At 31.7% G+C, this 57,671-nt stretch carries 57 protein-coding genes and 1 pseudogene (2 of these 58 cut by a window edge); 34 read left to right on the forward strand and 24 right to left on the reverse strand.

The window, feature by feature from the left end; genetic code table 11:
• From EU96_RS03310 to EU96_RS03295, 4 genes are all read left to right on the forward strand, one after another.
• Positions 1-569, forward strand: partial view of a translocation/assembly module TamB domain-containing protein gene (locus EU96_RS03310; protein ID WP_032527025.1) — the 3' end only. 3,328 nt of this gene lie to the left of the window's left edge; 569 of the gene's 3,897 nt are visible here — the last part of the coding sequence; its start codon lies beyond the left edge, outside the window; its stop codon occupies positions 567-569.
• Between the two features lie 67 nt (positions 570-636).
• Positions 637-1,947, forward strand: a complete 1,311-nt coding sequence (locus EU96_RS03305; protein WP_032526886.1) for a glutamate-5-semialdehyde dehydrogenase — start codon at positions 637-639, stop codon at positions 1,945-1,947.
• 11 nt (positions 1,948-1,958) lie between these two features.
• Positions 1,959-2,321 (forward strand): dihydroneopterin aldolase, encoded by a 363-nt coding sequence (gene folB, locus EU96_RS03300; RefSeq protein ID WP_032526887.1) that lies wholly within the window; start codon positions 1,959-1,961, stop codon positions 2,319-2,321.
• A gap of 5 nt (positions 2,322-2,326) precedes the next feature.
• Positions 2,327-2,920 (forward strand): esterase/lipase family protein, encoded by a 594-nt coding sequence (locus EU96_RS03295; RefSeq protein WP_032526888.1) that lies wholly within the window; start codon positions 2,327-2,329, stop codon positions 2,918-2,920.
• On the opposite strand, the gene EU96_RS03290 is transcribed toward EU96_RS03295, so the two are convergent.
• The 7 genes from EU96_RS03290 to EU96_RS03260 all read right to left on the reverse strand — a co-directional run bounded on the left by EU96_RS03290 (position 2,913) and on the right by EU96_RS03260 (position 11,985).
• Entirely contained in the window at positions 2,913-5,000 is a 2,088-nt protein-coding gene (locus EU96_RS03290) for a M3 family metallopeptidase (protein ID WP_032526889.1), read from the reverse strand. The genes EU96_RS03295 and EU96_RS03290 overlap by 8 nt on opposite strands.
• 19 nt (positions 5,001-5,019) lie before the next feature.
• Complete coding sequence (locus EU96_RS03285) at positions 5,020-6,558, reverse strand: NAD(P)H-quinone oxidoreductase subunit 4 (protein WP_032526890.1); 1,539 nt, start codon at positions 6,556-6,558, stop codon at positions 5,020-5,022.
• A 76-nt stretch (positions 6,559-6,634) separates the two neighbouring features.
• Complete coding sequence (thrB, locus tag EU96_RS03280) at positions 6,635-7,582, reverse strand: homoserine kinase (protein WP_032526891.1); 948 nt, start codon at positions 7,580-7,582, stop codon at positions 6,635-6,637.
• Between the two features lie 6 nt (positions 7,583-7,588).
• Positions 7,589-8,626 (reverse strand): glucokinase, encoded by a 1,038-nt coding sequence (locus tag EU96_RS03275; RefSeq protein WP_032526892.1) that lies wholly within the window; start codon positions 8,624-8,626, stop codon positions 7,589-7,591.
• 10 nt (positions 8,627-8,636) lie between these two features.
• Positions 8,637-10,553, reverse strand: coding sequence for a threonine--tRNA ligase (thrS, locus tag EU96_RS03270; protein WP_032526893.1), 1,917 nt, complete (start codon positions 10,551-10,553; stop codon positions 8,637-8,639).
• A gap of 3 nt (positions 10,554-10,556) precedes the next feature.
• Positions 10,557-11,573 (reverse strand): tryptophan--tRNA ligase, encoded by a 1,017-nt coding sequence (gene trpS / locus EU96_RS03265; protein ID WP_032526895.1) that lies wholly within the window; start codon positions 11,571-11,573, stop codon positions 10,557-10,559.
• Positions 11,563-11,985, reverse strand: coding sequence for a hypothetical protein (locus tag EU96_RS03260; protein ID WP_032526896.1), 423 nt, complete (start codon positions 11,983-11,985; stop codon positions 11,563-11,565). The genes trpS and EU96_RS03260 overlap by 11 nt, the downstream gene beginning before the upstream one ends.
• A 163-nt stretch (positions 11,986-12,148) precedes the next feature.
• Between EU96_RS03260 and EU96_RS03255 the strand changes: the two genes are divergently transcribed.
• The 5 genes from EU96_RS03255 to EU96_RS03235 are packed head-to-tail and all read left to right on the forward strand — an operon-like array spanning position 12,149 to position 17,234.
• Positions 12,149-13,480, forward strand: coding sequence for a YcjF family protein (locus tag EU96_RS03255; RefSeq protein WP_032526897.1), 1,332 nt, complete (start codon positions 12,149-12,151; stop codon positions 13,478-13,480).
• Positions 13,481-13,502: 22 nt separating this feature from the next.
• Positions 13,503-14,411, forward strand: a complete 909-nt coding sequence (locus EU96_RS03250) for a metal ABC transporter substrate-binding protein (protein ID WP_032526898.1) — start codon at positions 13,503-13,505, stop codon at positions 14,409-14,411.
• 3 nt (positions 14,412-14,414) lie between these two features.
• Positions 14,415-15,179 carry a metal ABC transporter ATP-binding protein gene (locus EU96_RS03245; protein WP_032526899.1) on the forward strand — a complete coding sequence of 255 codons (765 nt, stop codon included), beginning with the start codon at positions 14,415-14,417 and terminating at the stop codon, positions 15,177-15,179.
• A gap of 13 nt (positions 15,180-15,192) precedes the next feature.
• On the forward strand, positions 15,193-16,068 hold the full coding sequence (locus EU96_RS03240; RefSeq protein WP_032526900.1) for a metal ABC transporter permease: 876 nt from the start codon (positions 15,193-15,195) through the stop codon (positions 16,066-16,068).
• Positions 16,068-17,234, forward strand: coding sequence for a DUF4336 domain-containing protein (locus EU96_RS03235; protein ID WP_032526901.1), 1,167 nt, complete (start codon positions 16,068-16,070; stop codon positions 17,232-17,234). The genes EU96_RS03240 and EU96_RS03235 overlap by 1 nt, the downstream gene beginning before the upstream one ends.
• Before the next feature lie 6 nt (positions 17,235-17,240).
• Here EU96_RS03235 and EU96_RS03230 read toward each other — a convergent pair whose 3' ends face one another.
• Both EU96_RS03230 and lepB read right to left on the reverse strand, forming a co-directional pair.
• The gene (locus tag EU96_RS03230; protein WP_032526902.1) at positions 17,241-17,576 is read right to left on the reverse strand and encodes a DUF760 domain-containing protein; all 336 of its coding nucleotides are present in this window, start codon (positions 17,574-17,576) and stop codon (positions 17,241-17,243) included.
• A gap of 45 nt (positions 17,577-17,621) precedes the next feature.
• A complete protein-coding gene (gene lepB / locus EU96_RS03225) occupies positions 17,622-18,206 on the reverse strand; it encodes a signal peptidase I (protein WP_032526903.1) in 585 nt (194 codons plus the stop codon).
• 51 nt (positions 18,207-18,257) lie between these two features.
• Between lepB and menD the strand changes: the two genes are divergently transcribed.
• From menD to EU96_RS03205, 4 genes are read left to right on the forward strand one after another with little or no spacing between them, the layout of a single operon-like run.
• On the forward strand, positions 18,258-20,021 hold the full coding sequence (gene menD / locus EU96_RS03220) for a 2-succinyl-5-enolpyruvyl-6-hydroxy-3-cyclohexene-1-carboxylic-acid synthase (protein ID WP_032526904.1): 1,764 nt from the start codon (positions 18,258-18,260) through the stop codon (positions 20,019-20,021).
• 38 nt (positions 20,022-20,059) lie between these two features.
• A complete protein-coding gene (menB, locus tag EU96_RS03215) occupies positions 20,060-20,917 on the forward strand; it encodes a 1,4-dihydroxy-2-naphthoyl-CoA synthase (RefSeq protein ID WP_032526905.1) in 858 nt (285 codons plus the stop codon).
• A gap of 35 nt (positions 20,918-20,952) precedes the next feature.
• Positions 20,953-22,404: a glycogen synthase GlgA gene (glgA, locus tag EU96_RS03210; RefSeq protein ID WP_032526906.1), complete on the forward strand. Its 1,452-nt coding sequence runs from the start codon at positions 20,953-20,955 to the stop codon at positions 22,402-22,404.
• A gap of 13 nt (positions 22,405-22,417) precedes the next feature.
• Positions 22,418-23,791 (forward strand): UDP-N-acetylmuramoyl-tripeptide--D-alanyl-D-alanine ligase, encoded by a 1,374-nt coding sequence (locus EU96_RS03205; protein WP_032526907.1) that lies wholly within the window; start codon positions 22,418-22,420, stop codon positions 23,789-23,791.
• Between the two features lie 5 nt (positions 23,792-23,796).
• On the opposite strand, the gene glmU is transcribed toward EU96_RS03205, so the two are convergent.
• From glmU to aroA, 3 genes are read right to left on the reverse strand one after another with little or no spacing between them, the layout of a single operon-like run.
• Positions 23,797-25,146, reverse strand: a complete 1,350-nt coding sequence (gene glmU, locus EU96_RS03200) for a bifunctional UDP-N-acetylglucosamine diphosphorylase/glucosamine-1-phosphate N-acetyltransferase GlmU (RefSeq protein ID WP_032526908.1) — start codon at positions 25,144-25,146, stop codon at positions 23,797-23,799.
• A gap of 25 nt (positions 25,147-25,171) precedes the next feature.
• Positions 25,172-26,077, reverse strand: coding sequence for a tRNA (5-methylaminomethyl-2-thiouridine)(34)-methyltransferase MnmD (locus EU96_RS03195; RefSeq protein WP_032526909.1), 906 nt, complete (start codon positions 26,075-26,077; stop codon positions 25,172-25,174).
• Between the two features lie 16 nt (positions 26,078-26,093).
• On the reverse strand, positions 26,094-27,410 hold the full coding sequence (gene aroA, locus EU96_RS03190; RefSeq protein ID WP_193741342.1) for a 3-phosphoshikimate 1-carboxyvinyltransferase: 1,317 nt from the start codon (positions 27,408-27,410) through the stop codon (positions 26,094-26,096).
• A 126-nt stretch (positions 27,411-27,536) separates the two neighbouring features.
• On the opposite strand from aroA, the gene EU96_RS03185 reads away from it, so the two are divergent.
• From EU96_RS03185 to acs, 6 genes are all read left to right on the forward strand, one after another.
• Positions 27,537-28,265, forward strand: coding sequence for a 2-phosphosulfolactate phosphatase family protein (locus EU96_RS03185; protein WP_032527026.1), 729 nt, complete (start codon positions 27,537-27,539; stop codon positions 28,263-28,265).
• Between the two features lie 30 nt (positions 28,266-28,295).
• Positions 28,296-29,123, forward strand: a complete 828-nt coding sequence (locus tag EU96_RS03180; RefSeq protein WP_032526911.1) for a carbon-nitrogen hydrolase family protein — start codon at positions 28,296-28,298, stop codon at positions 29,121-29,123.
• On the forward strand, positions 29,123-30,208 hold the full coding sequence (locus tag EU96_RS03175) for an N-acetylmuramoyl-L-alanine amidase (protein ID WP_032526912.1): 1,086 nt from the start codon (positions 29,123-29,125) through the stop codon (positions 30,206-30,208). Before EU96_RS03180 ends, EU96_RS03175 begins: the two co-directional genes overlap by 1 nt.
• Entirely contained in the window at positions 30,205-30,999 is a 795-nt protein-coding gene (gene murI, locus EU96_RS03170; RefSeq protein WP_032526913.1) for a glutamate racemase, read from the forward strand. Before EU96_RS03175 ends, murI begins: the two co-directional genes overlap by 4 nt.
• Positions 31,000-31,026: 27 nt before the next feature.
• On the forward strand, positions 31,027-31,998 hold the full coding sequence (gene sds / locus EU96_RS03165; RefSeq protein WP_032526914.1) for a solanesyl diphosphate synthase: 972 nt from the start codon (positions 31,027-31,029) through the stop codon (positions 31,996-31,998).
• Positions 31,999-32,093: 95 nt separating this feature from the next.
• Positions 32,094-34,076 carry an acetate--CoA ligase gene (gene acs / locus EU96_RS03160; protein ID WP_032526915.1) on the forward strand — a complete coding sequence of 661 codons (1,983 nt, stop codon included), beginning with the start codon at positions 32,094-32,096 and terminating at the stop codon, positions 34,074-34,076.
• Here the strand turns inward: acs and EU96_RS03155 are convergent.
• Entirely contained in the window at positions 34,073-34,795 is a 723-nt protein-coding gene (locus EU96_RS03155) for a DUF1350 family protein (RefSeq protein WP_032526916.1), read from the reverse strand. The genes acs and EU96_RS03155 overlap by 4 nt on opposite strands.
• A gap of 130 nt (positions 34,796-34,925) precedes the next feature.
• On the opposite strand from EU96_RS03155, the gene EU96_RS03150 reads away from it, so the two are divergent.
• The gene (locus EU96_RS03150; protein WP_032526917.1) at positions 34,926-35,705 is read left to right on the forward strand and encodes a 3'-5' exonuclease; all 780 of its coding nucleotides are present in this window, start codon (positions 34,926-34,928) and stop codon (positions 35,703-35,705) included.
• A gap of 30 nt (positions 35,706-35,735) precedes the next feature.
• On the opposite strand, the pseudogene EU96_RS10030 reads toward EU96_RS03150, so the two are convergent.
• A pseudogene (locus EU96_RS10030) lies at positions 35,736-36,150 on the reverse strand (hypothetical protein).
• A 98-nt stretch (positions 36,151-36,248) separates the two neighbouring features.
• Between EU96_RS10030 and hisS the strand changes: the two are divergent.
• The 4 genes from hisS (at position 36,249) to EU96_RS03130 (ending at position 38,493) form a co-directional block, all read left to right on the forward strand.
• A complete protein-coding gene (hisS, locus tag EU96_RS03145; RefSeq protein WP_032526918.1) occupies positions 36,249-37,529 on the forward strand; it encodes a histidine--tRNA ligase in 1,281 nt (426 codons plus the stop codon).
• Positions 37,530-37,669: 140 nt separating this feature from the next.
• Positions 37,670-37,822 carry a hypothetical protein gene (locus tag EU96_RS10560; protein ID WP_241434572.1) on the forward strand — a complete coding sequence of 51 codons (153 nt, stop codon included), beginning with the start codon at positions 37,670-37,672 and terminating at the stop codon, positions 37,820-37,822.
• On the forward strand, positions 37,822-38,121 hold the full coding sequence (locus tag EU96_RS03135; protein WP_032526920.1) for a TIGR02450 family Trp-rich protein: 300 nt from the start codon (positions 37,822-37,824) through the stop codon (positions 38,119-38,121). Before EU96_RS10560 ends, EU96_RS03135 begins: the two co-directional genes overlap by 1 nt.
• A 135-nt stretch (positions 38,122-38,256) precedes the next feature.
• Positions 38,257-38,493: a hypothetical protein gene (locus tag EU96_RS03130; protein ID WP_032526921.1), complete on the forward strand. Its 237-nt coding sequence runs from the start codon at positions 38,257-38,259 to the stop codon at positions 38,491-38,493.
• Between the two features lie 38 nt (positions 38,494-38,531).
• Here EU96_RS03130 and EU96_RS10305 read toward each other — a convergent pair whose 3' ends face one another.
• A complete protein-coding gene (locus EU96_RS10305) occupies positions 38,532-38,708 on the reverse strand; it encodes a hypothetical protein (RefSeq protein WP_193741336.1) in 177 nt (58 codons plus the stop codon).
• A gap of 329 nt (positions 38,709-39,037) precedes the next feature.
• On the opposite strand from EU96_RS10305, the gene EU96_RS03125 reads away from it, so the two are divergent.
• The 3 genes from EU96_RS03125 to EU96_RS03115 all read left to right on the forward strand — a co-directional run bounded on the left by EU96_RS03125 (position 39,038) and on the right by EU96_RS03115 (position 41,868).
• A complete protein-coding gene (locus EU96_RS03125) occupies positions 39,038-40,096 on the forward strand; it encodes a chlorophyll a/b binding light-harvesting protein (RefSeq protein WP_032526922.1) in 1,059 nt (352 codons plus the stop codon).
• An 89-nt stretch (positions 40,097-40,185) separates the two neighbouring features.
• Positions 40,186-41,574: a sodium:solute symporter gene (locus EU96_RS03120; RefSeq protein ID WP_032526923.1), complete on the forward strand. Its 1,389-nt coding sequence runs from the start codon at positions 40,186-40,188 to the stop codon at positions 41,572-41,574.
• Between the two features lie 36 nt (positions 41,575-41,610).
• Positions 41,611-41,868, forward strand: coding sequence for a hypothetical protein (locus EU96_RS03115; protein ID WP_032526924.1), 258 nt, complete (start codon positions 41,611-41,613; stop codon positions 41,866-41,868).
• Here the strand turns inward: EU96_RS03115 and EU96_RS03110 are convergent.
• Entirely contained in the window at positions 41,865-42,524 is a 660-nt protein-coding gene (locus EU96_RS03110; protein ID WP_032526925.1) for a glutathione S-transferase, read from the reverse strand. The two genes, EU96_RS03115 and EU96_RS03110, sit on opposite strands and share 4 nt — an antisense overlap.
• Positions 42,525-42,598: 74 nt before the next feature.
• Between EU96_RS03110 and EU96_RS03105 the strand changes: the two genes are divergently transcribed.
• A complete protein-coding gene (locus tag EU96_RS03105; RefSeq protein WP_032526926.1) occupies positions 42,599-43,141 on the forward strand; it encodes a GIY-YIG nuclease family protein in 543 nt (180 codons plus the stop codon).
• Here EU96_RS03105 and EU96_RS03100 read toward each other — a convergent pair.
• On the reverse strand, positions 43,138-43,845 hold the full coding sequence (locus tag EU96_RS03100) for an SDR family NAD(P)-dependent oxidoreductase (protein WP_032526927.1): 708 nt from the start codon (positions 43,843-43,845) through the stop codon (positions 43,138-43,140). The genes EU96_RS03105 and EU96_RS03100 overlap by 4 nt on opposite strands.
• A gap of 6 nt (positions 43,846-43,851) precedes the next feature.
• Entirely contained in the window at positions 43,852-45,135 is a 1,284-nt protein-coding gene (gene crtL, locus EU96_RS03095) for a lycopene beta cyclase (protein WP_032526929.1), read from the reverse strand.
• A gap of 225 nt (positions 45,136-45,360) precedes the next feature.
• Between crtL and EU96_RS03090 the strand changes: the two genes are divergently transcribed.
• The gene (locus EU96_RS03090) at positions 45,361-46,362 is read left to right on the forward strand and encodes an SDR family NAD(P)-dependent oxidoreductase (RefSeq protein ID WP_032526930.1); all 1,002 of its coding nucleotides are present in this window, start codon (positions 45,361-45,363) and stop codon (positions 46,360-46,362) included.
• Here the strand turns inward: EU96_RS03090 and EU96_RS03085 are convergent.
• The gene (locus EU96_RS03085) at positions 46,333-47,364 is read right to left on the reverse strand and encodes a mechanosensitive ion channel family protein (protein ID WP_032526932.1); all 1,032 of its coding nucleotides are present in this window, start codon (positions 47,362-47,364) and stop codon (positions 46,333-46,335) included. The two genes, EU96_RS03090 and EU96_RS03085, sit on opposite strands and share 30 nt — an antisense overlap.
• 79 nt (positions 47,365-47,443) lie before the next feature.
• Positions 47,444-48,010, reverse strand: coding sequence for an isochorismatase family protein (locus EU96_RS03080; protein WP_032526933.1), 567 nt, complete (start codon positions 48,008-48,010; stop codon positions 47,444-47,446).
• Between the two features lie 120 nt (positions 48,011-48,130).
• Here EU96_RS03080 and EU96_RS03075 point away from each other — a divergent pair, with 120 nt between their 5' ends.
• Positions 48,131-48,583 carry a Fur family transcriptional regulator gene (locus EU96_RS03075; RefSeq protein WP_032526934.1) on the forward strand — a complete coding sequence of 151 codons (453 nt, stop codon included), beginning with the start codon at positions 48,131-48,133 and terminating at the stop codon, positions 48,581-48,583.
• A 6-nt stretch (positions 48,584-48,589) separates the two neighbouring features.
• Here EU96_RS03075 and arsS read toward each other — a convergent pair whose 3' ends face one another.
• Complete coding sequence (gene arsS / locus EU96_RS03070) at positions 48,590-49,522, reverse strand: arsenosugar biosynthesis radical SAM (seleno)protein ArsS (protein WP_032526935.1); 933 nt, start codon at positions 49,520-49,522, stop codon at positions 48,590-48,592.
• A gap of 40 nt (positions 49,523-49,562) precedes the next feature.
• On the reverse strand, positions 49,563-50,783 hold the full coding sequence (stpA, locus tag EU96_RS03065; RefSeq protein ID WP_032526936.1) for a glucosylglycerol 3-phosphatase: 1,221 nt from the start codon (positions 50,781-50,783) through the stop codon (positions 49,563-49,565).
• Between the two features lie 165 nt (positions 50,784-50,948).
• Here stpA and EU96_RS03060 point away from each other — a divergent pair, with 165 nt between their 5' ends.
• From EU96_RS03060 to EU96_RS03045, 4 genes are all read left to right on the forward strand, one after another.
• The gene (locus tag EU96_RS03060) at positions 50,949-52,457 is read left to right on the forward strand and encodes a hypothetical protein (protein ID WP_032526937.1); all 1,509 of its coding nucleotides are present in this window, start codon (positions 50,949-50,951) and stop codon (positions 52,455-52,457) included.
• Positions 52,458-52,550: 93 nt separating this feature from the next.
• Positions 52,551-53,210, forward strand: a complete 660-nt coding sequence (locus tag EU96_RS03055; RefSeq protein ID WP_032526938.1) for a hypothetical protein — start codon at positions 52,551-52,553, stop codon at positions 53,208-53,210.
• A 72-nt stretch (positions 53,211-53,282) separates the two neighbouring features.
• Positions 53,283-54,611, forward strand: coding sequence for an O-acetylhomoserine aminocarboxypropyltransferase/cysteine synthase family protein (locus EU96_RS03050; protein WP_011376198.1), 1,329 nt, complete (start codon positions 53,283-53,285; stop codon positions 54,609-54,611).
• Between the two features lie 13 nt (positions 54,612-54,624).
• Positions 54,625-55,515, forward strand: coding sequence for a homoserine O-succinyltransferase (locus EU96_RS03045; RefSeq protein ID WP_032526939.1), 891 nt, complete (start codon positions 54,625-54,627; stop codon positions 55,513-55,515).
• A 6-nt stretch (positions 55,516-55,521) separates the two neighbouring features.
• Here EU96_RS03045 and EU96_RS03040 read toward each other — a convergent pair whose 3' ends face one another.
• Positions 55,522-57,087: a SulP family inorganic anion transporter gene (locus tag EU96_RS03040; RefSeq protein WP_032526940.1), complete on the reverse strand. Its 1,566-nt coding sequence runs from the start codon at positions 57,085-57,087 to the stop codon at positions 55,522-55,524.
• A gap of 30 nt (positions 57,088-57,117) precedes the next feature.
• A protein-coding gene (locus tag EU96_RS03035) for an FAD-binding protein (RefSeq protein WP_032526941.1) crosses the window boundary here: on the reverse strand, positions 57,118-57,671 show its 3' portion. Its footprint extends 727 nt past the window's final position; the window shows 554 of its 1,281 coding nt (coding positions 728-1,281); its start codon lies off the right edge, out of view; its stop codon occupies positions 57,118-57,120.

Raw genomic sequence — 57,671 nt, forward strand, 5'->3', positions numbered from 1 at the left:
ATAAAGATAATACTTCAAGTGGTTTTGGTTCTTTTGGTATTGGCAATACCAGACTTATTAAGATTGAAGCTTCTTACGAAGGATTTTTAGATCAATTATCATTTGAAGATGAAAATAAAAGAATCCAATTAAGGAGTACTCCAAGTTATAACAGGTCGCAAATAATTGGTTTAATTGGGGGTAACTCTGCAAATTTAATAAATAGAGCATTTATTTCTCAACTTAATAATGCGGATGCTTTTAGTGAAAAATTCCAGTTGTCTTTATATCCAGCTTTGATAGAAAATAATGATTCTTTAAATAACATTTTTTCTAATGAAAATTTAGATATAGAAAATAATGGACAATCATCTTCTAATGAGGAATTTTCTTCTCAAGCTTGGATAGCAGAACTAGGATTTGATGTTACGGATGCAGTGAATTTCGCATTTCAAACTGTTCCAGGTAGAGATGATCTTCCACCTACAGGAATTTTTACTTTTCAGGCTAGTCCAAACCTAGAATTATTAGGCTCCTATGATTCTAATGGGGATTGGAAAAGTCAAGTTCAATTATTTTTTAGATATTAATTCACAAAAAAGTTAGTTTAAAGAATCCTTGATTTGAATTATTATTAAATTAATTTTAAAAAAATATATGGCCAATATCTTTGAAGTTCCTCAACTAGGAAATGAGCTTCTTGAAAAAGCTGATCAAGTTCGTTTGGCATCAATAAAAATAAGTCAAGCTGAAAATCATAATAGAATTAAAGCATTAAATTTTATGGCTGATTATCTAGAAAAAAATACTAAAGAAATTTTAGAGGCTAATAATGAGGACTATACAAAAGCAGAAAAGAAGGGAATTTCAAAGGCCTTACTTTCTAGATTAAAGTTATCAAAAGAAAAATTAATTTCAGGAATTGAGGGGGTAAGAAAAGTTGGAGACTTGGCTGATCCTGTAAATCAATTCCAAATCAAAAGAGAGCTTTCCAAGGGATTGATCTTAGAAAGAAAAACTGTGCCTATAGGAGTCCTTGGGGTTATTTTTGAATCAAGACCAGATGCTGTTATGCAGATTAGTTCTCTAGCAATAAGATCAGGTAATGGAGTAATGCTTAAGGGTGGTAGTGAAGCTAATTTAACCAACATTGCAATAGTCAGAGCATTACAAAAGGGTTTGCATGAATCAGGTCTTGATGAAAATGCAATATGCTTACTTACAAGCAGAAAAGATAGTATGTCGATGTTGAATCTTGAGAAATATATTAATTTAATAATTCCAAGAGGAAGTAATGAATTAGTTAAATTTATTCAGGAAAATACAAGAATTCCTGTGTTGGGCCATGCTGATGGGATTTGTCATTTGTTTATAGATAATGAGGTAAATCTAGAGATGGCTTTGTCAGTCTCTTTGGATAGCAAAATTCAATATCCTGCAGCATGTAATGCTATTGAAACTTTATTAGTGCATAAAGATATTGCACCAGTTTTTTTAGAAAAGGCTATACCATTGTTTAATTCTAATAATGTTAAGTTAATTGGAGATAAAAGATCAGTTGAATTAGGGTTAAAGTATGAGGCTAGCCTAGAAGATTGGCAAACGGAATATTTAGATTTAATTTTATCTATAAAAATTGTTGACGATCTTGATGAGGCAATCACGCATATTCAAAAATTTAGTTCAAAACATACTGATGGAATAATCACTGAAAATTTAAGTACTGCTAATAAATTTATGAATATGGTTGATAGTGCAGGTGTTTTTCATAATTGCTCTACTAGGTTTGCAGATGGGTTTAGGTATGGATTCGGAGCTGAAGTTGGGATATCGACTCAAACTCTTCCCCCAAGAGGACCTGTAGGCCTAGAGGGTTTAGTTACATATAAATATTTCCTGAAAGGAGATGGAGATATAGTTGATGATTTTTCATCTGGAAAGGCAATATACACTCATAAAGATCTTTAAAACTTTTGAAGATGGAAACATTTTTAAAAATTGAGAATATTAAACTTTGGGCTAGAGTGGGTGTGCTTGATGAAGAGAGGCAATTAGGACAACTATTTCGTTTGGATATATTTTTGTGGACTGATTTTGAAAAGTCTACTTTAAATGATGATATTAAAAAAACAGTTGATTATTCAAAATTAGTTCACCTTTTAAAAGGTCAATCAAAGAAAATATATTTTTTCACAATCGAAAAATACTCAAATGCAATTTTAGAAATTATTGATAAGGAATTTCAGCTTTCTAAAATTAAAATTATTTTGACAAAGTGCAATCCTCCAATTATTGGTTTTGATGGGAAGGTATCAATAGTAAGAATTCTTGAAAATAATTAAAAGTTTTGGAAAAAAGAAATCCTATAATATTGATTCATGGTCTTTGGAATACTTCAAGTATTTTTTCTTTCATTACCTCAAAACTTGATGATATTGGAATTGAATATTTTGCCCCAACTCTTAATCATTCACTCGGAATGACTTCAATTATTGATTTAACTAATATATTAAACGAATTAATTTTAGAGAAATATGGTTTAGAAAAAGAAATAGATATTTTAGGATTCTCTATGGGAGGAATAATTGCTAGATATTGGCTTCAAAAATTTAATGGTAATACAAGAACAAGAAGATTAATATCCATTGGTTCCCCGCATAAAGGAACATTGATGGCTCAACTAGTACCTAAATTCCCGTTTAGAGGAATATCAGAAATGAAAATAAATAGTCAGTTTTTGAAAGAACTTGCAAAGAATGATTGTTTTCTTGATGGAATCGAGTGTATAAGTTTTTTTACTTACTGGGATCTAATGGTTTTCCCTAGCTGGTGGACTAATTTAAATATAGGAGAAAAAATACCTGTAAAAGTATATAAACATAGAAATTTGGTAAGAAATAACTTTTCTGTTGAGAAAATAATTGAGAGAATTATTATGTAGCCCCAGACAAACCCAAGTGTCTTATTAAGGAATCTGTTTGAGGCTCTCTGCCCCTGAATAATTTGAATATCTCTAACGGAGATAAGCTTCCTCCTAAGCTGAGTATTGTGTCTTTAAATTTCTTTCCTATTTTCTTCAAATCTTCAGTGTTTTCTAGATCAGCCTCTTCGAACATAGAAAAAGCATCAGCACTCAAAACCTCAGCCCACTTATACGAGTAGTATCCCGCAGAATATCCTCCTGCAAATATATGACTAAAACAACAAAGAAATTGATCTTCTTGGATTGGAGTAATTACAGTAGTTTTTTCTGCGATTTCTCTTCTGATTTGATCTGCAGTTTTACCTTTATTTTTGTCTATATTACTGTGTAATCTTAGATCTGTAATCGCAAAATGAATTTGTCTAAGTGTGGCCATACCACAATTAAAAGTCCTATTCTTTAAAAGTTTAACAAAGTTTTCATCGGATAATTTTTCTCCTGTTTTATAGTGTTTAGCAATATTCAAGAGTGTATTTTTATGGAAACACCAGTTCTCCATAAATTGACTTGGAAGTTCAACCGCATCCCATTCAACATTATTTATGCCAGCAGCTTGTGGGAGATTTACAGTAGTAAGCATATGTTGCAGACCGTGACCAAATTCATGGAAAAGTGTTTGAACTTCTTCAAAACTCATCAAACTAGGTTTATCTTTTGATGGTGGAGTCTGATTACAAACAAGATAAGCTACAGGGAGCGTATTCTTTCCAACATTATTTTTATTCAAACATTCATCCATCCATGCTCCTCCTCTTTTAGTTTCTGGTCGAGAATATGGATCTAGGTAAAAAGATGCTATTTTTTTATCTTCTTTATCGAGGATATTAAAAAACAAAACGTCATCATTCCACAAAGGTGCTTCATTAGTTGCTTCGACGACTTTAATTTCAAATAGATTTTCGCTTAGTTTAAATAATCCCTTTAATACATCATTTAGAGGGAACCAAGGTCTCAAAGACTCTTGATCTAAATCGAACTTTTCCTTTCTAAGAAGTTCAGACCAATAACTAATATCCCATGGCTCAACATTCTCGGATTGAGGAAACCCATTATTCCTTGAAAATTTATCGAGTGTTTCTAATTCGAATTTTGCTGTTTTAAAGGCTGGTTCTCTCAATTCCTCTAAAAGAGTTTCAACATTTTTAATTTCTTTGGCCATTTTCGTTGACAAACTTAGTTCTGCCCAACTTTTATACCCAAGAAGATTAGCCTGTTTAGTTCTTAGAGTTAGTATCTCTTCAATAATTTGAGAATTATTTTTTTCTCCTTGAGAGGCTCTACTCACGAACGACTTATAAAGTTTTTCTCTAAGTTTACGGTCAGTGGCGTATGTCATAAAAGATGTATAAGTTGGAATATCTAGACTTAATTTCCAAGGACCATTTTTAATGTTAACTTCGCCATCCTTCTTTAGGAGATTATGAGCTGAAATTGCCATTAATTCCAGTACTCGCTCAGGGAGACCATCAACTTCAGATTTTTTATTTAAAATTAAGAACCATTTATTAGTTGCGTCAAGAACATTGTTGCTGAAATCTGTTGATAGCTTGCCAAGCTTTTCTGCAATGTTATTGAAAACCTCTTGATCATTTTTTTGTAGTGAAATGCCTCTATGTTGCATCTCAAGAATTTCTTTTTCTAAAATTCTGTTTTTGATCTGATCAAAGTTATTTGTTTCTTTAAGTTTGACTAAAGAGTTGTAAATTATTTTACTTTGTCCAAATTTGTTACTCAAGCTAATAATCTCGGGAAGAAATTTTGAATAAATTTCTCTAAGACTTTCAGAGTTATTTACTGCATTTAAGTGGCTTATTACTCCCCAACTCCATCTAAGAACTTCATTGACTTCATTTAAAGGATTTATTACTTTATCCCAATTCAAATCATTTTGACTCAAATAAAAAGATAAATTTTTCTCTATGTTTTTAAAATCTTTGGTTATCTTTTCTAGTACAATTGGAAATTGCTTTCCAATACTTTCTGGAGTAAATTTTTTAAATTCTGGTAATTCTTCAAATTTAAAAATCGAGGTTTCCATTTATTCAAGTAATTTAAACTTAACTAATGTTTGAAATTAACCCTACTAACTTAGCTAAAGTTAGTTGCTGACTGAGAGCATTTGTGGAAGATTCATATAAATTTATGGCAATTTTTGGCCAAAAACCTATTACTAAAGTAGGCAATAACAAACTGAAACCAATTATTAATTCTCTACCACTCATTTCTTTAACTGTTGCTAGTGCGGGAATTCTAGGCCCAAAAAATACTCTTCTACACATTGAAAGTAGATATATTGGCGTTAGAACTAGACCAATAGCTGCTATAAGTATTGTGATTGATCTAAAAAGAGAGCTGAAGCCTTCTTGACTAGTTATACCTAGAAATACAGTAATTTCGCTAATAAAACCGCTCATTCCAGGCAATGCTAAAGAAGCTAGAGAGCTTGCCAAGAAAAAAGCAAAAGTTATTGGTAAAACTTTTGCTAAACCGCCCATATTTGGAATCGAAAGCGTATTTGTTCTCTCATAGAATGAACCAGTAACAAAAAACATTGCTGCTGCAATAAGTCCGTGACTGATCATTTGAAGCATCGCTCCACTTATACCTAAAGCATCCACTGCTCCAATTCCCAAGAGAACGAAACCCATATGACTTACTGAGCTACATGCAATTCTCCTTTTAACGTTATCTTGTGCGAATGCATTTAATGCTCCGTAAATTATATTAATAATTCCAAGAATAATTAGTGCAGGTGCAATTTGTAGATGTACTTCAGGTAATATTTGAACGTTGAATCTTAAGAGAGCGTAGCCTCCCATTTTTAAAAGTATTCCGGCAAGTAACATTGATACTGGTGCATTAGCTTCTCCATGCGCATCGGGTAACCAGGTATGTAATGGAAAGATGGGTAGTTTTACTCCAAAACCAATTAAAAATCCTAAATAGGATAATAATGCTAAGCTGCCAGTTACGTGTTTATTGGTTAAGTCGGTAATATTCAGAGTAAAAGTATCCCCACTCAAGGCAAGAGCTAATCCGCTTATAAGTATTAATAAGGAAGCTAAAGCTGTATAAAGGATGAATTTTGTGGCGGCATATAATTTCTTTTTCCCTCCCCAAATAGCAATAAGAAGATATACAGGCACTAACTCAAGTTCCCAAGCCAAGAAAAATAGTAAGAAATCTTGAGAGAGGAAAACAAGTGCCTGAGCTGATGCTTGAACTAATAAAAGGGCAAAATATAAATTAGATTTTTTCTTTATTTTCCAACTTGCAGCAGCTGATAAAAATGTAATTAACCCACTTAAGGCTACTAAAGGAGCAGACAACCCATCCACACCAAGAGACCACTCTAAGCCTATTGATGGTAACCACGCAGTTCTTTCTATAAGTTGCAGTGAGCTATCCGCAGTATTAAATTTTTGTAAAAGTACTCCAATTATCAGTAAAAAATCTATAAATAAAAAACTTAATGAGATATTTCTTGGGAGTGTATTATCTTCTCCTTCTTTCGAACTTAAAAATGGCATTATTAATGCCCCAATTAAAGGGAGTAAAACAATAGAGGATAGCCAAGGGAAAGATACTAAATTCATTTTATAATGAATAATTTTTATTCTAGTTGAAGTTGCACTAGCTTGAGACTATAACATTAAAAATGCCTAAGTAAAACTACTTACTAGAGATAGTACTGAATTGACTACCTATCGTTTGTAAGTTTAAAAATGGTGCTCTACTTGCTACACCTGACTTCTCCCATGCTTTTACCATGGCTTGACTAACGTTTTTACCATTTTCCTTTTTACACAAAGCTAATATACTTGGCCCAGCCCCGCTGATTGCGCATCCTAAGGCACCTGCCTGTAATGCGGCATCTTTGACTTCCAGCCCACCTTTAATAAGTTTCCATCGGTATGGTTCATGTAAAGTATCAAACATTCCCTCTTTTATTAATTCATCATTTCCTGCTTTTAATCCATTTAGCAATAAGGTAAGTGCCCCCATATTTGTAACCGCATCAGATATGGGAACATTCTTAGGCATTACTTTCCTTGCTTCACTTGTGCTTAAACGAATCGCAGGTATTGCTACAACAGCTTTAATAGAATCGTGCCAATCACATCTTATTATTCTCCATCTTTGAGAAGAAGAGCGGGCCGTCAAACAAAGACCCCCTAAAAGAGAGGGAACTACATTATCAGGATGACCTTCAATATCAATAGCAAGTTCTAAAAGTTTTTCTTTGGAAAGTGGGGAGTTCATTATTGCATTTGCTCCTATTAGTCCAGCAACTATTGCTGTAGCACTACTACCAAGTCCACGTGCAGGTGGTACAGCCAACTTGACTCTTGCTTCAAGTGCAAAAGGGGCCATATTTGCACTTTCCCATACTTTCTGAGCCGCTCTAAAAACTAAGTTTTCAGGTCCCCCTCTCAAATGATTACCATCTGTACTTTCCATTATTAGATCAAATCTATCTCCACCACCTTCAATTCTTGAAAAAATAAATTCATTATATAGATCTAATGCTGCACCAAGGCAGTCGAATCCAGGCCCCAAGTTTGCAGTTGTAGAAGGTACTGTTACTCTTATTTTTTTACCTACTTCAGGAATAGACATTTCTTGTTAATTTGTTTTTAAAATCATTTTTGCTCTGCAGGCTGCACTAAAAAGTCCAAACTCTTCATCTAAAATTACTTTTAGAGGTATTGTTTTAAGAATATCTTTTAATCTTCCTTTATCAAAAAATTGTTTCATAAATAAATTTGATTTAAAGTTTTTGAAATGTTTTGGTGCAGTCCCTCCAGAAATCCATAACCCTCCAAAGGGTAATTCTTGAAGAGCGACATCTCCCAATAAAGAGGCATAAGCACCTAACCATATCCTCTCTACTTCAATCATTAGCTGATCCCCCTCATTCGAAAGAGTGCAAATTTTTTCTGGTAGTTCTTTTCTCAAAGCATCAGAAACTTTAATTTCTTTGATATGTTTTTGTAGAGGATGGTTTTTGGCATCAGATTTGCTAAGTCTCCATTCGGCTATTCTTGATAAACCAGGACCGCTAACAATTCTCTCACAAGATATCCTTTCAGTATTTAGAGAATTTTTGAGCCAAATCTTTAGATCCCATTCTAATTTTGACTTTGGCGAGTATTCAATATGGCCACCTTCGCTAGCTAAAACTTTTACTTCACTTCCTGATATTATTCCTCTTGCAATGCCCAAACCAGTCCCAGCACCAACAATGGCATGCAAATCTTTGTTAGAACCTTGAGAGGTTGCTCCATTTTGGATTGTGGAATATTGATTTTTTTTTAAGAAAGGTATTCCATAAATTTGCACTGCAAAATCATTAATTAGCTCGCAACTTTTAAAATTGAATTTGTTTTTTAAAGCTTTTCCAGAAATATTCCATGACAAATTTATAATCTTTGCGTTGTTATCAGATATAGGACCAGCTACAGCTAAACAAGCAGAGGAAGGATGATTAAAGTTTCGGCATTCATTTTTGAGAAAATCTTCTAGAATTAACTCAAAAGATTCCCATTCGGAAGATATATATTTCTTTTTTAATATTAATTCTGGAGAATCATCATTTATATTTTTTTTGTAAATTCCCAATAAAACCTTCGTACCTCCTAAATCACAAGCAAGAAAATTCATATATTTGAAATTATTCTGTTCTCCCTTTTTTTTCTATTAATTCATCCATCAATTTGTATAGATTAGGTAAATTGAAAATTCCTAAATTTGTTCCATCCAAAGCTCTTAATGCAACTGAATCAATTTCTTCTTCTTTATCTCCAATAACTGCAATTAAAGGAACTCTCCCCAGAGTTGCCTCCCTTATTTTATATCCTATTTTTTCATTCCTAATATCAACTTTTGATCGATAACCATTATTATTTATTAATTCATTAAACTTTAAACACTTTTCAATATTTCTATCGGTAATGCTCAATAAAATTATTTGGTAGGGAGCAAGCCAAATTGGGAATTTTGCCTCATATTGTTCAATTAAGATTCCAATAAATCTTTCAAAGGATCCTAAAATTGCTCTATGAAGCATAACTGGATTTCTTTTTTCATTATCAATATCTACATAAGTTGCATCCAATCTAATAGGCATTGAAAAATCAACCTGAATAGTTCCGCATTGCCATACTCTATTAAGACAATCTTTTAATGAGAACTCTATTTTTGGACCATAAAAAGCACCTTCTCCAGGTTGGAGTTCCCATTTTAGATTCTTATTATCTAGAGCTTTGGAAAGAGCCTCTTCTGATTTATCCCAAATCTTTTCACTACCTACCCTTTTTTCAGGACGAGTTGATAATTTGATAATGATTTCATCAAAGCCAAAAGTTTTATAAACCTCGAAAACAAGATCGATAAAATTAGATACCTCTTCTTGAATTTGCTCTTCTGTGCAGAATATGTGTGCATCATCTTGAGTAAAGTTTCTTACTCTCATTAAGCCATGAAGTGCACCAGAGGGCTCATTTCTATGACAAGATCCAAATTCAGCAAGACGAATAGGTAAATCCTTATAACTTTTTAAACCTTGATTAAATACTTGAATATGGCATGGACAATTCATTGGTTTAATTGCATAAGTTCTATTCTCTGATGCGGTAGTGAACATATCATCTCTAAACTTTTCCCAATGCCCCGATTTTTCCCAAAGAGATTTATCAACAGCTTGTGGGGTTTTAATTTCTAAATAATCATTTTTTTTAAGTATTTCTCTTATGTATTTTTCCAGCACTTGGTAGATTGTCCATCCATTTGGATGCCAAAAAATCATACCTGGAGATTCTTCTTGTATATGAAATAGTGAATGTTTTTTTCCAAGTTTTCTATGATCCCTTTTTTCCGCCTCTTCAATTCTTGTTAGGTAGTCATTGAGTTCTTTTTCTTTAGCCCATGCAGTTCCATAGATTCTCTGTAATGATTCATTTTCACTATTCCCTCTCCAGTATGAACCTGATAATTTAAGTAACTTAAAGTGTCTCAAATGTCTTGTGTTAGGTACGTGAGGCCCTCTACACATGTCAATATATTCTTCGTGCTTGTATAAATTGATTAGACCTTCTTCAGTAATTTCTTCAATTATTCGTAGTTTAAAAGTCTCATCTCTTTCTTTAAAAGTTTTAATTGCTTCTTCTTTGGAAACTTGTAAGATTTCAACGTCATAATTTGTTTTTATTAATTTATTAATCCTATCTTCAATTTTTATTAAATCTTCAGGGGTAAATCTGTATTCAGAAAAAATATCGTAATAAAAACCATCTTCAATTACAGGCCCAATTGCCATTTTAATATTAGGGTAAATTTGTTTAACTGCATGACCAATTAAATGAGCAAAAGAATGCCTTATTATTTCAATTCCTTCTTTATCTTTAGATGTGATGATTACAACTTTGGAATCTTTATTTATAGGAAGAGTTGCATCAAGAAGAACATCATCTACTTTTCCAGCAATTGTTGCTTTAGCTAATCCAGAGCCTATACTTTTGGCAATTTCTATAATAGTTACAGATTTTTCGAAAACCTTTTTTGAACCATCAGGTAAGGTAATTATTGGCATAATTTATTTCTCCATCTCAAAGAATCCAAGTTTAGATTTAACTCTTTTTAGAGTTTTATTTGCTAAATCTTCAGCCTTTTCTTTCCCTTCTTTGAGAATATTGTTTAATTGATATGGATCATTAATTAAGACCTTATATTTTTCCTGAATAGGTTCTAGAGATTCTATAAGTTGTTCCGTAATTAATTTTTTAAATGTCCCCCATCCAGTCTCGGAAAATTCATTTTCACATTGAGAAATTTCTTTGCCAGATAATATTGAATAAATCATTAGAAGATTTTTAGATTCCGCTCTCTCAGGATTATTAAATTCTATTCCAAATGAGTTATCACTTTTTGCTCTTTTTATTTTCTTTGTGATTATTTCAGGGGTATCTAACAAATTGATCCTACTACCTTCGTTAGGATCACTTTTACTCATCTTTTTTGAACCATCAATTAAGCTCATTATTTTTGATCCATTCTTCATAATTATTGGCTGAGGTATTTTCAGAATATTTTTATCTTTACTAAATTTGGCATTAATTCTTTGTTGTGCAATATCTCTGGCAAGTTCGAGATGTTGTTTTTGATCTTCGCCTACTGGTACGTAGTCAGCGTCGTAAAGAAGTATATCTGCAGCCATCAGGATTGGATAGTCAAATAATCCAATAGATACATTATTCCCTTGTTGTATGGATTTTTCTTTGAATTGAATCATTCTTTCCATCCAATTTATTGGGGTCATGCAATTTAATATCCAACAAAGTTCTGAATGTGCAGAAATTTGACTTTGGACAAAAATTGAGCATATCTTTGGATCTATTCCACAAGCAACATATAAAGCCGCAGTAGAAAGAGTATTTCTGGATAATTCTTTAGGATTATATGCAGCTGTGATTGCGTGCAAATCAACTACACATAGAAATGTTTCATATTGCTCTTGAAGCGTAACCCAATTATTTATAGCCCCAAGCCAATTCCCAATATGTAAATCACCAGTTGGTTGAACTCCCGAAAGAATTCTTTTATTATTTGCCATCCTCTTCTACTTCGCTAGATTGGATTTCTTCAGTTGATGTACTTTTTACAGGTCTTGCAAAGGGGTCAGGAGCTGCTTTCGTCTTTTCTTCATAAGGATTTTGTGATTGTCTATTAGGAGAAGAGTTTTTGTTGTTTTTTGCATATTCTTTTATTGATTCAATCAATTTTTCGTCTTTGATCATTTCGCTAAGTGTTCTAACAGAGAAACCCAGAACTGCAACGGTAGACCTTAGTTGAAAGGTCTCTTGTATTGATTTAACGGCTTTCATTTCATTATCACTCAATCTTATGCGGAATCCTCCTCCATCTCTTCTGCCTCCAGATCTATCTCTGAAATTAGATCTTTCATTATTAGAACGACCTCTGTAATTTTCTTGTCCAGGATTATTGCTGAAATTTGAATTAGACATCTTGATGTTTCTTAAGTTATTTAAATAGTTTATTAACTTAGCATCTAGTTATGCAATAAGTCTTTTTAAAAGCCTTAAAATTTTATCTTTTGATTAACGACTTATGTAATTTGCTTTTCTCATTCACAACTTGCATTAAAATAAAATTAGAATATAAACTATCGTGTTTGATATTAGTAAAGACAACCTTTTAAAGGATTTTATCAAGTCTCCTAAGAAAAATATCCTTATTATTGTACTTTTACTAGGCTTTGGAGAATGGTTTGCAAGTGATTTAATACATTTAACAGGTGGGTCAATAGGATTTTTTGTTTTATGCTTTGGAGGATATTTTTTCCTTAAGAATGACCGACCAAAATTTAATGAGCCAAAGGATTTAGATGGCTGGGTAAATCTTTGTAATGAAGATTTAAAATTTTATGAGGAAATTGAGGAGAAAAATAATTTAGAAAAACAAAATTTTCAAAGACAACTATCCCTTGACTCGATAATTAATAGATTTGCAAAAGAGAAAATTTGTTTAATAGGGAAGAAAGATTATGACTCAACTCAATCTTTATTTAGAGATTTCTTCAAAGAAGATAAGTTTGATTTTAATTTTATTGAAAAAATGCCAAAATATAATTCTTCTGAGATTGTTCCTGATAACGTAATAAATACAGATGCTCTTTTATATTTTCTAAGTTTACCTTTATCTGCAAATGACTTCTTATGGTTAGAAAAGCTTCCTAAGGATATGTCTATTTGGTTAGTAGCCCAATCTTCAAATGGATTTGAATCTCAAAATGAAATAGATGAATTGAAGGATCAATTATCAGGAGAATTTATAAATAGAATAATTAGAGTTGATACAAATAAAAATCAATTAACTCACATACCTTTTTCTTTAAGGAAGTTTTTTCTAAGTTCAAGTAAAAATATTGAGAATACCAAGAAAAGGCTTTTGAAGCAATTGCATACTAAATGGCAGTCTGAGATTGAGGGGATAAGAAGAACACAATTGAAAGTTTTACAGAGGAAGAATCAAATTCTTGTTGCCACTACTGTTTTCTTGTCACCACTTCCTTCAATAGATGTATTGTCTATGACAGTTTTAAATTCTCTAATGATTAAAGAGATAAAATCAATATGGGGATGTAATTGGTCTCCAGAAATTTTGGATAAAGTATCAAAACAAATTATAAAGACTGCAATAGCTCAGGGAGTAATTGAATGGAGTGGTCAAACTTTAATTGGATTAACAAAATTGCATGGCCCAAATTGGTTGTTTTCAGGAACTTATCAAGCAATAAGTGCAGCATATTTAACAAGAGTCGTATCTAGTTCCTTGGCGGATTTCATGGCTATAACAAAAGGGGTATCTGAGCCTGACTTGGAATTTATAAAAGAAAATTCTGAGAAAATTGTTGAAAAAGCTTTCGAAAAAGAGAAAATAAATTGGCAATCTTTGTTATCTGAATTAAAAAATCCTTTAATTAGACTTAGATATAGTTGATAATCTCTTGCAGTATTAAAAAATGCGTAAAAAGTTTTTACTTTTAATTCTTGTATATTTGATATGTCTTTTTTCAACTACCGCATGTAAGAGAATCTCAACTAAGAATGAAACTAAAAAAGAATTGGTTTTAGCAAGCTTCACCGTTTTGGCAGATATAATTGAAAATATTGCTAAAAATGATGACTTCGTGGTTAGATCAATCACTAAACCTGGAATAGAAGTTCATGGTTATAAACCCACTCCAAGCGATCTAATAAATGCCTCCGAAGCATTTGTTTTTGTGGATAATGGATTTGGGTTTGAAATATGGTCAGAAAAATTTGTTTCTAATTTGCAAGTTAAAAAAATAACTATTGCAGATGATCTGGGACCCATTTTTATAAGTGAAGATACTTACAAAGGGAAACCAAATCCCCATGCTTGGATTTCCCCAAAAAGAGGAATTCTTTATGTAGATATTATCGTGGAATCTTTATCAGAATTGAGGCCCTCCAAAAGAGAATTATTCGAAAAAAATGGTGAAACTTATAAAAATGAACTCTCTAAAATTGATCAAGATTTTTCACTTTTTATTAATAACTTAGAAAAAGATAAAAGGTATCTAGTAAGTTGTGAAGGAGCATTTTCTTATCTCGCTAATGATTATGGATTAAATGAAGTTTACTTATGGCCCGTTAATGCCGAGAGTCAAATTACTCCCAAAAGGATGGCAAGAACAATATCCTTAGTTAAGGAAAAAAATGTCCCAGCTGTATTTTGTGAAAGTACTGTAAGTAATGAATCTCAAATGGTTGTTGTCAATGAAACTGGAACTAAATTTGGAGGAAATCTTTATGTTGATTCGTTGTCAGTTGATAGTGGCCCAGCTAATTCTTACTTAGAAATGCTGAAACATAATTTGGAAATTATTAAAAGAGGTCTTGAATAAAATATGGAAAAACTTCATTATCAAAACTATAGGATTTATGCAGAAAATATATGCGTAGACTATAACGGCAAAGTTGCATTATATGATGCCAATTTAAGATTAAAACCTGGTCAAATTTGTGGATTGGTAGGAATGAATGGTGCAGGTAAAACAACCTTTTTTAATGCATTGACTGGCTTTGTTAACATTTCTAAGGGGAAAATAAGAATAAATGGAGAGTCTTTAAGGTCTGCTCAGAAAGATCAGACAATAGCTTATGTTCCTCAAAGTGAAGGTATTGATAGTCAATTCCCTGTAAATGTTTGGGATGTTGTAATGATGGGAAGATATGGTTCGATGAATGTTCTCAGGTGTCCAAGAGAATCTGATGTTCAGGCTGTTAAAGATGCTATTGAAAGGGTTGACCTGACCGATTTTTTATCTACACCAATTGGTAATTTGTCTGGAGGTCAAAGGAAAAGAACTTTTTTAGCCAGAGCAATTGCACAAAGAGCATCAATATTATTGCTGGATGAACCCTTTACGGGAGTTGATATAAGAACTGAGAAACTAATTTCGGAATTATTTATTCAGTTTAAAAATGAGGGTAAAACAATTTTATTATCTACTCATGATATGATTCATGTTCGCGAAGTTTGTGATTTGGTCCTTTTAATAAACAAAACAGTTGTTGCATATGGGGAGACCTCTGAAGTATTTACACCTGAAAATATAACAAGTACCTTTGGTGGGATCTCTCCTGATGTTTTGTTTGGGCCTGAGTCATAAAAAATAATTATTTATGGAGTTCTTTTTATTCTCTAGTATAAATACATTCTTAACAGATCCTTTAACTCATGATTTCATGAGAAAAGCTTTATTTATGAGCTCTTTAGTTGCGGCTGTTTGTGGGTTTTTATCTAGTTATTTAACTCTCAAAGGTTGGGCTTTAATGGGCGATGCCGTATCACATTCAGTAATGCCTGGAGTTGTTGTAGCTTATGCTTTGGGACTCCCTTTCTCATTGGGTGCATTTATATTCGGAGTAGGTTCTGTAGCGCTTATAGGATTTGTTAAACAAAAATCGAGAGTTAAGGAAGATACTGTTATTGGGTTAGTCTTTACAGGCTTTTTTGCTCTTGGAATAGTTTTAGTTTCTAAGATCAAAAGTAATATTGATCTCCACTCTATTCTTTTTGGAAGTCCATTAGGCATATCACTATCTGATGTGAAGCAAACGGTATTGATTTCTTTGTTGGTAGTAATACTTTTATCAGTTTTTAGGAAAGATTTAATGCTTTACTGTTTTGATCCTAGACATGCAAAAACTGTGGGAATTAATGTCCATTTCTTACATTATTTACTTCTTACATGCTTATCTTTAGCGGCCGTTGTTGGTTTGCAAACGGTTGGAATAATATTGGTAGTTGCAATGTTGATAACTCCAGGCGCTACTGCATACTTACTTACTGATCAATTTGATAATATGACCATTATTTCAGTATTAAGCGCCATTATCTCAAGTTTAATAGGTATTTATTGTAGTTTTTGGTTCGATCTTGAAACCGGAGGTTCTATAGTCTTAGCCCAAACTTTTATATTTTTATTTGCTTTTTTGTTCGCTCCTAGATATGGAATATTCAAGTTTAAAAAATTATTTGCTGGGTATAAACGATAATGGAAGAAGACATCTTAAATAAAAAGTGGTATTGGTGGCCATTATTTCCTTTATATCCATATGGAAAAAAGAAAACAATTTTAAGAGAATTAATTCCTAATCAAATATGGTCTTTGGAACAAATACAGGGCCTTTATTACGTTGCCGTTCCAATAAGAATGACGGTGATAAAGGTTGATAATGGATTGATGCTAATAAATCCACTACCTCCCACAAAAGAATTAATAAATGATTTAAAAAAATTAATTGCGATTCATGGCAAGGTAAAAACAATAATTCTCCCAAGTGCCTCTGGACTAGAACATAAAATAGGACTTCCAGCGCTTTCAAGAATATTTAGAGATGCAGAAATTTGGCTTTGTCCTGGACAATGGAGCTTTCCTATAAATCTACCACTAGATTTTTTAGGAATTCCATCAAAAAAAACAAGAATACTTTTTGAGGAAGGTACTCCACATACAGATTCCTTTAAATGGTCTTCATTAGGCCCGCTTAATTTAGGACTTGGAAGATATCAGGAGATAAGCTGTTTTCATTATTCTACGAAAACTCTTCATGTAACAGACGCAATAGTTGGAATAGACTCCACTCCACCTGAGATATTTAATTTTGATCCAACTCCACTTCTTTTCCATTCTAGAGAGAGAGGAGATGAACCTTTGATTGACACTATTGAACAAAGAAAGAAAGGGTGGAAAAGGTTAATCTTATTTTCATCTTTTTTGAAACCAGGTAAATTAAATATTCCACCTTTAAAAGAAATTTTTAAGTATTCATTCAAAAAAGATCTTAGAAATTGGAGATCTCATTTCGGTATTTATCCCTTTTTATGGGACGAAGATTGGGAATCCTCGCTTGTTGAAATTATGGGTAAAGATATTCCTAAGATTCAAATTGCACCAGTTTTACAAAAATTAATTTTTCCACGTTCAAAAGAGGTGTTAATTAAATGGTTAGAAAATATCAAGACTTTTAAAGATATGGAATATTTAATTCCAGCTCATTTTACGGCACCTATAAAATTTACAACAGAGGACTGTCAAAAATTAATTAATGAAATTAATTCCCAAAAATGGGATAAAGCACCAGAGGATAATAAATTTCTGATTGGATTATATAAAAAGTTGTTTGAACTAGGAATAATTCCTGAAGAAGTTAATCTTTAAAATGTATTATTCGTCAATAGACATGTTTTCATCATTTTTAAGAGTTTGTTCTAGCTCTTTTCTTTGCTCCATTTGTCTTAAGAAATATCCTGTCATCATTGCAGAAGATAATAAATTGGCAATGTTGTCTTTTGAAGATGTTATTTTTACATCAAATTGATCTGAAGGGAGCATGCCAAGAAGACCTTGAACATTATGTCTAATAATTTCTTGAATATCTTCACTGGCTGATTTTGCTACTCTTTGCAAAACTTCAGGGGATTGTTTTTGTAAATATTGGATTAAATCATTCTCATCATTTGGATCATTATTTTCAGTAGCAAGAAATTCTGGATTAAACATTTCTTAAACTTCAAGATATACAAACCCTACAACATCAAGTACCCATTAAACTAAATTATTAAGGGCAGGGAACCGAATAGGTCCAATTTTATTGAACGGCCAATATCTAAAAATAGCTTTACCAATAATCTTTTCATAGGGTAAAAATCCCCAAATATGTGAGTCCATACTATTGTTTCTATTATCACCCATCACCCATAATGACTCTTTTGGAACAATAAAAGGGCCTATAGAATAATTAATATTTTTGTCAAAAGCGTAATTTTCTTGAGGGATATCATTTAAGTAAAGGTTACCATCTCTTACTTCTACCTTGTCTCCAGGTATCCCAATTACTCTTTTTATTAATGCAGTATCTGCTTCATAACCAGCAATAATTAATTGGTCTGGAACCTTAAAAACAACTATTTTATTTTTTAATTTTGAAAGATTTGATTTGGATGTGATTTTTGGGGTTACTTTCTCAACAAGAATTTTATCTTGTATTTGAAGAGTGGGAAGCATTGAACCGGATGGAATCCATCTTGGCTCTATAACCTGCCATCGTATAATCAAAGCAATAGATATCCAAATTAAAAGATTTTTTAAATCCTTAATTATTGAATTTCTTTTTTCTTCAGTTGGGGACATTTTTTATTTAATTCAGTTATAAGGAAAAATCCCAAAGCATTTATATAAATTATGACATCATCCATTGAATGCAAAAATTTTTTAAAAAGTCTACAACTTTTAAACCTTCTTGTAAAAATTGGAGTTCAAAATTTAATAATATGTCCAGGTAGTAGATCAGCACCTTTAGCCATAGCTGCAGGAGAATTAAGTAAATTAGGACTGGTAAATATTTTTAATTCAATAGATGAGAGATCTGCAGGATTTCACTCTCTTGGGATTTCTGCTGCATCTGGCAATCTTTCTTTGGTTATTACAACTTCTGGAACTGCAGTAAGTAATTTATTGCCAGCGGCAGTTGAGGCTGACCGATCTTGTAAAGGTCTTATATTTATTACAGCTGATAGACCTTTAAGGTTAAAAGATTGTGGGGCTAATCAAACAGTAAATCAAGAAGAATTTTTGAGTTCAGTCTGCAGAAGAGTTTTAAGTACAAATCTCAATGGGCTCCATGAAACAGAAGATAATGAGATTCTAAATTTAGTGCGAATTATTGAGGAACAAATATCGATCTTCCCTGGTCCTTTCCATGTAAACATTCCTATCGATAAGCCTCTAGATATTTCTTTTTTAAATAAAAAAAATGTTTTAGAGATTTTTAAGAAGATTTATTTAAAGAAAAAATATGTTTTTCATGAAGTTGAAATAAAGTCTCATGAAAACAAATTCTTAGAAATTTCAAAAAGTCTAAATTTAGATGAATCAGGCATTATTTTGGTAGGTCCCTATCAAGGTTCTATAAATGACTTATCTTCTTTCAATAAATCTTTAGAAAAATTACAAGAAATTACTGGTTGGCCAGTATTTGCTGATCCTATTTCAGGTGTTTATTCTGATTTGAGAGGGTTAGTTATGAATTGGGAATTAGTCTTAAGAAAAAATAAGAATTTAATCAATTGTCATCAACTTTTGAGGCTTGGACCCATGTCATCCTCAATTGATTTGGAGAAGTTTTTAACAACCTTCGAAGGGGTACAAATTCTTATCAAGGAAAAAAACCATAGAAAATTGGACCCTATAAAAAAATCATTTGAATATGAGTTTGGGTTGAAAGATTTTGTTGATAGATTTTTAGGAGAATTATCAATTAACAAGAAAAATAATAAGTCTCTAAGTCCTTTAGCTCTTCATCTAATAGTGGCAGGAGAGCAAATTAAGGAGATTTTAAAAGAGAAAATTAATAGTAATAATCAAATTACTGAGTATAAGATTGCAAATCTTGTACCAAAAATATGGCCAGCTAAAAATCCTATTATGCTCTCTGCAAGTAGCCCAATTAGAGATTGGCTTACATTTTCTGAGAATAGTACTTTAACAAGAAATTGTTTCAGTTTTAGGGGGGCATCTGGAATAGACGGTACTTTATCTCTTGCATTAGGAATTTCTAGAATTAAGAATCCTCTTCTTCTTGTGACTGGAGATTTGGCTTTTGTTCATGATATAAATGGCTGGCTTGTTGAAAATTCAGTCGACTTGAATTTAACAATCCTTTTAATAAATAATAATGGTGGAAATATATTTAATCGTATTTATAAAAATAATCTAAAAGATGATGAATTAAAAAAACTATTTCTTATGCCTAAAGAAATAAACTGGGCAAAACTAGCAGATGGATATCAAGTAAAGTTTAAAAGCGTGACAAATTTTAAAAAATTACGAGAGGCATTCGAATGGAGCATTTCTATCCGGAAATCTGTAATAATTAAAGTTGATATTGATCCGGAGAATGAAATTAGTGAAAAAAATGCCCTTCTAGAAAAAATAATTGGCAGTTAAATTTTTTTTAAATTTCTATTTTGGAATAATTAGGATTCATGAAAGTCTTACCTGGGAAAACAACTTTAAATTGGTCACAATGTAATTCTTATGAGGATATATTGTTGCATAAATCAGATGAGGGAATTGCGAGAATCGCAATTAATCGGCCTGAAAAAAGAAATGCATTTAGACCTCAAACTGTAGATGAACTTATTAGTGCATTTAATATCGTGAGAAATGATGAAAATATTGGAGTAGTTCTTTTTACAGGTGCAGGACCTGATAAGAAAGGTATTTATTCTTTTTGTTCTGGAGGTGACCAGAGTGTTAGAGGTGATAATGGATATGAAAATGATGATGGGAAACAGAGATTAAATGTACTTGAACTTCAAAGATTAATAAGAAGTTTGCCTAAAGTGGTTATCGCCTTAGTTCCTGGTTTTGCAATTGGAGGAGGCCAGGTACTTCATTTGATTTGTGATCTCAGTATCGCCTCAGAAAATGCAATATTTGGTCAAACAGGTCCAAAAGTTGGCAGCTTTGACGGGGGATTTGGATCTAGTTATTTGGCTAGAGTTGTTGGTCAAAGAAAAGCGAAAGAAATTTGGTTTTTATGTAGAAAATATAATTCCAAGGAGGCTCTTGAGATGGGCTTGATAAATGCAATTACAAAGATTGAAGAATTAGAAGCTGAGGGTGTAATCTGGGCAAGAGAGATTTTACGAAATAGTCCAACAGCTATTCGTATTCTTAAAGCTTCATTCAATGCCGAGAATGATGGAATTGCGGGTATTCAAGAATTATCTGGATACACAACTCAATTATTTTATTCGACTAAAGAAGCTCAAGAAGGTAGAGATGCCTTTCTTGAAAAACGTCCACCTGATTTTTCTGACTATAAGTGGACTCCCTAGGGACTTTTTAAAAAGAACTTTTTTAATAACTATCAATGAGAATTCTTCTTGCTGCTGCCGAATGTGCTCCAATGATCAAAGTTGGAGGTATGGGAGATGTGGTTGGTTCGTTGCCTCCATCTTTGATCAAACTTGGTCACGATGTAAGGGTAATAATTCCAGGCTATGGAAAATTGTGGAGTCTTTTAGAGGTATCGAATGAACCAGTCCTCAGAGCAAATACTATGGGAACTGATTTTGCTGTGTATGAAGCAAAACATCCAATACATAATTATGTGATTTACCTAGTTGGTCATCCAGCATTTGACTCTGACCAAATATATGGAGGGGAGAATGAGGATTGGCGCTTTACATTTTTTGCCAGTGCTACTGCAGAATTCGCTTGGAATTGTTGGAAACCTCAAGTTCTTCATTGCCATGATTGGCACACTGGAATGATTCCTGTATGGATGCATCAGGACCCTGAAATTAGCACTGTTTTCACAATTCATAATTTAAAATATCAAGGACCTTGGAGATGGAAACTAGAAAAAATGACTTGGTGTCCTTGGTATATGCATGGAGACCACACAATGGCTGCTGCAATGTTGTACGCAGATAGAGTAAATGCTGTTTCTCCAACTTATGCGGATGAAATTAAAACCCATGAATATGGAGAAAGTCTTGAAGGATTACTTAATTACATATCAGGTAAATTACGGGGCATTCTTAATGGCATAGATTTAGATGAATGGAATCCAGCCAAAGATCCTGTTTTGCCCGCAAAATTTAGTCTTAAGAATTTAGAAAATAGGCTAGAAAATAAGAAAATTCTTCAAAGAGAAATGGGTCTTGAGGTGAATTCTAAAAAATATCTTTTAGGTATGGTTAGTAGGTTGGTTGATCAGAAAGGAGTTGACTTACTTTTACAAGTTTCAAGAAGACTTTTAGCATATACAGATTCTCAAATAGCTGTTTTAGGGACTGGAGATAGATATTTAGAATCTGGATTATGGCAACTAGCCTTGGATTACCCGGGCAGATTTTCAGTATTCCTTACCTATGATGATTCTCTATCAAGACTGATCTATGGTGGCTCTGATGCTTTCTTAATGCCCAGCAGATTTGAACCTTGTGGGATTAGTCAATTACTTGCTATGAGGTATGGATCTATTCCAATAGTTAGGCGAGTTGGAGGTTTGGTTGACACAGTTTTACCTCATGACCCAGAAAATAATAGTGGCACAGGTTTTTGCTTTGATCGCTTTGAACCAATAGATTTCTACACTTCTTTAGTAAGGTCTTGGGAAGCCTTCAGGCATAAAGATAGTTGGGAATTACTACAAAAAAGAGCTATGAGCCAAGAGTTTAGTTGGCAAAGATCAGCTCTTGAATACGAAATTATGTATAAAGATGTTTGTGGAATAAAGGAACCATCACCAGATATTGATGAAGTTAAAAAGTTCTCTTACGGACAATCAGCTGATCCATCTTTAAAAAAAGTATGAGTTTAATATTTTAATGGACCTTTCTTTATCTGAATTAAATGATGTTTTGGGTCATATTAAAAATATAGGCAAGAAAAAATACGATTCTTTAAATTTTAAAAATATAAGTATAGATAGTAGAACTCTATTAAAAGATGATCTTTTTATAGCTATCGAAGGTAAAAATTTTGACGGACACAGCTTTCTTTCAGAGGTTTTAAAGAAAGGAGTTGAATCAGTAGTCATTAAAGAAGGTATGCAGAAATTCCTTCCTGATGATTTCCCTTATTGGGTTGTTAGTGACACTTTAGAGGCATTTCAAAAATTAACATTGCTCAAAAGAAAAAAATTAAATATCCCAGTTATTGCAATAACTGGTTCAGTGGGTAAAACAACAACAAAAGAAATGATTGGTGAAGTTTTAAAGAAACTTGGAAAAATCAAAATATCTAATGCAAATTTCAATAATGAGATTGGGGTTGGTCTTACTATCCTTGAAGCAGATATAGAAGATAAAGTTTTGGTCCTCGAGATGGGTATGAGAGGTCTTGGACAGATCGAAAATTTATCTAGATATAGTGAACCTGATATTGCAGTAATTACTAATATTGGGACAGCACATATTGGATTGTTGGGCTCAAAAAAGAATATTACTTTTGCAAAGTGTGAAATTACTAAGTTTTTAAATCCAAATGGAGTTGTGATAATACCAGGAAACGATCCTTTCCTTGAGGAAACTTTAAAAAAAGTCTGGAAAGGTAGACTTATAAAAGTAGAGTTGTTAAATGTAGAAAATCAGAAGAAGCGTTTTAATAAAGATGATAAATTGAGAGGATTTTATAATCCATCGAAGAAAACAATTCTGATAGAAGAAAATACCTTTGAAATCTCACTTAGCGGATTGCACAATGCTTCAAATTTCTTATTTGCTTATGCAGTTGCAAAGGAGCATAATATTAGTTTTGCTAGTTTTAATAAGTTCAATTTCGCAAGTTTAGAAGGAAGGAATAAAATCCTTAAATCAGTTAAAACAACGATATATGATGAATCATATAATGCCTCTCCAGAATCAGTAAAAGCATGTATAGAGAACCTTTTAGAAAAACCAAGAAATCATTTTTTTATCTTTGGAAGTATGCAAGAATTGGGAAAAGAGTCTGAAAAATATCATAGAGAAATATTCAACTTAATAAATAATTCAGACATAGAAAAATGTTTATTTATTTGTGATAAAGAAAAAGAAATTTTTTATTATAATTTTTTAAAAGATGAGGAGAAATTTTTAGTTTTAAACAATATTGAGGATGTACCTAAAGAAATAAATAAATTCACAAAAAAAGGTGATTCTATCCTTATAAAAGGTAGCAGATTTTGGGAGCTTGAAAAAATTATTAAATTAATTAATTAATTTAATCATGACATCTTTGTTTTCCAATTATCTACATTTATTTGCTTAGTTCTTGAGATTGCTAATGAATTATCTTTAGCATCTTCTGTGATAACTGAACCAGCACCTGTTGTTACTGATTCCCCTAGATTTATTGGTGCCACAAAAACTGTGTTTGCTCCAATACTGGAATTTTTGCCTATTTTTGTTTGATGTTTTTTCTGGCCATCAAAATTTGCAGTAATAGTGCCTGCTCCAATATTTGTAGATCCTCCAATAATAGAATCACCAATATAACTTAGATGGTTTACTTTAGATTCTTCCTCTAGTTGACTATTTTTGATCTCAACAAAATTACCTATTTTGCTATGGGAAGATATTTTGGAATTAGGTCTTATATGACTATAAGGGCCAATTTTTATATGATCCATTATCTGAGAATCATAAACAGTAGAGTTTGAAATTTCACAATTTAATCCCACATTAGAATTCTCAATAAAAGTATTTGGACCAATAATGCAATGACTATTTATTTTCGTATTTCCTCTTATATGTGTATTAGCCTCTATGATTACATCCTTACCAATTTCAGCTTCTTCACTAATTGAACAACTTGCTTTATTTATAAAAGTTACACCATTAAGCATATGTTTTTCTTTAATTGAATTCTGAATACATTCCTCGCACTCTGATAGTTGAATTCTGTTATTAATTCCTTGAAGCTCTCCATTATCCTCTACCTCGAGACTTGAGGAATTTTTTAGCAGAGATATTGTATCTGTTAAGTAAATCTCTTTTTGATTATTATTGCTTTGCAAGGTATTAATTATTTCTGATAAGTTACCCCAGTTAAAACAGTAAACACCTGCATTGATTAATGGATTTTCTCTTTCCAGATCATTGCAATCTTTTTCTTCAACAATTCTCTCTATAAAACTCCCCTTCAAAAAAACTCTGCCATATCCATGAGGATTTGTTTTCTTTGTGGTAATTAAAGAAACATCAGTATCTTTTGAATCGTGTAAATACAAAAGTCTTTTTAGAGTACTAGGCCTAATGAGTGGCACATCACCGTTTAGTACCAAAAGTTTTCCTTCATGTTTTTTTACTTCTCTACAAAGGACCTGGATAGCATGACCCGTTCCTGATTGAGGTTCTTGAATAACAACGTGGATTTTTTTATCTTTTGGGATCGAATTTTGTACTTCTTTTGATTTGTGTCCAGTAATTACGAAAATTTGATCAGGTTTTAATTCGACACATGAATCAATTACTCTTTGTAGAAGACTTTTGCCAGAAATTTTATGTAAAACTTTAGGCAATGAGCTTTCCATCCTGGTGCCCTTGCCTGCAGCTAATATCGCAACACTTAACATGTTTATTTAAAATCCTTATTTAAATCTAACTCTTAACGGATAACTTCGTCATTTTCCACTTCTCTCTCCATTTTTTTGTAGGTTCTAAATTAGATAATGATTGCTCCTTCAATCTTTGCTTAATAATATCGTCTTTACTTGAGTTTAAATTTTGATCTCTATATGGAATACCCGCCTTAGTGAAGAGATGTTCCTCTTCCATTAAAGATAACTTTTCAAAATTGAAATTAGATTTCAATTCATTCTTATCAAATTTTGATATTGCGACAGTTCCCTGACTCCAAAAAGTTCTGTTTTTAAAACTTGGCTTAATAGTAAAAATTTCTAATCCAAGATTTCTTAAAGTTTTTCTTACTGCCGCTGAAGAAGAATAAGTTATTAAATAACCCTGAGAATTAAGATTTTCTGTGACTTTAGATAAAAATTCAATTGTCCATAATTCTGGGCATTTTTGAGGTGAAAAACCATCTAAATAAATCAGATCGAATTTAATAGATGAAGGAATAATTTTGATTTTTTCTCTAGCATCACCCCACAAAACACTGCATTTAAAAAATTGATCTTCAAAGTAATCTTTACGATACAATGATTCAAATATTGTTCTGACTTTTGGAGCCCATAATTTAAGGAAAGATTCATTTCTAAGCGAATATTCAAGAGGCTTTTTATCAATCTCCAACGCATACAAATTTAAATATGATTTTTGTTTAATTAATTCATCTAATAAAGAAGCGGAATTGTATCCTAAACCAAAACATATATCCAAAACATTTAGAGATTTACCCTTAAATCTTTGCAAATTAGAAGTAGCTGTAAACTTTGACTTTGTTTCCTCCAATGCGCCAAATAAACTATGGAAGTTCTCTTGAAAAAACGCACTTCTTAAAGAGTAACTGCCATCTTTAGTTAAAACTTCTATTAATTGAGACAAAAACTTTTTAATTTAGTTAATTAGTTAGTTTGGCCAGCTCTTCCCAAAAAGTGGGATACGAGACGCTAGCTGCATCTGCCCTCATTATTTTTGAGGTGCCTTTAGCAAGAAGTGAAGCAATAGCAAGACTCATCGCTACTCGATGATCTGTCTCACTGTCTACCTCCGCAGAATGAAATTTTGATTGTCCATTAATAATTAACCCATCCTCTTTTTCTGTTATTTCAGCACCGAATTTTTGTAACTGTCGTGCCATGACTTTTAATCGATCTGTCTCCTTAACTCTTAATTCTTGTGCATCTTTAATTTCAGAAACTCCATCACAAAAACAGGCAGCCACAGTAAGGATAGGAATTTCATCTATAAGTTTTGGGAGAATATCTCCTTCAATAGTGAATGATCTTAAGTTATTTGACGTCTTTACTTTAATAGATCCAATAGGTTCACCTGCAATAGTCGATTTATCTAAAATCTCATAATTGCAACCCATTGAATCCATTACATTTAAAATCCCTGTTCTAGTCGGATTTAATCCGACATTCTGAATTAAAACCTCTGAATTTGGAACAATAGATGCAGCAATCATCCAAAAAGAAGCAGAGCTTATGTCCCCTGGAATCAATATTCTCTGGCCAATTAAGTTGCTCCCTGACTTGATAACTACATTTCTTCCTAATTCTCCTCTGATACTGATGTCTGCTCCAAATGCTTTTAACATTCTTTCAGTATGATCTCTTGAAGATGCTGGTTCAATAACAGAGGTTGTTCCAGAAGCTTTGAGGCCTGCTAATAAGATTGCCGATTTTACTTGAGCGCTCGCTACAGGGGTTCCAATAACACATCCTTTTAGTTGATTCCCATCAATTGAGATTGGAGCTTTGTTTCCTTTTTCTCTCCCAAAAATTTTGCCACCCATCAACGATAATGGTTTACCCACTCTCCCCATTGGCCTTTCATTGAGAGAAATATCCCCTGTTAAGATAAAATTCTTGCCTTCTTGACCAGCAAGTAACCCCATTAATAATCTCATGGTGGTTCCCGAATTCCCACAATTTAGAATCTCTTTGGGCTCTTTTAATCCATCAAGACCTAATCCTGAAATCGTAAAAGGCTCATTTTTTTTTATTTCTGGTATTTTTACACCTAATTTCCTAAGACAATCAGCAGTTGAAAGTGGATCTTCAGAATATAAAAACCCCTCAATAGTCGTCTCACCCTTAGCAATACTGCCTATTATAAGAGCTCTATGAGAAATAGATTTATCTCCGGGTACTTTTACATTTCCTCTTAAATTAACTCCACCTTTTATAGTGCGGATATTATTCATTTTCAAATTAAATACTTGATAAGATTTCTGTAAAAACAAATTAGTTATATATTATCAATAAGTTTGTTTTAAAAAAAAAATAATCAAATTAAGTAACTGTTTTCTATAATAAGAGAAGAGAAGGATTTGATTATTAATCTTACTTATTATCACGTTGCAAAGGATGTTCCGGAAACAAATCCAGACATTGCAGTAGTCATTGATGTTTTAAGAGCTACAACCACAATTTCTTGGGCTTTAAAAAATGGAGCTGATTCAATACAAGTTTTTGCAGATTTAGATTTATTGAAAGAATCTGCAATAAAGTGGCAAGTTGAAAAAAGACTAATGCTTGGAGAGAGAGGCGGAAAGAAGATTGAGGGCTTTGATTTAGGAAATTCTCCTTTATCAGTTACAAAAGAACTTGTTAATGGTAAAAGACTATTTATGAGTACGACTAATGGGACTAAATCATTGCAAAAAGTTCAAAATGCTAAGCATTTATTTGCTATGGGTCTCCCAAATAGGAATGCAGTTGCCGAAAAAATCATTTCATTAGAAACAGAAAATCTTTTAATACTTGGTAGTGGTTGGGAAGGCTCTTATTCACTTGAGGATTCGTTAGCTGCTGGTGCTTTGGCTTCATATCTAAAACAGAACTGTAATTTTGAAATTAATATTATGAATGACGAATTACAATCGGCTCTAGCACTTTGGGATTTTTGGAAAAATGATATTTTGAAATGTTTAAAAACAGCAACTCATGGCAAAAGATTGACAAGTCTTGGAGATTATGAGGATGATTTTAAATGTTGCTCTGAACTTGATTGCTTAGATATCGTTCCTGCGCAAGTTGAAAGAGGTGTAATTCGTGCCTCATGATTTACGAATTGGTTTACTAGGAGTAATTTTTTGACTGATTTTTTGGTAGCTGCATTGCAAATTACAAGCACTTCTAATGTTGAAGCAAATTTTGTTCAAGCGGAAGAACAGATTGAACTAGCAGCTCGAAGGGGTGCTGAGTTAATCGGATTGCCTGAGAATTTTGCTTTTTTAGGAGAAGATGACGAAAAACTTAGATTGGCTTCTGAATTGTCAACGAAGTGTACAAACTTCCTAAAAACTATGTCACAGCGATATCAAGTTTTTCTTTTGGGAGGAGGACATCCTGTTCCTGCCGGTGATGATAGACATACTTTAAATAGATCAGCACTTTTTGGAAGAGATGGACAGGTTTTGGCAAAATATGACAAAATCCATTTGTTTGATGTTGATTTGCCAGACGGAAATTTATATAAGGAATCTTCTACTATTTTGTCTGGAGAGGAATATCCACCGGTTGTAGATGTTCCAGGTTTATGCAAAGTTGGATTATCGATTTGCTACGATGTTAGATTCCCTGAACTTTATAGATATTTGTCTTCGAATGGTGCCGAACTAATTATGATTCCCGCAGCTTTTACCGCATTTACTGGGAAAGATCACTGGCAAATTCTATTACAAGCAAGGGCGATTGAGAATACAACATATGTAGTTGCCCCAGCTCAAACTGGGATTCATTACGGAAGAAGGCAAAGTCATGGCCATGCAATGGTAATTGACCCATGGGGCACTGTCTTATCTGATGCTGGAAAAACTCAGGGAGCTGCCATAGCTCCGGCTGATAAACAAAGAGTAAAGAAAATTAGGGAGCAGATGCCAAGTCTTAGACATAGAAAAAACAAATTGTTTTCAAACTAATGTCAAAGTTTTTAAATAATAAACTTTTCCGTTATTTATCTGTTTGTTTATTTTTAAATTCTTCGATCCTCCCAGTGAATTCTTTAAGTGCTCTAGCCGCATGGGAGTTAAAAACTAATGGGGTTTTAGAATTAAGAACTAAATCAAATACAAATTTAAAAGCATACTTTCAGAAGGCTAACCAAATATATGGTGATCGATTCTGGGTAGATTTCCCTGGGGAATTAAAAAATCCTAGAACAATAAAAGGTAATGGTCCAATAAAAGAGATTAGATTAGGTAAACCAAATAATGGTAAAACAAGACTAGTTATCGAATTTAAGGAAAAAACTAGATTGACCCCTTTGACCTGGAGGATGGTTGGCTTAAATCAAAATATGTGGAGAATAAAACTTTTTACACCAAAATATTCGTTTAAGAAGATTGGTGAAGGTTTAGTTGAAAATAAAAAAGGAAATATTCAATCAAATCAAAACTCAAGTTATGTGAAGAAAAAGGGTAATGATTATTGGAAATTTCCAAAAGTAAAACAAAACAAATTTTCGGTTGTTCTAGATCCTGGGCATGGAGGGACAGATCCAGGAGCAATAGGTATTGGAGGAATAAGAGAAACAGATGTTGTACTCGAGGTTTCTAAAATAGTTGAAAAGTTACTATCTGAGAATGGTGTCAAAGTAAGGTTAACAAGAGAAAATGAAGTTAATTTGGATTTACCTCCAAGAGTTTCCTTTGCAAATAAAATCAATGCGGATATCTTTATAAGTATTCATGCAAACGCTTCAAGAGGTAAAAGAAGGGATATTAATGGGTTGGAAACTTTTTACTATAGAGGGTGGAGAGGTAGGTTACTAGCTAAAGGAATTCAAAAACAAATTCTAAGAGTTTCCCCCGGTAGTCCTGATAGAGGAGTTAAACAAGGTAGATTTTACGTAATAAAAAATACTAGGATGCCTGCAGTTCTTGTAGAGATTGGATTCTTAACAGGCAGATTAGATGCAAGAAGATTAGATAAAAAGTTACATCGTAAGAGAATAGCGTATGCAATTGCAAAAGGTATCCTTGAATATCTTTCTAAAGTAGGGTGAAACTTAAAATAGGTATATTTGACAGTGGTATAGGTGGTTTTACTATCCTTATTTCTTTACTAAAAAAACGTAAAGACGTGGAAGTTTTTTATTTGGCTGACACAAAAAGAATCCCTTTTGGAAATAAAAATTTTAATGAGATAAGAACCATTGCAAAAGAAATTTGCACCTTTTTTGAAGATAAAAATTTGGATGCGCTTTTAATCGCTTGTAATACTACAAATGCATGCGCACTTGATATTCTAGAAAATAAATTAAGAATCCCTTGTTTTGATCTTATAAACTCAGTTTCAGAAATAGTTAATAAACAAATAATTGGTGTCTTGGCAACACAAACAACAGTTAAATCATCATATTACAAAAATGCTTTAAGTTCTAAAAAAGAGAATTTGAAAATATTTCAGCAAGAATGTCCAGAATTTGTATCAGAAATTGAGAAAGAAAAGCTGAATTTTATTAAATTAAATTATCTTTCGGATTTGTATTTAAGACCACTATTAAATGAAAATATTCAAGAATTAATACTTGGATGTAGTCATTATCCATTAATTTATGACCTTTTAAGAAAAAAAATAGACTCTAATATAAAAATTATTGATCCATCAGAAGCGTTAATAAAAAAATTTAATGAATCTTTTGCTATTCCAAAAACTGACCGCTATGAAAGTCTTTCTTACGAAAGTATAAAATTCTTTGTTACTTCAGATAAAGATGAATTTTCAAAAAAAGTAAAACTTTGGCTTGCAATTAATAAAGAAATTAGGGTTGTTAACCTCCGAAGCAATGTTTGATTACTTAATATATACAAGAGGTCAATCATGAATACAGTAACAGAACTACTACAGCCAGTTGAAAATGATCTTGATGATCTTATTCTTGAACTGAAAAAACTAATAGGAGCTGGTCATCCAATTCTTCAAGCCGCAGCAGAGCATTTATTCAGTGCTGGTGGTAAAAGGCTGAGACCAGGCATCGTTTTATTAATTTCAAAAGCAATATCCCCTGAATTTTGTTTAACAAGTAAACATAAAAGGCTTGCCGAAATAACAGAAATGATTCATACAGCCTCATTAGTTCACGATGATGTTGTTGATGAGGCCTCTACAAGAAGGGGGGTAGACACAGTTCACAGCAGATTCAATACAAGAGTTGCTGTTTTAGCAGGTGACTTTTTATTTGCTCAAGCAAGTTGGCACTTAGCAAATCTAGATAATGTAAATGTAGTTAAATTACTTAGTAGAGTAATAATGGATTTAGCAGAAGGTGAAATTAAACAAAATTTAAATAGATTTGATTCAGCTCAATCTTTTTCCAAATATATCAATAAAAGCTACTGCAAAACTGCATCATTAATAGCAAATAGTTGTAAAGCAGCTGGAGTTTTGAGTAATCTTAATGATCAAGAGTTAACCTCGTTGTACAATTTTGGCAAAAATATTGGTTTAGCTTTCCAAGTAGTAGATGACATACTTGACTTTACCGGAAACGATAAACAGCTTGGAAAACCTGCTGTAAGTGATCTTGCTAGTGGGTATCTTACTGCACCAGTTTTATATGCATTAGAAGAAAATAAGAAATTATCTGTTCTTATAAACAGAGAACTTGCTGAAAAAGATGATTTAGATGATGCTCTCAATATTATTATGAATTCTAAAGCCATCCAAAGTTCCAGAAAACTAGCTGAGGATTTTGCGATGCTTTCTAAAGAAGCCATAGTTTGGCTTCCTGATTCAGAATACAAGAGAGCTTTGTTGGCTCTTCCAGAATTTGTTCTCAGTCGTATCTATTAGATCTAATAAAAATAAATCTTTCCAGCTAAATTAATATTAAAATTTTTGAAATACATAAATTCTTCGACTAAATTTATTAATAATATAATTATTTAATGACATTAGATAAAAAAAATTCAATCAATAACATCCTCGAAGAAAAGAGAATTTTCCCTCCTTCAAAAGAATTTGCAGAAAACTCAAATATTAGATCTCAAAAAGAATTACTTAGTCTCAAAAAAGACGCATTAGATAATCCAATTCAATTTTGGAAATCTTTTGCAAATTCTGAATTGGATTGGTTCGAGCCATTTCAAACTGTATTAGATAGCGATAATGCACCCTTTTTTAAGTGGTTTAAAGAAGGGAAACTTAATATTACATATAACTGCTTAGATAGACATATTCAGAGGGGGCTTGGAGAGAAAACTGCACTGATATGGGAAGGTGAACCAGGAGATAGCAGAAAATATACTTATGAACAACTTCTAAAAGAGGTATGCAAAGCAGCTAATGCATTAAAAGCTATTGGAGTAAAAAAAGGAGAGTTGGTATGTATTTATATGCCAATGATTCCTGAGGCAATGTTTGCGATGTTAGCTTGTGCAAGAATTGGAGCGCCACATTCAGTTGTTTTTGGGGGATTTTCATCAGAAGCTTTAAAGGATAGATTAATTGATGGAAATGCCAAATTTGTCATAACTGCAGATGGGGGATTTAGAAAAGATAAGGTAATTGAGCTTAAGCAAGCAGTTGATTCTGCAATTAATAGTGGTGCAGATAAAGTTGTTGAAAAAGTAGTTGTTGTTCAAAGAACTAAAAAAAATATTTCCATGGTTGATGATAGAGATTTTTGGTGGCACGAATTATTAAAAGATCAAAAAGAATGGTGTGAACCCGAAATCATGAATAGCGAAGATAGACTTTTTGTTCTTTATACTTCGGGATCTACTGGAAAACCAAAAGGTGTAGTTCATACTACGGGTGGTTATAATCTTTGGTCCCATTTGACATTTAAATGGATTTTTGATGTAAAAGATAATGATATTTACTGGTGCACTGCTGATGTTGGTTGGATCACAGGTCATAGTTATATAGTTTATGGGCCTTTATCCAATGGCACTACAACGTTAATGTTTGAGGGAGTACCAAGGCCTTCTAATCTAGGAGCTTTTTGGGAAATTGTTGAGAAATATAAGGTCTCGATTTTTTATACTGCTCCAACAGCAATAAGAGCATTTATGAAGTCTGGACGTGAAATTCCTGATAAATATAATCTAGAGAGTCTTAGACTTTTGGGCACAGTTGGAGAACCAATTAATCCTGAAGCATGGATGTGGTACAAAGATGTTATTGGTAAAAATAAATGTCCTATAGTTGATACTTGGTGGCAAACTGAAACTGGTGGTGTGATGATAAGTCCTTTGCCTGGAGTTGTTGCCACAAAGCCAGGTTCAGCTACTTACCCCTTGCCTGGAATTGAAGTTGAAGTCGTTGATAAGAATGGAGATAAGGTAATGGAGAATGAAGGAGGTTATTTAATTATTAAGAAGCCTTGGCCAGGAATGATGAGAACAATTCATGGAAACTCGAAGAGGTATTTGGAGAATTATTGGGAATATATTTCCTTTAAAGGAGAAAAGAATGTTTATTTCGCTGGAGATGGAGCACGCATTGATGAAGATGGATATATCTGGATTATGGGTAGAGTTGATGATGTGATAAGTGTTTCGGGTCATAGGTTAGGAACGATGGAAATAGAATCTGCTTTGGTAAGCCATAAATCAGTTGCAGAAGCGGCTGTCGTTGGAAGAAGAGACGATTTGAAAGGTGAAGTTATAGTTGCTTTTGTATCTTTAGAGAAAAATGTGAATAGTTCTTCAGAATTAGTGGAGGATTTAAAGAAACATGTTGTTAATGAAATTGGAATTATAGCCAAGCCCGAAAAAATAATAATTTCTGATTCTCTCCCAAAAACACGAAGTGGAAAAATTATGAGGAGAATTTTGAGATCTTTAGCTTCTGGAGAAAAAATTAGTGGTGATATAAGTACTCTTGAAGACAGTTCTGTTTTGGAAAAGTTGAAAGGAATATCCTAATAGGATTCATCAATTAAACAGGAAATTTTTTTTATAGTGTTTCTTTTGAAATCATCATCTGCCCAATCTCCTAAAAAGTTTTCTCTTAGTCCTGCACTAGCAATAATAGTGTGTGTACCCTTTAACATTATTCCCTTAGAGTTATCTTCTTTTCTTGCTTTAAGACAAGAAAATAGTTTATCTGTTTGATCTAATTCGTCTGAGTTGAATTTTATTAGAAAATTATTTTTTTGATTATAAGTTTTTTCAATTATGCGTAAAGTTCTTTCTGGGCTGGGGCTGAATTCACTCTTGAATTCTAATTTTTGAGCCAGCTGTTTTAATAATGGAATTGATTCGTTAGCACTGAAGTTATTGAAACTAATTGATATGAACTTTTCGCAATTTCTTCCTCCATCTGGAGAAAGTAAATGAAGTTTACAGCCAAGGCTATGACCAATTCTTATTGAAGGAATTGATGCTCCTATTCTTTCTGATAAGTATTGTCGGCAATTCTTGAAATCCCTCCATGCATTAATAGCAAGTTGTTGGTGATCAAATTGTGGAGTGTACTTGTATGCATGAACTGCATAGTTTTTATTTATTAAGCTCTCTATAAATCTTCTATAGGTTAAATCTGGTTTAGAAGCTAGGTAACTTCCTCCGATAAATTCAACAATTTTTTTTGGATTTGAAGGCCAATAACAAAAATTGTTAAATTGATATTTTTTAAAAGTCATTTTTAAAAATTTATTTTTAAATTACAGAAAGTCTCAAAGATTATTTTCTATTCAAAATTGTTTAATTAATATTAATTTAAAAGAAATTTTTAATAAATGCGTCAAGATAAATGAGAGTGTTTTCAGCTAATTGGAACTATTTAACAAAAAAGAATTAAGTCAATTTAATTTTCTTCAAGATCAAATTAACATTAATCCCTCTAAAAAAAGTGTTACTAATCAAAATAAAAATATAGGAAAAATTTTAATTCTTGATACTGAAACAACAGGTTTAGATGAAAATAAAGATAAAGTGATAGAGATAGGTTGTATTTTGTTTGACGTTTCTTTTAAATGTGTACTTTCACAAGTCTCATTCTTATTCCCAGTTAAAAATAATGAAGCTGAACATATAAATGGTATCTCTGCAGAAGTAACTAATATTTCTCAACCATGGGAAGATGGATTGAATTTCTTTTTAAAACTTGTAGATTGTGCTGATTTTATTGTCGCGCATAATGTAGAGTTTGATAAAAAATGGTTTGGTAAAGGAAGATTACCTCAACTTAATAAGAAATGGATATGCAGCTTAGAGGATATAAATTGGTCTTCTCAAAAATCTCTAAAAAATAGACCTTCAGTAACTGATTTGGCTTTATCTTTTTCAATACCAGTTTGGAATTTACATAGAGCCTTATCTGACTGTTTTTACATATCTGAGGTTTTTAAAAAATGCGATAATTTAGAGGAACTGCTACTTAAAGCTACTGAACCAAGGTTTTTATACAAGGCATTAGTTAGTTATGAAGATAGGAGTTTAGCTAAAAATGCAGGTTTTAGATGGAATAGTCCTGTGAAAGGAGCTTGGTCAAGAAAATTAACTACTGATGAGGCAAAAAATCTTGATTTTAGGGTAGAGATTTTAAATTAATATTTAATTAATTTTTGACTAAGAAACTTTTTAGTGCATTTTACAGGGCATCCATTTACTTCCCATTTTATGTGCTCCAATACATCCGAATTTTGAGGCGGCCTTCTCAGCTTCTTCTTTGGTGTTAAATAGATCTGATATTATATTTTCCTTATTTGTATTAGAAATCTGTTTAGAATAATTATGATCATGGTTTTGAGAATTAGGCGAGTACTCCCATAGTAGTAATACCGGCGGAGATAATTCCCATGCCAACTACTGATAAATTGACTATTCCCATTGCTACAGCTCCAAAAGAAAAAACACCCATTGGAACTATACCGATACTTATAACTCCCATTGGTACTATTCCTATTGAAATAATACCAAGAGGTGCTATTCCAAAAGCAATTTTTTTTGGTTTTGTACCACAATGTTGACTCTCTTTATTTTTATTAATTTCCAATAGTTTTTCTAAATGGTAAATTAAAGTTGTCTCACAGAACAACCAATCAAAATTTAATTTCTATCTAAATTAAAAATTTTGAATTATTTTCTAGAACTTTGAATAACTTAAAAAATCTTAGAGGAACGGTAGACCTCTTACCTGATCAATTAATAAAGTGGCAAAATGTTGAGAAGATTGTATTGGAGCAGCTTTCAAGATCATCTATCAAAGAAATAAGAACACCTATATTGGAGATGACTGAATTATTTATAAGAGGAATTGGTCAAGAAACAGATGTTGTTAGTAAGGAAATGTACACATTTTTGGATAGAGGGGAGAGATCTTGCACTCTAAGGCCTGAAGGAACGGCCTCCGTCGCAAGAGCTTTAATACAAAATGGAATTGCCTCTAATCCTCTTCAGAAACTGTGGTACATGGGCCCCATGTTTAGATATGAAAGACCTCAAGCAGGTAGGCAAAGACAGTTTCATCAGTTAGGGGTTGAGTTTATAGGATACGAATCAGTGAGGAGTGATGTTGAAATTATTGCTTTAGCTTGGGATATCTTAGGAAAATTAGGAATAAAAGAACTTAATCTTGAAATAAATACCTTGGGTGATCTTAATGATAGATTAAATTTTCAAAAATCTTTTTTGAAGTGGCTAGAAATAAATAAAGACTCTTTAGATTTAGATTCTCAGAATAGAATTAATAAAAATCCTTTAAGGATTTTAGACTCGAAGAATATTCAGACAAAAAAAACCCTTGAAAATGCTCCAAGATTATTTAATTTTTTGTCTGAAAAAAGTCATAAAAGATATTCAGACTTAAAAAAACAATTGAAGGTTTTACACATACCCTTCGTGGAAAACTTTAATCTAGTAAGAGGTTTGGATTATTACACCCATACAGCCTTTGAGATTACTAGTGGGGCTCTAGGCTCCCAAGCTACAGTTTGCGGAGGAGGTAGATATGACGATTTAATAAAACAAATGGGAGGGCCCAACACCCCTGCAATTGGATTTGCTGTTGGTTTAGAAAGATTAATATTACTAGCTGGGAAAGAGCTTGAAGTCCCAAGAAATACTGATATTTATATTATTAATCAAGGATTAATTGCTGAATCATTTGCTATGGATCTATCTAGAAAATTAAGAAATTATGATTTATTAGTTGAATTAGATTTAAGTGGAGCCTCTTTCTCTAAACAATTTAAAAAGGCAAATAAACTAAAATCCAAAAGTATTATTATTATTGGTGATGATGAGGCAACTAATAAAGAATTTATTATAAGGCTGTTTGATAAAGAAAGTTTTGAAAATAAAGAAGAGGTTATATCTTTTGAGAATGATATTAAATTAGAAAAGTGGCTAAATATTAACTTGCTTGAAAAGTGATGTTCTTCAAGTTTATGATAATTTTTCTTTTTACATTTATTTTCTTTAATTTAAGAAATTTTCTTAAATTAAAAATAAAAAAAAAAGTTTTTAAAGCTAAAAAGTTAACAACTTTTAATAAGAAGAATCTAAATAATTGGATGAATTTAACTAAAAAAGAAAGATATAAATTATCAAATCAAGAATCAGGTAACTATCTAAACAAAAGAAAAATTTTATTAGATAAAATTAGAAAAGAATATAAAAAAATATCTAGCGAAAATTCTGAAGAGAATATTAAAGAAAAAAAATAATGGAAAATTTCTGGACTTCTAACAAACCCATAAATGGATTAAGACATTTTATCTTGGTCAATGTTATAAAAGAAAAAGGAAATATGATTCTTTTGATGGTTTCTGTCATTGATTCTGAAATTAATTTAAAAATTACTTACCAAGAATTAATAAATAGTGGAAATTGGGTCAAGGGTTGGATCAATCTTCCTAAGTTTGAATCAATTACTGAAGAATATGGTAGTTATAAATCCAGCAATAACCCTGAAGGTATCGATGAGGTATTTGTTAATGATGATTCGTTATTTAATATTTCTTAATTTGACATAAACCTTTTAAATCATTTTTATCTGTAAATAAAAGGTTTTTATTAATTAATAATTAATTAAAAAGTTTTACCCCTTTCAAAAAAATAAATTTAACGTTATCAAGGATTAATAATATTTCTTAATCCAATGTTAGTAGGGGATATATGGAGCTCATCTGAGTTGACCGCAGAAAAATTAGGAATAACTGAAATTAAACTTTCTTTTTTGCGTGAAAATGGAATACTCAAGCCTGGAATTCATTGGAAAAGCTCTCCTCTCGGTCAGAAAAAACCTTGGAAGCCAAAAGCACTTTATAATATAAATCTGTGCAGAAAAATTATTAATAAATTTTATTTTGAAGATAACGTTAATATTGCAGCCTAAATATTTTTTGAAAATTTATTAGAAAATATATAAAATCTTTATTCGATTAGATTTTCATCCTTACATTCAATTAGAGTGGTTTGCAAAGTTGGATATAAGTTAATCATTTTTATATATTGTTGTGATTTTCTGTAGGATTTAGCAGCTTTTTTGTAATGAACTTCTGATTTCATTTCTAGTGAAATTTTTCTAGAAGACTCTTGAGAAGTAGTCATAATAATAGATGTCTTATTTCTTATTTAATAATTGTTTGAGAATGAGGCAATAAACAGGATGGTTTAATGAAACAAAACATCATTTTTTGTCAGCAAAAAGAAATTTATCAAAAAAATTTGAATCGAATAATACTTATTTTTTTATTTGGAATTCTCAATATGACTATAATTTTACTGCTTAAATCTAACTTCTTTGGGGTTAGATTTTTAAGAAAATCATCTTAGTTATTTATTACTAGAATTAATAACCTTTACAATTTTGTTGTGAATCCAACTGTTTGTTGAAATTTCAAGTATTCTCGAAACGTTTAAGCTTAATAAATTCCTAAATGCAAACCTATGGAAATCCAGATGTCACCTACGGATGGTGGGCTGGTAATTCAGGTGTAACGAATCGCACAGGAAAATTCATTGCTGCGCATATTGCGCATACTGGATTAATCGCTTTCTGGGCTGGTGCTTTCACCCTTTTTGAACTTTCACGATTTGACCCCTCTATCCCTATGGGTCATCAACCTCTTATCGCCCTTCCTCATTTAGCAGCCCTTGGAATAGGGTTTGACGCTAATGGGGTTGCAATGGGAGATACTAAACCTGTAGTAGTAATTGCTATCGTCCACTTAATTTTATCAATGGTTTATGCCGGTGGAGGACTTTTACATTCAGTACTATTGCCAGGAGATTTACAAGAAGCTGATTTAGAAAAAGCAAGAAAATTCAGCCTTAGTTGGGATGATCCAGATAAATTAACATTTATACTTGGACATCATTTAATTTTCTTTGGTGTTGCCTGTATTTGGTTCGTAGAATGGGCTAAATGGCATGGTATTTATGACCCTGCTCTTGGTGCAGTTAGACAAGTTGAATATGATTTGAATTTGTCACATATATGGAATCATCAGGTTGATTTCTTAACTATCGATAGTCTTGAAGATGTTTTAGGTGGTCATGCTTTCTTAGCCTTTGTTGAAATCACTGGTGGTGCTTTCCATATTGCTACAAAGCAAGTTGGAGAATACACCAAATTCAAAGGTAAAGGACTTCTTTCCGCTGAGGCTGTTCTTTCATGGTCTCTAGCAGGAATTGGTTGGATGGCAATTATTGCTGCTTTCTGGAGCGCTACTAATACAACAGTTTATCCAACTGAATTCTTTGGTGAGCCACTTCAATTGAAATTTAGTATTTCTCCATATTGGATTGATACTGCTGATCTTCCACAAGGTGAGTACACAAACAGAGCATGGTTGGCAAATGTTCACTACTATTTTGGATTCTTCTTTATCCAAGGTCATCTTTGGCATGCTCTAAGAGCGCTAGGTTTTGACTTTAAGAGAGTTACAAATGCAATTGGTAACATTGATAATGCTACTGTTACGCTAAAAGACTAAATCTAATTAATATTTAGTTTTAAAGGCCTCATTTTATGAGGCCTTTTTTATTTGAAAAAATCTGATTATTAATTTAGATTTATATTGATATGTTTTTGAAGTCTTTGAATATTTTTTATTTACAGAATAAGGATATTTTTTCAAATTCTTTATTAATAAGTTTTTTTGGATTTTTAATTATATTTTTCTTCTTGATTTTTGGGAGGAGATTAAAACTTGCTGTTCAACTTGAGAGATTTGGATTGCCAATAGCAGTTATATCAGGGATTTTAGGTATATTTATAGGTCCATTTGGAGCGATACACTTTTTGCCAAAAGAAACTATAAATGTTTGGAGTAATTTTCCTACCCCTCTTTTATCATTGGTATTCGCAACTTTAATGATGGGAAGACCCATTCCAAATATAAATGGTTTAGTTAAACCAATCTTTAATCAGTTTTTGCTTGCTCTTTCCCTAGGTTTCGGACAATTTTTTGTTGGCGGTCTAGTTGTTAAATATTTTTTGCCCCCATCTATGGATACTAATCCTCTAATGGGGTGTTTGATCGAGGTTGGTTTTCAAGGAGGCCATGGAGCTGCATCTATCATCGGTGAGAGTTTTAATAGACTAGGTTTTTCAAATGGTTTAGATCTTGGTCTGGCTATGGCAACAATGGGTCTTTTATCATCTTCAATATTGGGCAGCATATTTATTTTTCTTGGAAGAACTTTACGTATCTCAGATACAGAGGAAATTCTCGAAAAAAAAGATAATCTAAAGGCAAACAATAAGATAGGAATTTTTGCAGATTTAAGAATTTTGATAATAAATCTTGGGTTCTCAGGCTTGGCAATTTCTTTTGGTGTTTTGCTACTCAAATTTTTAAGGTATATTTCAAGTTCATTTGGTGATTTTTCTAGAGAAATTATCTTTTCACTCCCGGTATTCCCTTTTATCCTTATAGGTTCACTTCTTATAAGATATATTTTAGAAAAAACTAAAAATACTGAATTCATTTCAAATATTCTGCAAAGGGAGATTGGCATTTTATCTACAGACCTATTGATTTTTACAGCTATGGCAAGTTTAGATATTGCTGTTGTTTTTGATAACTGGATACTAATTTTAGTATTTACTATTTTCGGTTTATTTTGGAATTTAATCTGTATTGCTTATTTTGCATACTTTATTTTTGATGATTACTGGTTTGAAAAAAGTTTGATAGAGTTTGGAAATTCTACAGGTGTGGTAGCTTCTGGATTACTTCTTTTAAGGCTTGCAGATCCTAAAAATATTTCTAAGACTTTACCAATTTTTACATCAAAACAACTATTCGCTCAGTTAATTCTTTCAGGGGGACTATTCACAGTTTTGGCACCATTAATGATTTCTAAAATTGGATTAGATTATTGGACAGAAATTTGTGCTGTAATTACATTCGCAATTCTTTTTGTTGCATTGATTTTTAATAAAGTAGAGATGAAAAACTTTCAATAAAAACCCTAGAATGGATTTAAGTTTATTTTTATTTTAATGTCATTTACTCCATACGATATTCCACCTCAAGAAAATAAAGGGAAGTGGTTTAGGAGTCATTTACTTGGCAGGGAAATCGAACTTGGTGAATTGTATAGCCTTGCTTCAAATGAATTGGATTTGCTTATGGCCGAGACTGCAGAAATCAGAAGCGACCTTGATTTTAAGGAAAAGAATATTGGTAAATTTAGGACTGCAGGATATTTTTTGGAGTTAGCAAGGATAATTGAGAAAAGGAATTTGTTAGAAAGCTAATTAGAAGGGAAATAATTCTTTCTGCAATTTGGTTCCCATAATGCGTACTTATACATTAAGGATTTAAATTTTCTATCTTTTTCAAAGGAATCTAACCAGTTTTTTATTGGGGGCTCTAAATAATTTGTTCTTTTTTGACTTTCACAAGCGATTTTAAATTGTCTTACAAAAGGCCAAATAGACCAATCAGCGATTGTGGGGTTATCTCCAAAAAAATATTTATTTTCTGCGAGAAGTTGGTTCCATCTCTTAATAACTTGAATTGCTTTTGTGAAATGAAATTCTTCATTACTAGTCTGATATCTCGTGGAATATTTAAATCGATCCAAATGATATTTGAATTCATTATCGTTTTCATTAATTATTTCAAGAATATCCTCCTTCTTATTGTCAGGAAAATACATAACTTTAATGTTTTTCTTTTTTGACTCTGATAGTGCCCATAGGATGATTTCTAAGCTTTCTTCAATAACTTCACTATTTTTTTTAATTAGTATTGGGACGGTTTTTGTCTTTGATTTATTTAGAAAATCAAGAGGTTTATTTTTTAAATCAATTTCTCTTATTTCTATGTTGATTTCGCAAATTAATAGGGCCCATCTAGCACGAATTGCGTATGGACATCTTCTAAATGAATATAAAATATCGTTTGTCATTTTGTAAAAACTTTTAATTTCCTAAATTCTTTTAGTATTATTTAAATAGGAATAGATTTAATTTTACAACGCAAATGTCGGGATATGTTTACCTCATAAGAGTAGGAGATCTTTATAGAATTGGCAAAACGGATAATCTTGAAAAGAAAATTAATAAATTAAAACCAGATGAATTATTAACATCAATTATGACAAAGGAGCCAGAAACTCTTGAAGCAAGGTTACTAAGAAAATATAAGGCCCAAAGAATTCCGGAAACCGGTTATTTAAAGCTTTCTAAAAGACAGATTAGAGAATGTAAAAAGCAATTTGAATTAAAGGGAAGCTTACCTCACACTTTAGATGCTGAAGTTTCCATTACTCTGTTCGCCTCTTTTTTATTGTTTTCATTAAGCGACTTGATTCTAAATTATTTAGATTTTGGATTTATAAAATCCATATCTTATGCTTTTGGAGCGGCATCTCTACCAATGGTTGTGTTATTTATTACAGGTAGTTTTGGGGGATATTTTTCTGAAGATTTATCTCTTTTTTCATTGTTAACTAATCGAATAAAAGGCTTATTTATAGCAATTGCAATGCTAACAATGGCTTACTTAATTTTTAATTTAGCCTAAATTTCATAATTACAATTTAAGGCGATTTCAAATGGCACTGATTGTGTTGGCAGCTTCAGAATAGTTGAGCATATCTCGGCAATATCCTCTGGTTGCGTCATCCTTGATTTGTCTAGGGATGAGATGTTTTGGGCCATTTCTGTATTTACCCAACTTGGGCAAATGGCTGAAATTCTTATATTTTTATCCCAACCTTTATTTTTCATTGTTTGACATAATCCCATCAAAGCAAATTTTGAAGAAGAATAAGCGGCTAAATCCCCTTTGGATCTTTTGCCACTCATTGAAACTAAGACTATTATTCTACCTCTGTCTGAAGCGCATAAATGTTCCCAAGAAAGCCTACATAAATTCCAAATTGCTAAAAAGTTGATATTTAGTGTATTTAAAATTTCTTCTTCATCGCCATTTTTAAATAAGAAAGGAACTTTTGATAATACTCCAGAACAATTTATTACTGAATCAAATCCCCCAAATTCATCTAGGGTATTTTTTATCCAATTTTCGGCTGATTTTTTTTTTAATGCATCATATTCGTTAACTAAAATTCTCCCCTTTGGCCATTTATTTGGATCAATGAAGCTTCCTTTTAATGATTCTAAGTCTCTAATACCAACACTAATTCTGTTGCCTTCTTTTAATTCTTTATATGCAATATTTAGTCCAATACCCCTATTAGCTCCACTTATTAGGATGGTTCTCATTTTGAACTATATATTTGGAAATATTATCCTAAGCAACATTTTAAACTCTCTACCATGCATAATCATTAGACCTTTCTTTACACTCCATGGAGCCTTTATAAACATTATGCACATCGCATATACAATCTCTCTTAAGGATAAAGTATCTGTTAGGAAACCATACCATTGATTTTTTGGTAGTTTGAAAAAACTGCCAAAAAATTCTCTCAGGAGTTTTTCGTCAAACCTCATGAGTTTTTCCAATCCAAATTGATAAAGTGATTTCTTTCTAATTAATTCTTTTGACCATAAAGTCTCCCAACCCCTTCTAGCAATATGATAGGTACTAAGGTTTTTGTTTTTTATTGCTTCTGATACTGCTTTTGCGACAAGTGGAGCTCTTCTTAAAAGATTACCAATTAAGTATCCAGAGGCAGGATGCACCATTGAAGCAGCCCCACCATATCCAAGTATTTGTTGTTTGAAATCTGGTATTGGCATATTCATCGGTAGAAACAAACCAAGTTCTTCGTGTTGCATACTTGTTATAGATATATTTCGATAAGATAGCCTTTTCTCCAATCTTTCTTTTAAATTTTCCATTGTTAAAGGATTTACTAAACCAAGAGATGTCTCTTCAAGAAAATATTTACCGTTTCCCATATCCATTGCATAAAGAAAAGTGGGTGGTTCTTTTTTTTGCTCTTCATTAAGATGGTCATTTCTATAATCCATTAATACAAACTGCCCCTTTTTAAGCGGGGGTTTACTAAAATTCCCCACTATCCCATAACAAGTTTGGACTGCCAAAGGACCACATGATTTTAATTTAAGAAAAACAGGATCATATCCTGTTGCATCTACTACTAATCTTGCAGAATAAGTCTTGCCATCATTTGTAGTGACAGTACTTTTATATTTTTCAAAATGTATTTTATCTGCATAGCCTTGATGCCATTTAATAAAAGACTTGTTGCATTCATTAAGCCAAAAATTATGGAGTTTCTTCTTATCAAATAGTCCGTAATCTAATGAATGTTCAGTAGCTTTATTCTCATCGTGCTGTTCTTCTAAAGCACCATGCCCAAAAAAACTTACAGTATTCTTCCATCTATATTCGAGTAAATCCTGAAGACCAAGTTGATCAACTTCTTCCCCCCAAATACCATAAGTATTTGGCCAAGGTTCATCTGGTCCCTTTGGAGAAAGGACTTCAACATCTAATTTCTCCTTGCCTAAAGCTGATGCAATTGCCATCCCCGCAGGTCCTGCACCCAAAACAAGAACATCTGGTAAGCTTTGTTTTGACATTAAATATAAATATTATTATTAAAGGAATTTGTGAAACAAAATATAACTTCTGCTACTAGTTTTTTATTATTCATTCAATACTTTTAATAAGAATGTAGATTTATATTAATAAAAATACTTAAATACTAGTGAATAAGTTTTCAGTGTTTTAACAATAATTTATAAGATTACAAAAAAAGAAACTTAGAATTATTTTTTTATTATATAAATATATATCAAGTTTTAATGATTAAAAATAAAAATATTTTAATTACTGGAGGTAATTCAGGGATTGGTTTCTTTGCAATTATAAATTTACTAAAAACTAAAAATAATTTATACATTGTAATAAAATCTGAATTAAGAAAGAATGATTTTTTAAGAAGTATTGAGAAACATTTTGATAAAAATTACCTTAGTAAATATTTAAATATTATTGAAAATTGTGATCTTTCTGATTTAGATAATATAAAAAAAATTAAAGATTATCTAATTAGTAAAAATATATTTTTAGATGTAGTTATCTTAAATGCAGGTTTGCAGTATACAGGTTCATTCTATCCTAAAGTATCAAAACAAGGAATAGAACTAACTTTCGCAGTTAATCATCTTGCACATTTTTACTTGGTAAATCTTTTAAAAGATTTTGTTAGAGATAAAGAAGGATCCAGAATTATTATTACATCATCAGATGTTCACGACCCCAAAAGCTCAGGAGGAAATATAGGAAAGAAAGCAGGACTTAATAATTTGGTTGATTTTAGAAAAAAAGTTACTGGACGATTTTTAAATTTTAATGCTGATGAATCTTATAAAAATAGTAAGTTATGTAATATTTTGTTTGCAAAAGAACTTGCAAACAAATTAAAAATTTCTTCTAGTAAGATTTCTGTAATTACTTGGGCTCCTGGTCTTGTAATCCCAGATGATGATTCAGGTTTTTTTAGATATAGTAAATCTTTTAACCTCTTTGGATATTTTATTTTTTCTAAATTTGCAAAAAATATTTTAGGAATTTCTGAAAGTGTTGAAAATGCTGGAAAAATTCTTTCTGAGATTGTTTTTGATTCAAATTTTAATAATATTGCATACATACATTTAAGTAATAAACTTATATCTTTTAAAAAACATAAATTAGTTGAAAGTAAGGTTAGTGATGAAGCAAATAGTTCTGAGTTAGCTTCAAAACTCTGGATTTTAAGTGACGAGATTTGCAAATCATTTGGCTTTGTTACTTTCAATATTTAAGGTTTGTGTTGGGAATGCAAAATCTATATTATTAGATGCGAATTCCTCAATTATTTTTAAATTTATAGATTGTTGAGCTTCCATTGCAGCAAGATAATTATTCGTTGGTATGTAATAAACAAGTTCAAAATTAAGACTGAAGTCGCCAAAATCTGTGAAATGACATCTATCAAAAGATGCATCTTTTGTCTCTTCAACTATTTTTTGAATTATTGCTGGGATCAATTTCATAAGTTTTGGAGAGGTTTCATAAACTACTCCTAATTTATGCACTAACCTTCTTTTTTCCATCTGTGCGTAATTTGAAATTATTCCATTTGTAAGGGCGCTGTTGCTCATTACTATTACTTCTCCATTAATACTTCTTATCCTTGATGATCTTACTCCTACTCTCTCAACCATTCCCAGGACTCCATCAGATTTTATAAACTCACCTTTTTGAAAAGGTTTATCAAGCAAAATTGTTATATATTCAAAGAACTCCTGAACTGGATCTTTCAAAGCTAATCCTGCTCCAATTCCACCTGCACTTAGTAAAGCCCAAATAGCAGTCATTTGAACACCTATATTTTGTAAGAAAAATATTGAACCAATAGTCCATGTTAATGCTTTTATCAAAGGAGTTAGTGATGATATCATTGAACTGATTGAGGAATCATTAATTTTTGATGTGGATTCTGTTAAAGATCTAATTAAAACTTTGTTGAGAGCTTTTATAGTGATTATCAATATAAATAATTTTTGAATATTCAATAAAACAGAAATAAAAGTTATTTCATCAGCAAAAAAATAATCAATTGAAAAATAAAATGAGAGGATGAAACCTATAGGTTTTATAATTCCAGAGATTACTTCAAAAATAAAATCATCGAAATTTGTTTTTGTCCTTTTGGAGATCTTTTTAAAAAATATTTTTGAAAGTTTAGAAATTATTATCGACGATAAAATTCCAATAAAAAAAATAGATATTGCTAGAAGGAAGTTTTCAGTAACTAATTTCATATTTAAATAAACCCTATAAATTTATCTCTAATAAAATTCTAAATTATCTCTAAACAACAAACCAGTCTTAATTTTTTCTTCAACTCATTATTATATTTCTAATTTCTTTAAATTCTTTTCTATCCGCGGTTTTGCATAATTCAAAAATTATTGATTCAGTAGTTGTTAAGATCGCTCCCCTCTGAATCATTCTCTGTAATGCTATTTCATGATCTACCCTATTTCGACTGCTCATAGCATCTGATATGAGAATAACTTCAAATCCTTTTTTTAAACAATCTAAGACTGTTTGTTGAATACAAATATGCGTTTCGATACCACAAACTATCAAATTTGTAATTTTCTTATTTTTAAGTTCTTTCAAAAATTCTTGTATGTTAGCTAAGCTAAATTCCATTTTTTCAATTTTTTTAAATGCCACTTTGGGCAATAATTCAGGGATTGTTGCACCCAATTTGAATGGGTTCTGTTCAGATACAAAAATGTTTTCTTCTAAAATTTGGTAGGCTTCTATTAGCTTTTTGATGTTTTTGGTTATTGAATCCTTATTAAATACGGCTTTTATAATTTTTTCTTGAACATCTATGATTAGTAAAGCATTCACTTTTGGTGATAGCTTATCAGAAGATTTTTCATGATCTTTCATCATTTCTATTTAAAGATATATTCAACATAATATTTTGAAGAAATTTAGTAAACATTTTAAATCAAAAAGTTGTTTTAATCTCATCTAGAGTTATTATTGAGAATAGCCATGGGTTAATTGTTGTCATTATCCTCTCAATACAATGTCATTTCATCGCCTCTTGGTGATGGTTTACATAAAGATGGGAAGAGGTTGACTCCTCAGAGGCTTAAGGTTCTTAATTTATTTGAAAATATTGGTTCTGGGAAGCATCTTAGTGCTGAAGAGGTTCATGAAAAGTTAGTTAAATCAAGTTCCAAGGTTTCACTTGCAACAATTTATAGAACTTTAAGACTTTTAGTTCAAATGGGCTTGCTTCATGAATTAGAACTCAGTGAGGGAGGACACAGATATGAGTTGCTTAGTAACGAAACTCCTGATCATCATCATTTAATTTGTATTAGGTGTGGAAGAACAGAAGAATTCGAAAATGACGAAGTTTTAGAAGCAGGCAAAGTTGCAGCAAAAATTAATGGGTTTAAACTAATTGAATCCTCTTTAAACGTAAGAGCTATATGTCCTAATTGCATTTAGCATATTTTAACTTAAAGTCCCTCCGCAACTAGATCCTGCACCTGCAGTGCAAGCAAAACAATGTTCTTTAACAGCCACCCTGTAGTCAAAAGTAAATGATTCATCCAATAGATCAAAAAGTGTCTTTGGTCCTTTATTCTCTCGGAAATTTATCTGTTGGTTAAAGTCACAATCATAAATTTCTCCAAGCCAATTTACACTAATGGTTTTTTTGCACATAAGATTTTCTAAATTATTTTCATTAAAATTTTCTTTTAGTAATTTGTAATAAGTATTTAGTTTTCCTTCTCTTCTTAGAAATTCTTCATATCTATTTATTGGCATATTAGTTATTGTGTATAAGTTATTAAAAACGATATTATATTTTTCGTATAGTATTTTTTTATAATCCTGTTCCAATATTTTCTGAGAAGGAGGGAGAATTGGGCTTACAGGATTGTAAACAAGATTTAATTGCAATCCATTTTCTTTCTTTCCATAGCCTAAATCATTAAGTATTTTTATAGCATTAATACTTTTTTCAAAAACCCCAAGACCCCTTTGAAAATTAACATTATTTTTTTCGTAACATGGAAGTGAAGCAGTAATTATTACTTTATTCTTTGCAAGAAATTGAGGAAGATTTTCATAACCTTCTTCAAAGAATATTGTCAAATTGCACCTGTCAATAATATCAACTGCTTTTGTGCTCAAACTGGTTATTAGTTTTTTAAACTCTGGATGAAGTTCTGGTGCGCCTCCTGTAATATCTAAAGTCTTGATTTTGTATTTTTCGATTATTTTTGGAATAAGAGATACGATTTCATTTGACATCTTTTCAGTCCTTAGGGGACTTGAATTGACATGACAATGATTACAAGCCTGGTTGCATTTATAACCTATATTAATTTGCAATGTTTCTATAGGTTCTTTATATATTGAGGGGAATTTTTCTTTCATAAATATATTATTTATAACTTGTCATTCGAAAATTAAAAAGTCAACTATTTTTTCTAAAGTTTGATCTCTTATTAGCAAGTTCAATGAACCAACTTATATATTCTTTGGGACCATTTTTAAAAACAATATCGAACTTTAAATTGTCATAAAAATCACTGATTCCTATTAAACCAGTTTTCTTTGTAGAAGGTCTTTCAACTTCTCCAGAACTACTATCCACAAAAATTATTTTATTATTGATACCAAATTCATTACCTAATATTTGTATAAATTCTAGAAAAGACCTATCACTTCCTCCTCTTAAATAAATTTTCTCATCATTACATTTTTTTGATGTTACTGTGTCCCCAACTCCTATTATTAAAGGCATATCATCTATGTGAATAGATCTTTTGCATAAATCAATTTTTTCTCTGACAGATTTAGGCGAATTTTTAAAATTGAAATTACTTCCAAAAGGAGCTTTGCCAGTTTTAATCTTAATAAATTTATTTAAAAGAAATAAAACTCCATAATCTTTAACTGCTCCTTTAATAAGTAATTGTATGTCTGTTGATCCAATATCATCTTTAGAAGAAAGTTTAATTGTTTCTCTACCATTTTTATTACCTAAATTTGGTGAAATATGAAGGAAAAATGAGTTTTTGAGGCCTTCTGATTCAGCTTTTAAGATGATTTCATTCATCATTTTTTCAAAACTAATTTGAATAACCTTTCTTTTATCAGAATCTTTGTTTGTTAAGTCAAATAGACTATTGAAATTAATCGTTGGCGAGAAGCGTGTTTCACATATTGATTTTACTGCGTGAGAATTGATATCTTCTTGGCTAAGTTCAGGGAAAATATTCTTAACTATAAAATTAAATTTTGGTCTTATTAAACTAGGTACTTTAGATAAAAAATTCAGTTCTTTTTCTGAGACTCCTTCAAAACTTATTTCACCATTGTTGTCTTGATACTCTACTCCACAGGCAGCTAAACCTCTTAAATATAGTTCTTTGTTTTTAGGCACAGTAGTACTCCTTAAACTCCTCTCTATTATTCTGTTAACTCCTCTTGTACCTTCATGTTCACCGCAAGTTAATACAAAGAATTCCTCTGCAAATTCTTTTACTGCATAGATATATTTTGAGTCTAATTCTCTAGTCATTGGATCTTTAACTAAAGGGATACAAACTCCGTCAATGTCTTGAATAAATAAGATATTTTTAGAAGAAATTAATTTTTTTTGTACCTTTAAATTACTTGCCATATATTCCATATTTATAACGATTTTTCTTTTAACTTAGTTTCCATTTTTATAGAAATTATAAATTAAAAAATTCAATATTTTCAATAAATAATTTGCTATGATCAAAAATTGTTTTAATGTAGAAAAATGTTGGTATGGGTATGAAATTAAAAAAATTATCAAGAATTTCCAAAAATGAAGAATAATTTCACAGAAAAGATAAATGATGAAAAATATTTTTATTCATTGATTGAAGATATAGAGAACAGCAAAGTTGGATTCTACAGTGTTGGTTTATATCCTGCATCATTAGCATACAACTGTGCTATGCATGGAAAATCAAATAATATCCTCTTAGCTCCTAGGGAAGATAGAGATTTGTTAGGTGCTTTCTCAAATGATGTTCTTTCTGATATGGATAATGAAATCATTGAAAAAATTAAGAGAATGGGACATTATTCTTCAGAAGGAAAAAGAAAGTCTTTTGATCTAAAAGATCTTCTCTTGAAATGTGAGATAGTTATTATTGCTTCAAACAGTAATCACATACAATATGATGTTAAACATGCTTTAGAACTCAGAAAAACTTTAAAAAGAGAAAATGTGGTTCTTGGCTGTCTAGTCGGTTCTTTTTGCATTGATAATAAAAATAAAAAACCTTTTATTATCTGCAATAAATATCCAAATTTAGCTTTTTTTACAGGATTTCATCGTCACGGAGCTTTACGAAATCCTAATGATAGTTTTACTGCAAATTTCTGCCATCCTGATGCCCTAACTGCTTTAATAGGAGCTCGCATTTTGAATCAATTGTCACCAAAAATTCAAGTTTCTCCTGGAGTTCATAATGTTGAATGTCAATATATAAAATCAATAAAAAATATCTCATCCATATTTGCAGGTTTTGTAAATAACTTTCATTCAGATAAGCCAGGAATGCTACCTACCATTAATACGATTTTGTTATCGCAATGTTTAGATCAGGCCGCATCAGTATCATTACAAGTTAGAAAAGAAAATAAATTAGAAAATAAATATCTTTCATTAAAAGAACTTGGTTATGGTGAAGAAATAATTAGTGCAAAGGAAATAATTAATGATAAATTTTGTGAAAAAGGAGATTATACTTTTTCTCAATTAAATGCGGTTAAGGCTGATGTCTTAGGGAGTATGACTTTACCAACTGAAGGAAAACCAACACGGAATTTTCAAGCAGGACAAGTTTTATCAGATATGCTTTTGCAACTCAATAGATGTCCAAAAGATATCTCAGAATTCGTAAATTGGTGTAATAAATACTCTCTTAGTCAAGGAGGTTTAGAAGGTCTAAAATCTTTAAAGTTTTGGCCAGATATTTATAAAGAGTTCAAAATCAAAAACAATAATTGTTCAATGATTAATCTGATTTATTTATGCTTTAATGCCAATTTAGAAGAAAAAAAAGAAATTTATAAGGTTTTAATTAGTTCAGAAGAAATTACTAATTTTTGCCAAGAATCTGTGAAATCTGAATTATCTTTAGAACTAAATCAAAAATTAAAAGGAGATTATCTTTTAAATGATATTGAAAACCTTTACAAGAAATTGTTTATTGACAAAGAGGAAAATGATCTTAAAAAAAATAAATATAGTAATCAAATTTCTAAAAAAAATCCAAGTTATATCAATGTATTGAAAATTATTAATAATTATTTTAATAATTGATTATTTGTTTAATTTACTAAGAAGCTAAGTTCTTCATTTATTTACTAATCTTGATTGCGGGGTTAGAATTATTATGGTTTTAAAAGGTTTTTTTTGAAAAAGGAATTATCGCATCGTTCTCATGAACTGAAAGCTCTTGGTTGGAATCAAGAAGACTTAACAAGATATGAAGATTTATGGGACTACTGTCAAAGATGGGGGTTAATCAATTTAGAAAGAGAAGACAGACAGTTTTTAAAGAAAGCAGAAAAGTTACTCCCAAAGATCCAAAATAAAAAGATATCCGTTAAAAAAACTATCGAAGAAAAATCATATTATTTATGGTTAAAATTTTACCTCGATGAAATTAATATTTTTAGTAATTTTAATCTTCCAAAAAATAAACATGGTGTTTGGACACTCTTAATTGAAGAGGAAATAAAACTTCTTAAGGAATTACAACCAGTTATGGGTCTTCCAGATACTTTAAAAGCCAAGAATCTATTTGAAAATAGAAAAGAGCTCATAAATAAAGCTTTTAGCGAATTTGACGCTAAAAAAAACGATAAAGTTTTCAATTTTGATGAGGTTCTAAACAACTCTAAAAAAGATGTTGGTAAGAATTGGAAATCAATTACTGAAAAAGATCCTGAAGCTAATAAAACTTTTCCAATAATTGATTCTGCAAATATTGAGAAACTCAGATCTGCGATAAAAGACGATTTGAGTTTATATATGAAAGATAATTACCCTTCATTAAAAAAGGATTTATAAATATTTATCTTTTTTTTGTTTTTTTTTTGGACTTTTTTAAGTTAAATAGATAATAGGATTATTTAAAAAATTTTGAGCAACCAAAAGTTCGAGACTCTTCAGTTACATGCGGGCCAAGTTCCTGATCCAACTACAAATTCTAGAGCAGTACCCATTTATCAAACTAGTTCCTATGTCTTTGATAATGCCGAGCATGGAGCTAATCTTTTTGGTTTAAAAGAATTTGGAAATATTTATACTCGACTTATGAACCCCACCACAGATGTCTTCGAAAAAAGGATGGCAGCTTTGGAGGGAGGTATGGCAGCACTTGCAACATCCTCAGGTCAAGCTGCTCAATTCTTAGCAATCGTGAACTGCATGACAGCAGGGGATAATTTTGTCTCTACATCTTTTCTATATGGTGGGACCTACAATCAATTTAAAGTACAATTTCCAAGATTAGGAATAGAAGTTAAATTTGCTGATGGTGATAGTATCGATAGTTTTAGAAATAAAATTGATGATAAAACCAAAGCAATATATGTCGAATCAATGGGAAATCCTAGGTTCAACATTCCAGATTTTGAGGGACTCTCTGCTTTAGCTAAGGAAAATGGAATTCCTTTAATAGTGGATAATACCCTTGGTGCTGGTGGTGCCTTAATAAGACCAATTGATTTTGGAGCCGATGTTGTTGTGGAAAGTGCAACAAAATGGATCGGTGGACATGGAACAAGTATCGGAGGGGTTATTGTTGATGCCGGAACCTTTGATTGGGGAAATGGTAAATTCCCACTAATGAGTGAGCCAAGCGCTGCTTATCATGGGCTCGTTCATTGGGACGCTTTTGGTTTCGGTAGTGATATCTGCAAATCTTTGGGAGTTCCTGATAATAGAAATATAGCTTTTGCGTTAAGAGCAAGACTTGAATGCCTGAGAGACTGGGGATCAGCTCAAAGTCCTTTTAATTCGTTCTTGTTATTGCAGGGTTTGGAAACACTAAGTTTAAGGATAGAAAGACAAACTTCTAATGCTCTTGAATTAGCAAAATGGTTAGATTCTAACTCTAATGTAAGTAGTGTTAATTATCCTGGCCTAGAATCCGATCCATATTACTCAAGTGCCAAAAAATATACTACTGGAAGGGGAATGGGTTGCATGCTTATGTTCTCTCTTAATGGAGGTTATGAAAATGCAGTGAAATTTATTGATTCCTTAAAATTAGCGAGTCACCTTGCTAACGTTGGTGATTCAAAAACTTTAGTAATTCATCCGGCTTCAACAACTCATCAGCAATTATCTGAAGAAGAACAATTATCTGCAGGTGTTACTCCCACGATGGTAAGAGTTTCTGTAGGAATTGAGCATATTGATGATATAAAAGCAGATTTCGAACAAGCACTTTCACAAATCACATAGGAAACGAGATTTATTGGCTTTAATAATTCCTAGTAACTATCACAAGATTAGTGATGTTGAGAAAAATCATATATCTTGGATCGAACCAGAATTGGCAAAAAGACAGGATATACGTCCTCTTAGAATTGGCATTTTGAATATCATGCCTCTTGGCAAGCAGTATGAATTTAACTTGCTACATCCACTTGGTTTATCTCCTCTTCAAATTGAGCCAGTTTGGATAAAGCTTAAAACTCACTCTTATAAAACATGGGATATTAGTCATCTAAATAATCTATACATAACTTGGGAAGAAGCAAATAATCCAGAACCGTTAGATGGAATCATTATTACTGGAGCCCCTATTGAGCACCTAGCCTTTGAGGATGTTAAGTATTGGGATGAATTTGTGAAAATTGTAAATGAAGCCAGAAATTCTTGTGCAAGTACTCTTGGATTATGTTGGGCTGGCTTTGCGCTGGCTTATTTGGCAGGGGTTGATAAGAAAGTTTTTGAAAGGAAATTATTTGGGGTATTCCCTTTAAAAAGTCTTGTTCCTGGACATCCTTTGATGGGTACACAAGATGATGAATTTATTTGTCCTCAAAGTAGATTTGCAGGATTACCAGATTTGGAGATGGAGAAGGCCCAAAAAGAAGGGAAATTGAATTTGTTGGCTTATGGAGAAAACGTCGGATATACAATATTTGAATCTAATGATCAAAAGCAACTTATGCATTTAGGCCATCCTGAATATACTGTGCATAGAATTATTAGTGAAATTGAAAGAGACAAAGAAAAGGGAGATGTACCTCCTCCTGAAAATTTTGATCTAAATAGTTCAAAAACCGCTTGGAGATCTCATAGGAATTTGCTTTTTCAGCAATGGCTTTGGTTTTGTTATCAACAAGTTAGTCTTAATTAACTTTTTTTAATGAGCGTTTTCTATACCACCTAGTCTCTCAAATAAGTTAAGACTTTCTTTATTTAATCCTACAACTTCAACTTTTGAACCACCATTCTGGAATTTTCTAATAATTTGCTCAAGAGCAACAACGCCACTTTGATCCCAAATATGAGCTAAAGACATATCAATTACAATATTTTCTGGATGTTCATAAATATCAAATCCTTGTAAAAAATAAATTTTACTTACAAAAAATAATTGTCCTTTTATTTTGTAAGAAGTAAAATTATCTTCTTTCGCTCTTGAGACAGTTATAACTTTTGCGACTTTTCTGCTGAAAAGAATTGCAGCTAATGCAACTCCTGCAATAACTCCAAGTGCAAGATTATGAGGTTTAGTAAGCATAGTAACTGCAAAAGTCATAATCATGACTGCAGTATCGCTTTTGGGTATCTTTCTAATATTTTTTAATCCATTTATATCTGCCGTACTTATTGCGATCGTTATCATGATTGCTACTAAAGCAGCCATTGGTATGGCTCCAATCCAAGACTTCAAGAGAATGATCATAATTAGGAGAGACATACCTGAGGAGAGGGTTGATAATCTAGATTTGCCACCATTTTCAGTATTCATTACTGATTGTCCAACTAAGGCACATCCGGCCATTCCACCAAATAAGGATGCCACAATATTTGCAATTCCCTGTCCTCTTGCTTCTTTATTTTTATTAGAACTTGTATCAGTTACATCGTCTAAAATATCTTGAGTTAAAAAGGTTTCCATTAAACCCACAAGAGATATTGCTAGTGAGGTCGGTAAAATTATCCCTAATGTTTCAAGACTAAAAGGTACTTTTCCATTTTCTATTGATCCAAAAGGCAGAGAAATACTTGGTAATCCATCAGGTAATTTACCCAAATCGCTCACTGTTGGGACATCTAGATTAAAGAATATGCTTATAATAGTAATTACTATTATTGCGATAAGTTGAGATGGGACTACTTTTGTGATTTTTGGGAGCCCATAAATAATTACTAATCCTAGGATTACAAGGATCCAAACTACTGGAATCTGGGAGTTAACTGGATATTGACTTAAAGTTTGTTCAACTAATCCTTTTGATTCTTTAATACCTATTCCTAACTGAGGTAGTTGTGCTTGAAATATTAAAAGTGCCAGTGCATTTACAAATCCACTTAATACTCCTGTTGGCACGAATCTCATTTGGTAAGCCAGTCTTAAATATCCCCAAAGAATTTGGAAAATTCCAGTTAATATTCCTGCTGCAATAAGATATGGGACTCCTAATCCAGGAGCTTTTGATTCTCCATAAGCAACCAGTCCAGTCATCAAAAGAGCTGTTGAACCTGTGGCTGAAGTTATCATCCCCCTTCTTCCTCCAACAATCGCAATTGTAATGGATAAGCAAAATGCACCAAAAAGGCCAACTTTAGGATCTACTCCAGCTATCCCTGAAAAAGCAATTGCTTCTGGGATCATTGCAAAAGCAACAACTAAGCCAGAGAGAATATTTGACTTTGGATCATCTAACCAATTTTTAGATAAATATCTTGAGAAATTTGACATTGTAAGTTTCTTTATAATTAAGAAGTTACCTCATAAAGGAGGCAAAATGCCTTGCGGGTCAAAAATATTCTTTAAAGTTTTTAATTCATTCATTCTATTGCCAAAAGCTAATGTAAGTTCTTCCTCATGAGAATTTAAATGATTATGCAATTGGGCCAAATGAATATTTGGATAAAACCTTTTTAGGGTACTCCACGATTTATACATCCAGTCCAAAGCGACTTCTTTTTCTTGAAGATCATTTTTTTTCCATGATGCATATATCCATGGTTTCCAAGTACTTTTTCTATGAACAAAAAAGCTTGAGCCATGATTTAACTTTTTAGTTTTGCAACCTAGTTGCTGAGAAGCAACATAACAGGAATTATTAGGCTTATTATCCATTATCTCATTCAAACATTTTATAAAAATTGGGATATCATTTTTTAAATCTTCTCCAAGAAGACTAATTACCTCAGAATGGTTATTTGCATTCAGCTCATATAAATTCAATTCCTTTGGGAAGAAATTTATTTTGTTAAAGTTCTCATAAAATTGTTTTTCTAGAGCAGGAAATTTGTCTAGAAGGATTAAGTATTCTTCTG

The organism is Prochlorococcus marinus str. MIT 9302, from assembly GCF_000759975.1.
In the GTDB taxonomy this organism is placed as follows: Bacteria; Cyanobacteriota; Cyanobacteriia; order PCC-6307; family Cyanobiaceae; genus Prochlorococcus_A; species Prochlorococcus_A marinus_M.

Bases quoted from the DNA above. Each gene is read 5' to 3' on its own strand.
- EU96_RS03135 (WP_032526920.1), top strand. From the start codon at position 37,822: ATGGAAAATTTCTGGACTTCTAACAAACCCATAAATGGATTAAGACAT.
- arsS (WP_032526935.1), bottom strand. From the start codon at position 49,522: ATGAAAGAAAAATTCCCCTCAATATATAAAGAACCTATAGAAACATTG.
- EU96_RS03235 (WP_032526901.1), top strand. From the start codon at position 16,068: ATGGAAGAAGACATCTTAAATAAAAAGTGGTATTGGTGGCCATTATTT.
- EU96_RS03155 (WP_032526916.1), bottom strand. From the start codon at position 34,795: ATGACTTTTAAAAAATATCAATTTAACAATTTTTGTTATTGGCCTTCA.
- EU96_RS03305 (WP_032526886.1), top strand. From the start codon at position 637: ATGGCCAATATCTTTGAAGTTCCTCAACTAGGAAATGAGCTTCTTGAA.
- EU96_RS03250 (WP_032526898.1), top strand. From the start codon at position 13,503: ATGCGTAAAAAGTTTTTACTTTTAATTCTTGTATATTTGATATGTCTT.
- EU96_RS10560 (WP_241434572.1), top strand. From the start codon at position 37,670: ATGAATTTAACTAAAAAAGAAAGATATAAATTATCAAATCAAGAATCA.
- EU96_RS03100 (WP_032526927.1), bottom strand. From the start codon at position 43,845: ATGAGAACCATCCTAATAAGTGGAGCTAATAGGGGTATTGGACTAAAT.
- EU96_RS03105 (WP_032526926.1), top strand. From the start codon at position 42,599: ATGTCGGGATATGTTTACCTCATAAGAGTAGGAGATCTTTATAGAATT.
- EU96_RS03175 (WP_032526912.1), top strand. From the start codon at position 29,123: ATGTCAAAGTTTTTAAATAATAAACTTTTCCGTTATTTATCTGTTTGT.
- thrB (WP_032526891.1), bottom strand. From the start codon at position 7,582: ATGTCTATTCCTGAAGTAGGTAAAAAAATAAGAGTAACAGTACCTTCT.
- EU96_RS03080 (WP_032526933.1), bottom strand. From the start codon at position 48,010: ATGAAAGATCATGAAAAATCTTCTGATAAGCTATCACCAAAAGTGAAT.
- EU96_RS03125 (WP_032526922.1), top strand. From the start codon at position 39,038: ATGCAAACCTATGGAAATCCAGATGTCACCTACGGATGGTGGGCTGGT.
- EU96_RS03085 (WP_032526932.1), bottom strand. From the start codon at position 47,364: ATGAAATTAGTTACTGAAAACTTCCTTCTAGCAATATCTATTTTTTTT.
- EU96_RS10305 (WP_193741336.1), bottom strand. From the start codon at position 38,708: ATGACTACTTCTCAAGAGTCTTCTAGAAAAATTTCACTAGAAATGAAA.
- EU96_RS03120 (WP_032526923.1), top strand. From the start codon at position 40,186: ATGTTTTTGAAGTCTTTGAATATTTTTTATTTACAGAATAAGGATATT.
- EU96_RS03245 (WP_032526899.1), top strand. From the start codon at position 14,415: ATGGAAAAACTTCATTATCAAAACTATAGGATTTATGCAGAAAATATA.
- EU96_RS03240 (WP_032526900.1), top strand. From the start codon at position 15,193: ATGGAGTTCTTTTTATTCTCTAGTATAAATACATTCTTAACAGATCCT.
- EU96_RS03275 (WP_032526892.1), bottom strand. From the start codon at position 8,626: ATGAATTTTCTTGCTTGTGATTTAGGAGGTACGAAGGTTTTATTGGGA.
- EU96_RS03115 (WP_032526924.1), top strand. From the start codon at position 41,611: ATGTCATTTACTCCATACGATATTCCACCTCAAGAAAATAAAGGGAAG.
- stpA (WP_032526936.1), bottom strand. From the start codon at position 50,783: ATGGAATATATGGCAAGTAATTTAAAGGTACAAAAAAAATTAATTTCT.
- EU96_RS03090 (WP_032526930.1), top strand. From the start codon at position 45,361: ATGATTAAAAATAAAAATATTTTAATTACTGGAGGTAATTCAGGGATT.
- lepB (WP_032526903.1), bottom strand. From the start codon at position 18,206: ATGTCCCCAACTGAAGAAAAAAGAAATTCAATAATTAAGGATTTAAAA.
- EU96_RS03110 (WP_032526925.1), bottom strand. From the start codon at position 42,524: ATGACAAACGATATTTTATATTCATTTAGAAGATGTCCATACGCAATT.
- EU96_RS03060 (WP_032526937.1), top strand. From the start codon at position 50,949: ATGAAGAATAATTTCACAGAAAAGATAAATGATGAAAAATATTTTTAT.
- EU96_RS03290 (WP_032526889.1), bottom strand. From the start codon at position 5,000: ATGGAAACCTCGATTTTTAAATTTGAAGAATTACCAGAATTTAAAAAA.
- thrS (WP_032526893.1), bottom strand. From the start codon at position 10,553: ATGCCAATAATTACCTTACCTGATGGTTCAAAAAAGGTTTTCGAAAAA.
- trpS (WP_032526895.1), bottom strand. From the start codon at position 11,573: ATGGCAAATAATAAAAGAATTCTTTCGGGAGTTCAACCAACTGGTGAT.
- menB (WP_032526905.1), top strand. From the start codon at position 20,060: ATGAAAGTCTTACCTGGGAAAACAACTTTAAATTGGTCACAATGTAAT.
- glmU (WP_032526908.1), bottom strand. From the start codon at position 25,146: ATGTTAAGTGTTGCGATATTAGCTGCAGGCAAGGGCACCAGGATGGAA.
- EU96_RS03230 (WP_032526902.1), bottom strand. From the start codon at position 17,576: ATGTTTAATCCAGAATTTCTTGCTACTGAAAATAATGATCCAAATGAT.
- glgA (WP_032526906.1), top strand. From the start codon at position 20,953: ATGAGAATTCTTCTTGCTGCTGCCGAATGTGCTCCAATGATCAAAGTT.
- menD (WP_032526904.1), top strand. From the start codon at position 18,258: ATGACATCATCCATTGAATGCAAAAATTTTTTAAAAAGTCTACAACTT.
- EU96_RS03260 (WP_032526896.1), bottom strand. From the start codon at position 11,985: ATGTCTAATTCAAATTTCAGCAATAATCCTGGACAAGAAAATTACAGA.
- sds (WP_032526914.1), top strand. From the start codon at position 31,027: ATGAATACAGTAACAGAACTACTACAGCCAGTTGAAAATGATCTTGAT.
- EU96_RS03285 (WP_032526890.1), bottom strand. From the start codon at position 6,558: ATGAATTTAGTATCTTTCCCTTGGCTATCCTCTATTGTTTTACTCCCT.
- EU96_RS03130 (WP_032526921.1), top strand. From the start codon at position 38,257: ATGTTAGTAGGGGATATATGGAGCTCATCTGAGTTGACCGCAGAAAAA.
- folB (WP_032526887.1), top strand. From the start codon at position 1,959: ATGGAAACATTTTTAAAAATTGAGAATATTAAACTTTGGGCTAGAGTG.
- EU96_RS03205 (WP_032526907.1), top strand. From the start codon at position 22,418: ATGGACCTTTCTTTATCTGAATTAAATGATGTTTTGGGTCATATTAAA.
- crtL (WP_032526929.1), bottom strand. From the start codon at position 45,135: ATGTCAAAACAAAGCTTACCAGATGTTCTTGTTTTGGGTGCAGGACCT.
- acs (WP_032526915.1), top strand. From the start codon at position 32,094: ATGACATTAGATAAAAAAAATTCAATCAATAACATCCTCGAAGAAAAG.
- EU96_RS03040 (WP_032526940.1), bottom strand. From the start codon at position 57,087: ATGTCAAATTTCTCAAGATATTTATCTAAAAATTGGTTAGATGATCCA.